This is a genomic window from Cyanobium usitatum str. Tous, assembly GCF_003011885.1.
Taxonomy (GTDB): Bacteria; Cyanobacteriota; Cyanobacteriia; order PCC-6307; family Cyanobiaceae; genus Cyanobium_A; species Cyanobium_A usitatum.
The window spans coordinates 1-56695 of sequence record NZ_PXXO01000013.1 but is presented as its reverse complement, the minus strand read 5'-3'; the positions used below and the strand labels follow the sequence as shown (position 1 = coordinate 56695).

The 56695-nt window shown below is 64.6% G+C and carries 54 protein-coding genes and 1 pseudogene (1 of these 55 cut by a window edge); 31 read left to right on the top strand and 24 right to left on the bottom strand.

From position 1 onward, the window contains the following. The 6 genes from C7K55_RS11005 to C7K55_RS10980 all read left to right on the top strand — a co-directional run. Positions 1-1935, top strand: the 3' portion of a protein-coding gene (locus C7K55_RS11005; RefSeq protein WP_106632773.1) for an exodeoxyribonuclease V subunit gamma. Its footprint begins 1323 nt before the window's first position; the window shows 1935 of its 3258 coding nt (coding positions 1324-3258); its start codon lies beyond the left edge, outside the window; it ends in the stop codon at positions 1933-1935. Beyond that, positions 1932-5714 (top strand): UvrD-helicase domain-containing protein, encoded by a 3783-nt coding sequence (locus tag C7K55_RS11000; protein WP_106632772.1) that lies wholly within the window; start codon positions 1932-1934, stop codon positions 5712-5714. The genes C7K55_RS11005 and C7K55_RS11000 overlap by 4 nt, the downstream gene beginning before the upstream one ends. Continuing rightward, positions 5711-7288, top strand: coding sequence for an ATP-dependent DNA helicase (locus C7K55_RS10995; protein ID WP_106632771.1), 1578 nt, complete (start codon positions 5711-5713; stop codon positions 7286-7288). The genes C7K55_RS11000 and C7K55_RS10995 overlap by 4 nt, the downstream gene beginning before the upstream one ends. Beyond that, the gene (locus C7K55_RS10990; RefSeq protein WP_193486299.1) at positions 7285-7650 is read left to right on the top strand and encodes a phosphomannose isomerase type II C-terminal cupin domain; all 366 of its coding nucleotides are present in this window, start codon (positions 7285-7287) and stop codon (positions 7648-7650) included. Before C7K55_RS10995 ends, C7K55_RS10990 begins: the two co-directional genes overlap by 4 nt. Positions 7651-7869: 219 nt before the next feature. Beyond that, positions 7870-9765, top strand: a complete 1896-nt coding sequence (locus tag C7K55_RS10985; RefSeq protein WP_106632770.1) for a DEAD/DEAH box helicase — start codon at positions 7870-7872, stop codon at positions 9763-9765. A gap of 28 nt (positions 9766-9793) precedes the next feature. Next, positions 9794-10084 carry a hypothetical protein gene (locus tag C7K55_RS10980; protein ID WP_106632769.1) on the top strand — a complete coding sequence of 97 codons (291 nt, stop codon included), beginning with the start codon at positions 9794-9796 and terminating at the stop codon, positions 10082-10084. Between the two features lie 32 nt (positions 10085-10116). Here C7K55_RS10980 and C7K55_RS10975 read toward each other — a convergent pair whose 3' ends face one another. Then, positions 10117-10320, bottom strand: coding sequence for a hypothetical protein (locus tag C7K55_RS10975; RefSeq protein WP_106632795.1), 204 nt, complete (start codon positions 10318-10320; stop codon positions 10117-10119). A 249-nt stretch (positions 10321-10569) separates the two neighbouring features. Between C7K55_RS10975 and C7K55_RS14070 the strand changes: the two are divergent. From C7K55_RS14070 to C7K55_RS10965, 3 genes and pseudogenes are all read left to right on the top strand, one after another. Beyond that, positions 10570-10773: pseudogene (locus C7K55_RS14070) on the top strand (RNA recognition motif domain-containing protein); the annotation flags it as partial. A 13-nt stretch (positions 10774-10786) separates the two neighbouring features. Further along, complete coding sequence (locus tag C7K55_RS14065; protein WP_241518335.1) at positions 10787-11098, top strand: hypothetical protein; 312 nt, start codon at positions 10787-10789, stop codon at positions 11096-11098. A 109-nt stretch (positions 11099-11207) separates the two neighbouring features. Further along, positions 11208-12131: an LCP family protein gene (locus C7K55_RS10965; RefSeq protein WP_106632767.1), complete on the top strand. Its 924-nt coding sequence runs from the start codon at positions 11208-11210 to the stop codon at positions 12129-12131. Here C7K55_RS10965 and C7K55_RS10960 read toward each other — a convergent pair. Then, complete coding sequence (locus tag C7K55_RS10960) at positions 12113-12595, bottom strand: MgtC/SapB family protein (protein WP_106632794.1); 483 nt, start codon at positions 12593-12595, stop codon at positions 12113-12115. The genes C7K55_RS10965 and C7K55_RS10960 overlap by 19 nt on opposite strands. A gap of 59 nt (positions 12596-12654) precedes the next feature. Next, positions 12655-12810, bottom strand: a complete 156-nt coding sequence (locus tag C7K55_RS13900) for a hypothetical protein (protein WP_206603506.1) — start codon at positions 12808-12810, stop codon at positions 12655-12657. Positions 12811-12986: 176 nt separating this feature from the next. Between C7K55_RS13900 and C7K55_RS10955 the strand changes: the two genes are divergently transcribed. Further along, entirely contained in the window at positions 12987-14603 is a 1617-nt protein-coding gene (locus C7K55_RS10955) for a gamma-glutamyltransferase family protein (RefSeq protein ID WP_106632766.1), read from the top strand. On the opposite strand, the gene C7K55_RS10950 is transcribed toward C7K55_RS10955, so the two are convergent. The 4 genes from C7K55_RS10950 to C7K55_RS10935 form a co-directional block, all read right to left on the bottom strand. Continuing rightward, positions 14570-15916 carry a chloride channel protein gene (locus C7K55_RS10950; protein WP_241518328.1) on the bottom strand — a complete coding sequence of 449 codons (1347 nt, stop codon included), beginning with the start codon at positions 15914-15916 and terminating at the stop codon, positions 14570-14572. The two genes, C7K55_RS10955 and C7K55_RS10950, sit on opposite strands and share 34 nt — an antisense overlap. Further along, positions 15913-17811 (bottom strand): nitrilase-related carbon-nitrogen hydrolase, encoded by a 1899-nt coding sequence (locus C7K55_RS10945; RefSeq protein ID WP_106632765.1) that lies wholly within the window; start codon positions 17809-17811, stop codon positions 15913-15915. The genes C7K55_RS10950 and C7K55_RS10945 overlap by 4 nt, the downstream gene beginning before the upstream one ends. 323 nt (positions 17812-18134) lie before the next feature. After that, positions 18135-18845 carry a hypothetical protein gene (locus tag C7K55_RS13305; protein WP_127432019.1) on the bottom strand — a complete coding sequence of 237 codons (711 nt, stop codon included), beginning with the start codon at positions 18843-18845 and terminating at the stop codon, positions 18135-18137. Then, positions 18842-19093, bottom strand: coding sequence for a hypothetical protein (locus C7K55_RS10935; RefSeq protein WP_106632763.1), 252 nt, complete (start codon positions 19091-19093; stop codon positions 18842-18844). The genes C7K55_RS13305 and C7K55_RS10935 overlap by 4 nt, the downstream gene beginning before the upstream one ends. A gap of 1154 nt (positions 19094-20247) precedes the next feature. Here C7K55_RS10935 and C7K55_RS10930 point away from each other — a divergent pair. Genes C7K55_RS10930 through C7K55_RS10905 form a run of 6 tightly spaced genes read left to right on the top strand, consistent with a single transcriptional unit; the run spans position 20248 to position 27090 of the window. Then, positions 20248-21204: an FUSC family protein gene (locus tag C7K55_RS10930; protein WP_193486290.1), complete on the top strand. Its 957-nt coding sequence runs from the start codon at positions 20248-20250 to the stop codon at positions 21202-21204. Further along, a complete protein-coding gene (locus C7K55_RS10925) occupies positions 21201-22259 on the top strand; it encodes an FUSC family protein (RefSeq protein WP_106632761.1) in 1059 nt (352 codons plus the stop codon). Before C7K55_RS10930 ends, C7K55_RS10925 begins: the two co-directional genes overlap by 4 nt. Before the next feature lie 43 nt (positions 22260-22302). Next, complete coding sequence (locus tag C7K55_RS10920) at positions 22303-23175, top strand: hypothetical protein (protein WP_127432018.1); 873 nt, start codon at positions 22303-22305, stop codon at positions 23173-23175. Positions 23176-23192: 17 nt separating this feature from the next. After that, positions 23193-24995 (top strand): TolC family protein, encoded by a 1803-nt coding sequence (locus tag C7K55_RS10915; RefSeq protein ID WP_106632759.1) that lies wholly within the window; start codon positions 23193-23195, stop codon positions 24993-24995. A gap of 14 nt (positions 24996-25009) precedes the next feature. Further along, on the top strand, positions 25010-26035 hold the full coding sequence (locus C7K55_RS10910) for an aromatic acid exporter family protein (RefSeq protein WP_106632758.1): 1026 nt from the start codon (positions 25010-25012) through the stop codon (positions 26033-26035). Then, entirely contained in the window at positions 26032-27090 is a 1059-nt protein-coding gene (locus tag C7K55_RS10905; RefSeq protein WP_106632757.1) for an FUSC family protein, read from the top strand. Before C7K55_RS10910 ends, C7K55_RS10905 begins: the two co-directional genes overlap by 4 nt. Before the next feature lie 4 nt (positions 27091-27094). On the opposite strand, the gene C7K55_RS10900 is transcribed toward C7K55_RS10905, so the two are convergent. From C7K55_RS10900 to psbP, 4 genes are read right to left on the bottom strand one after another with little or no spacing between them, the layout of a single operon-like run. Next, positions 27095-27301: a hypothetical protein gene (locus tag C7K55_RS10900; protein WP_106632756.1), complete on the bottom strand. Its 207-nt coding sequence runs from the start codon at positions 27299-27301 to the stop codon at positions 27095-27097. After that, the gene (locus tag C7K55_RS10895) at positions 27298-28638 is read right to left on the bottom strand and encodes an NHLP bacteriocin system secretion protein (RefSeq protein ID WP_106632755.1); all 1341 of its coding nucleotides are present in this window, start codon (positions 28636-28638) and stop codon (positions 27298-27300) included. The genes C7K55_RS10900 and C7K55_RS10895 overlap by 4 nt, the downstream gene beginning before the upstream one ends. Before the next feature lie 18 nt (positions 28639-28656). Beyond that, entirely contained in the window at positions 28657-29742 is a 1086-nt protein-coding gene (locus C7K55_RS10890; protein WP_106632754.1) for an FAD-dependent oxidoreductase, read from the bottom strand. Next, positions 29739-30269 carry a photosystem II reaction center PsbP gene (gene psbP, locus C7K55_RS10885; protein WP_106632792.1) on the bottom strand — a complete coding sequence of 177 codons (531 nt, stop codon included), beginning with the start codon at positions 30267-30269 and terminating at the stop codon, positions 29739-29741. Before psbP ends, C7K55_RS10890 begins: the two co-directional genes overlap by 4 nt. Before the next feature lie 142 nt (positions 30270-30411). On the opposite strand from psbP, the gene C7K55_RS14060 reads away from it, so the two are divergent. The 3 genes from C7K55_RS14060 to lipA all read left to right on the top strand — a co-directional run bounded on the left by C7K55_RS14060 (position 30412) and on the right by lipA (position 32671). Next, the gene (locus C7K55_RS14060) at positions 30412-31107 is read left to right on the top strand and encodes a pentapeptide repeat-containing protein (RefSeq protein WP_241518327.1); all 696 of its coding nucleotides are present in this window, start codon (positions 30412-30414) and stop codon (positions 31105-31107) included. A gap of 62 nt (positions 31108-31169) precedes the next feature. After that, positions 31170-31748, top strand: coding sequence for a recombination mediator RecR (recR, locus tag C7K55_RS10875; RefSeq protein WP_106632752.1), 579 nt, complete (start codon positions 31170-31172; stop codon positions 31746-31748). Positions 31749-31753: 5 nt separating this feature from the next. Next, on the top strand, positions 31754-32671 hold the full coding sequence (lipA, locus tag C7K55_RS10870) for a lipoyl synthase (protein WP_106632751.1): 918 nt from the start codon (positions 31754-31756) through the stop codon (positions 32669-32671). On the opposite strand, the gene C7K55_RS10865 is transcribed toward lipA, so the two are convergent. Then, a complete protein-coding gene (locus tag C7K55_RS10865; protein WP_161956162.1) occupies positions 32650-33381 on the bottom strand; it encodes a J domain-containing protein in 732 nt (243 codons plus the stop codon). The two genes, lipA and C7K55_RS10865, sit on opposite strands and share 22 nt — an antisense overlap. A gap of 120 nt (positions 33382-33501) precedes the next feature. On the opposite strand from C7K55_RS10865, the gene C7K55_RS10860 reads away from it, so the two are divergent. Next, complete coding sequence (locus C7K55_RS10860; RefSeq protein ID WP_106632749.1) at positions 33502-34731, top strand: carbohydrate porin; 1230 nt, start codon at positions 33502-33504, stop codon at positions 34729-34731. Positions 34732-34765: 34 nt separating this feature from the next. On the opposite strand, the gene C7K55_RS10855 is transcribed toward C7K55_RS10860, so the two are convergent. After that, positions 34766-35317 (bottom strand): hypothetical protein, encoded by a 552-nt coding sequence (locus C7K55_RS10855; protein ID WP_241518326.1) that lies wholly within the window; start codon positions 35315-35317, stop codon positions 34766-34768. Positions 35318-35411: 94 nt separating this feature from the next. Between C7K55_RS10855 and C7K55_RS10850 the strand changes: the two genes are divergently transcribed. Together C7K55_RS10850 and C7K55_RS10845 are read left to right on the top strand one after the other, a co-directional pair. Beyond that, positions 35412-35705, top strand: a complete 294-nt coding sequence (locus C7K55_RS10850) for a type II toxin-antitoxin system Phd/YefM family antitoxin (RefSeq protein WP_241518325.1) — start codon at positions 35412-35414, stop codon at positions 35703-35705. Positions 35706-35710: 5 nt separating this feature from the next. Continuing rightward, positions 35711-36136, top strand: coding sequence for a type II toxin-antitoxin system VapC family toxin (locus C7K55_RS10845; protein ID WP_106632747.1), 426 nt, complete (start codon positions 35711-35713; stop codon positions 36134-36136). Positions 36137-36151: 15 nt separating this feature from the next. Here the strand turns inward: C7K55_RS10845 and C7K55_RS10840 are convergent, their stop codons facing one another. From C7K55_RS10840 to lysA, 6 genes are all read right to left on the bottom strand, one after another. Beyond that, positions 36152-37159: a DUF952 domain-containing protein gene (locus C7K55_RS10840; protein WP_241518323.1), complete on the bottom strand. Its 1008-nt coding sequence runs from the start codon at positions 37157-37159 to the stop codon at positions 36152-36154. Further along, positions 37125-38060 (bottom strand): oxygen-dependent tRNA uridine(34) hydroxylase TrhO, encoded by a 936-nt coding sequence (gene trhO, locus C7K55_RS10835; RefSeq protein WP_106632746.1) that lies wholly within the window; start codon positions 38058-38060, stop codon positions 37125-37127. The genes C7K55_RS10840 and trhO overlap by 35 nt, the downstream gene beginning before the upstream one ends. Beyond that, entirely contained in the window at positions 38057-38944 is an 888-nt protein-coding gene (gene bioB, locus C7K55_RS10830; RefSeq protein ID WP_241518332.1) for a biotin synthase BioB, read from the bottom strand. The genes trhO and bioB overlap by 4 nt, the downstream gene beginning before the upstream one ends. Before the next feature lie 67 nt (positions 38945-39011). Further along, entirely contained in the window at positions 39012-39785 is a 774-nt protein-coding gene (locus C7K55_RS10825) for an isoprenyl transferase (RefSeq protein WP_106632744.1), read from the bottom strand. Beyond that, on the bottom strand, positions 39782-40612 hold the full coding sequence (cdaA, locus tag C7K55_RS10820; RefSeq protein WP_106632743.1) for a diadenylate cyclase CdaA: 831 nt from the start codon (positions 40610-40612) through the stop codon (positions 39782-39784). The genes C7K55_RS10825 and cdaA overlap by 4 nt, the downstream gene beginning before the upstream one ends. A 20-nt stretch (positions 40613-40632) precedes the next feature. After that, a complete protein-coding gene (lysA, locus tag C7K55_RS10815) occupies positions 40633-42021 on the bottom strand; it encodes a diaminopimelate decarboxylase (protein WP_106632742.1) in 1389 nt (462 codons plus the stop codon). A gap of 27 nt (positions 42022-42048) precedes the next feature. Between lysA and rimI the strand changes: the two genes are divergently transcribed. The 5 genes from rimI (at position 42049) to C7K55_RS10790 (ending at position 47941) form a co-directional block, all read left to right on the top strand. Then, the gene (gene rimI, locus C7K55_RS10810; RefSeq protein WP_106632741.1) at positions 42049-42525 is read left to right on the top strand and encodes a ribosomal protein S18-alanine N-acetyltransferase; all 477 of its coding nucleotides are present in this window, start codon (positions 42049-42051) and stop codon (positions 42523-42525) included. A gap of 179 nt (positions 42526-42704) precedes the next feature. Next, on the top strand, positions 42705-45257 hold the full coding sequence (locus C7K55_RS10805; RefSeq protein ID WP_106632740.1) for an ATP-dependent Clp protease ATP-binding subunit: 2553 nt from the start codon (positions 42705-42707) through the stop codon (positions 45255-45257). Positions 45258-45309: 52 nt separating this feature from the next. Then, positions 45310-46416: an iron-containing alcohol dehydrogenase family protein gene (locus C7K55_RS10800; RefSeq protein ID WP_106632739.1), complete on the top strand. Its 1107-nt coding sequence runs from the start codon at positions 45310-45312 to the stop codon at positions 46414-46416. Next, positions 46413-47306 (top strand): alpha/beta fold hydrolase, encoded by an 894-nt coding sequence (locus tag C7K55_RS10795; RefSeq protein WP_106632738.1) that lies wholly within the window; start codon positions 46413-46415, stop codon positions 47304-47306. Before C7K55_RS10800 ends, C7K55_RS10795 begins: the two co-directional genes overlap by 4 nt. Continuing rightward, on the top strand, positions 47303-47941 hold the full coding sequence (locus tag C7K55_RS10790; protein ID WP_241518322.1) for an LmeA family phospholipid-binding protein: 639 nt from the start codon (positions 47303-47305) through the stop codon (positions 47939-47941). Before C7K55_RS10795 ends, C7K55_RS10790 begins: the two co-directional genes overlap by 4 nt. Before the next feature lie 7 nt (positions 47942-47948). Here C7K55_RS10790 and C7K55_RS10785 read toward each other — a convergent pair whose 3' ends face one another. Genes C7K55_RS10785 through C7K55_RS10775 form a run of 3 tightly spaced genes read right to left on the bottom strand, consistent with a single transcriptional unit; the run spans position 47949 to position 50878 of the window. After that, positions 47949-48869, bottom strand: a complete 921-nt coding sequence (locus C7K55_RS10785; protein WP_261351341.1) for a phosphatidate cytidylyltransferase — start codon at positions 48867-48869, stop codon at positions 47949-47951. A 10-nt stretch (positions 48870-48879) separates the two neighbouring features. Beyond that, positions 48880-49539, bottom strand: coding sequence for a precorrin-6Y C5,15-methyltransferase subunit CbiT (gene cbiT, locus C7K55_RS10780; RefSeq protein ID WP_106632737.1), 660 nt, complete (start codon positions 49537-49539; stop codon positions 48880-48882). A gap of 7 nt (positions 49540-49546) precedes the next feature. After that, on the bottom strand, positions 49547-50878 hold the full coding sequence (locus C7K55_RS10775) for an Orn/Lys/Arg family decarboxylase (protein WP_106632736.1): 1332 nt from the start codon (positions 50876-50878) through the stop codon (positions 49547-49549). A 78-nt stretch (positions 50879-50956) separates the two neighbouring features. Here C7K55_RS10775 and C7K55_RS10770 point away from each other — a divergent pair, with 78 nt between their 5' ends. Then, a complete protein-coding gene (locus C7K55_RS10770) occupies positions 50957-52597 on the top strand; it encodes an ABC1 kinase family protein (protein WP_106632787.1) in 1641 nt (546 codons plus the stop codon). A 55-nt stretch (positions 52598-52652) separates the two neighbouring features. Here the strand turns inward: C7K55_RS10770 and C7K55_RS10765 are convergent, their stop codons facing one another. Then, entirely contained in the window at positions 52653-53948 is a 1296-nt protein-coding gene (locus tag C7K55_RS10765) for a ligand-gated ion channel (protein ID WP_241518321.1), read from the bottom strand. A 16-nt stretch (positions 53949-53964) separates the two neighbouring features. Here C7K55_RS10765 and C7K55_RS10760 point away from each other — a divergent pair, with 16 nt between their 5' ends. From C7K55_RS10760 to C7K55_RS10750, 3 genes are all read left to right on the top strand, one after another. After that, positions 53965-55047: an ABC transporter substrate-binding protein gene (locus C7K55_RS10760; protein ID WP_161956161.1), complete on the top strand. Its 1083-nt coding sequence runs from the start codon at positions 53965-53967 to the stop codon at positions 55045-55047. Positions 55048-55085: 38 nt separating this feature from the next. Beyond that, on the top strand, positions 55086-55553 hold the full coding sequence (locus C7K55_RS10755) for a hypothetical protein (RefSeq protein WP_106632733.1): 468 nt from the start codon (positions 55086-55088) through the stop codon (positions 55551-55553). Positions 55554-55834: 281 nt separating this feature from the next. Next, positions 55835-56401, top strand: a complete 567-nt coding sequence (locus C7K55_RS10750; RefSeq protein ID WP_106632732.1) for a hypothetical protein — start codon at positions 55835-55837, stop codon at positions 56399-56401. A 6-nt stretch (positions 56402-56407) separates the two neighbouring features. Here the strand turns inward: C7K55_RS10750 and C7K55_RS10745 are convergent. Continuing rightward, positions 56408-56695: sigma factor-like helix-turn-helix DNA-binding protein (locus C7K55_RS10745; RefSeq protein WP_277621542.1), on the bottom strand; the 288-nt coding region annotated here is incomplete at its 5' end.

Genomic DNA, 56695 nt, shown 5'->3' with positions numbered 1-56695 from the left:
GGGGAACGGCTCACCGCCTCCGCCCTGGAAACCCTGCTGGAGAGTCCGGCGCTGCAGGGGCATTTCCAGCTCAGTGGTGTCGAGATGGCGGCCCTGCATCCCCTGCTGCAGCAGGGGGGCTTCCACTGGGGCCTCGACGGGGAGGAACGCGGCGGCCTGGGCAGCGGCAGCCTCAGCTGGGTGATCGATCGGCTGCTACTAGGCCTGGTGCTGCCCTGCGACCCCGGCCTGGCCCCGGCCGCCACCGCCCCCCTGGCCAGTGGCGAGAGCATCGAGCTGTTGGGCCGCTGGCTGCACCTGCTCACCCGGCTGCGCCACTGGCTGGTGGAGCTGCGGCGACCCCGCTCTTGCCTGGCCTGGAACACCTGCCTGCGGGCCCTGCTGAGCGACCTCTTCGGCGACGGCGACCAGGCAGGCGGCAGTGGCCAGGACTGGGAACTACCCCTGGTGCTAGCCGCCATTGACGACTGGCAGCAGGCCGCCGCCGGCTGCAACCTGGAGCTGGCCGCACCCGTGGTGGCTGCCGTGCTCGATGAGCGCCTGGCTGCGGATTCGGGCCGGTTTGGCCACCGCAGCGGCGCCCTCACCATCAGCGCCCTCGAGCCGATGCGGGCGATTCCCCATCGGGTGATCGTGCTGATGGGCCTGGATGCGAACGCCTATCCCCGTCAGAGCAAGCGGCCCGGCTTCCACCTGCTGGAACAGCAGCGCCACCTCGGCGATCCCAACCCGGCCGACCAGGACCGCTACGTGCTGCTGGAGGCCCTGCTCTCAGCCCGCGACCATCTGCTGGTGACCTGGAGCAGCCGCGACCCCCGCAGCGGCGAAGAGCTGCCACCGGCCACACCGGTACGCCAGTGGCTCGAGTGGCTGCAGGGGCAGCTGCCTTGTGGAGGTAGCGAACTGGTGATTAGTCACCCCGCCAACCCCCTCGACCGGGCCAATTTCCAAACCAGCGGCGAGCGGCCGCCCGGCAGCTGCGACGAGCGTCTGCTGAAGGCCCGCCTGCTGCTCGATCAACCACGCCAGCAGAGCGGAGCACCGCAACCGCCCCGGTCCCTGGCGGCCAGCGAACCCCCTAGCGCGCCCCCGGCCCAACCCAGCGATGCCTACGGGGATCTGCGCGACTGGCTGCTTGCCCCCCAGGCCAGCTGGCTGGCTGAATTGGGGCTAAGGCCGCGGGAATGGGCCGACAGCCTCGACGACCTCGAGCCCCTCAGCCTCGATGAGCGCGGGCGGGCGCTGCTGCTGCGCCAGGCCCTCGAAAGCACCAGAGACGCAGGCCTCGATGAGCCCGCCGGCTGGCTGGCTCGCCATCGCGGCCAAGGCTTGCTGCCTCCCCAGGCGGCAGGTGAACTGGAGGCCAGCGGGCTCAGTCAGCGCTGGCGCAGCCTGCACGCCAGCCTCGAGGCCCTGGGCCCCGAGCGCCGCCAGCTGGCCCTCTGGCAAAACTGCCAGCAGGAGTTGCAGTGGCGGGGGAGTTCGGTGCTGGTGCTGCACACCGCCCGGCCACGCAATCGCCACCGGCTAGAGCTGTGGCTGGCGCTGCTGTTGGCCGCCGCCGCCGACCAAGGGCCGCTGGATGGGGTGCTTGTGGCCCGGGGTGCCAAGGACTTCGGCGTGCAGTTGCGGCTGCAGGCGCCCCAGGTATATAGCGCCCGGGCCGAACTAATGCGGCTGCTGGAGTTGCGCCAGCAATGGCGCCAGAGCTGCTGGCCGGTGCCACCGGAAACCGGCTGGGCCTTGCTCGATAAGGGTGAAGCCCGGGCGATCGAAACCTGGGAAGGCGGTTTTCAGCGGCGCGGCGAGCGGCTTGATCCGGAGCAGGCCCTCTGTTTCGGATCTGAACTCAGCGGCGCCGCCCTGTTGGCCAGCGGTGAGCTAGCCGCCCGGGCTGAGGAGCTGCTTGGTCCCCTGCGGGAGCGGTTGATATGAACCTGTCTGCCGGCAGCGATCAGGCTTTGGCATCTGAACAAGCCCTGCCACTCCCACTGCCACAACCATTTGAGGCCAATGCCTTTCCCCTGGATCCCGGGCTGCGGCTGCTGGAGGCCAGCGCCGGCACCGGCAAAACCTTCGCCCTGGCCCAGTTGGTGCTGCGCTACGTGGCCGAGGCCGAACTGGGGCTGCGCCAGCTGCTGGTGGTGACTTTCACCGAGGCCGCCGCCGCCGAACTGCGCGATCGCATCGGCCAGCGCCTGCAGCGGGCCCTGGCAGGCCTGGAAAATCCAGATCTGGAGCCGCCCGATCCCACCCTGGCCGCCTGGCTGGAGCAGCAACGACCGCGGGCCGAAAAGTTGCGGGCCCGGTTGCTGCTGGCCCTAGAGGAACTAGACGCCGCTGACATCACCACCATCCACAGTTTCTGCCGCCGCACCCTGCAGCGCCACGCCCTGGAAGCGGGCCTGCCACCGGAGCTGCAGCTCGAAACCGACAAGGGCACCCTGGTGCGCCAGGTGGCCCACGACTACTGGCAACAGCAGGTGCTGCCCCTGCCAAGCCACCTGCTGGCCGGGCTGCAGCAACAGGTTGGCGGCCCCGAAACCCTCGAGGGCCTGTTGCGCCAGCTAGATGGCGATCCAGCCCTAGGCCTGGATTACCTGCCGGCAACCCTGCGGACCGACGCCCCCTTGGCGCCCCAGCTCGAGGCCCTATGGAACGAGGCGTGGCACAACTTCCAGCAGCTCTGGGCCAGCCACGGCCAAGCCCTGGAAGCCGGCTTTTGTGCCGCCGCCAGCCAGTGGCGCGGCCAGGGCTTCAAAACCACCAGCCCCTACGTTCCCAAACCCACCAAGGACCGCTGCGCTCTAGTGCGGGGCTGGATCGCTGCCCAGCCCATCGGCGGCGACTACGGCGCCACGGCGGGCAGCCAGGGCGGAGGTCAGGGCCTGCTGCGCGATTACTTCCACCCCGGCGCCTTTCTCAAAGTTGCCCGCAGCCTCGAACCTGGCGATGGGAAAGGCCCCGGCCCCTCCCTGCCCGAACGCCCCTTGCAGGAGGCGATCGCCCAGGTTTTGGATGGGCCGGCCGAAGCCCTTGTACTGCACGCCTGCCACTGGGGCCGGGCCGAACTGGGCCGGCGGCGGCGCCAGAGCGGAAGGCTGGGTTTCGCCCAACTGCTGGAGGGTCTTGATCCAGGCGAGCAGGCCAGTACCCCCCTGCTAGAGGCGGTGGGAGCTCGCTATGCCGTTGCCCTAATTGATGAATTCCAGGACACCGATCCGATCCAGTGGCGCATCCTGTCGCGGGCCTTCCAGCCTGAGCGGCACCGACTGGTGATGGTGGGTGATCCCAAGCAGGCGATCTATCGCTTCCGCGGCGGCGACCTGCGCACTTATCTGCTGGCCCGTCAGGCCGCCGCCAGCTTCGGCGGCATCAGCAGCCTCCGCGACAACTACCGCTCCAGCGAGGCCCTGGTCGCCGGCCTCAACGGCCTGATGGGGCCGGGGCTGCGCCGCAGCGACCTGGCCGTACCAGCGGTGCGGCCCCAGGCGACCGACACCAAACTGCTCCTACCCGCCGGCCAGCACCCCCTGCAGCTGCTCTGGCTCGGCGGCAGCCGCCTGGCTGGTGAGAAACCACCCAGCCGCAGCGCCCTGGAGCGGCAACTTCCCGACCAGATCGCCTGCTTCAGCGCCGAATTGCTCAACCAGGGGCTGATGCAACAGCGGGGCGAGCAGCGCCAACCCCTGGGCCCCAACGACCTATGCGTGCTGGTGGGCACCCACCGTCAGGCTGAAGCGCAGCGCGCCGCCCTAGATCGCTGCGGCATAGCCAGCAAGCTGGTGAGCCAGGGGGATGTGTTTGAAAGCGCCGGCGCCTCGGCACTGCAACGGCTACTCGATGCCCTGGCCGAACCCGGCCGGACCCAGCGCCTGCGGCTGCTGGCCGCCTCTCCACTGCTGGGCTGGAGCGCGGAGCAAATCGCCTCCGCCAGCCCCGAAGCCTGGAGCAACCTGGCTGCGCGCCTAGCCCAGCTGGCCGTTGAACTACCCCGCCGGGGCCTGCTTGGGGTGCTGGCGAGCCTGCTGGAGCAAAAGGGGCTGGCCCAGCTATCCCTCGGCGGCCGGCTGCTGGCGGATTTGCAGCAGTGCGGTGAATTGGTGGCCGTGCGGCTCCATGCCGACCAACTGGGTCCCGCAGCGGCAGCCGACTGGCTGCGGCGCCTGCGACTCGATCCCGACCGGGACATCCCCGACGCCCACCAGCCCCACAGCGACGTGGTGGATGAGGCCGTATCGGTGCTGACGGTGCACCGCAGCAAGGGCCTGGAATATCCAGTGGTGATCTGTCCCTACCTGTGGCAGGCCGGCGCTGAGAGCCGCAGCGGCCAGTCCATCGGCGTGCGCTGGCACCCGGGCGGCCCTGGAGGCGGGCAGCCTGAAGCCGTGCTCGACCTGCACCTGAACAACAACTGGGGCCCGGGCCAGGGCGCCAGCCAGCAGCAGCTTGGGGCCGAGCTGCAGGAGCGGGAGCGACTTGCCTATGTCGCTGCCACCCGGGCCAAGCTGCTGCTGGTGCTGGCCTGGGGCCCGGCCTTGGGCCAGCAGGGCAATCCGCTGCACCCCTGGCTGTTCGACCAGGAGCAGCCCCCCGCAAGCGACCACGACCCCTACATCGGCCGCAGTGATGCGGAGTGGCGCGAGCGGCTGGAGCAGGCAATCGCCCGCCGCCAGCTGCCCCTCACCCTGGTGCAGCCCCCCGCCAGCGGCCAGCACAGCCAGCTGAAACCAGGCCCGGCAGCTGCTGGCCTATCCCTGCAGCGAGGCCCCGTACCCAGCCATGGCTTCGACAGCAGCTGGGGCCGCAGCAGCTACACCAGCTGGACCCAGGGCAGCCACAGCGCCGCCCCCGCAGCCGTGGAGGAGGGCCGCGAAACCGATGCCCTAGTGACCGAACTCGAGGCATTGGCATCACCCGGCGCCGATTCCCAGGACAGCCCTCTGGCCCCCTTCCCCCGGGGCGCCCAGGCCGGCGACTGCCTGCACCGCATCCTTGAGCAGCTCGACTACTGCCAACCATTGGCAGTCCAAGCCGAGCTGGTGGAACGCGAGCTGCAGCGGGCCGGTATCGCTGCGCAGCACGGCGAAGCGGTGCTAGTTGGGCTGGAGCAGCTGCGGCACACGCCCCTGGGCGGCCCCTGCAACGACTTCAGCTTGGCCCAGCTTGAGCCCGGTGCCCGCCTCAATGAGATGAACTTCGATCTGCCCCTGGGCCTGGTGCGCACCCCAGACCTGGCACGCCCCTTTGCCGACCATCCCGAAGGCTGGTTTGGCAGCGCCTACGCCGAGCAGCTTGCCCAGCTGAAAGTGGAAAGCCGGGGCTTTCTCACCGGCTCGATCGACCTGGTATTTCGACAGGGCGAGCGCTGGTGGGTGGCCGACTGGAAGAGCAACTGGCTGGGCCAGCGCGACGACCAGGGGCAGCCGCTGCACTGCGGTCCACGCCACTACGGAGCAGCAGCCATGGCAGAGCTGATGGCCGCCAACCACTACCCCCTACAGGCCCACCTGTACCTGGTAGCCCTGCACCGCTACCTGCGCTGGCGCCTGCCCGGCTACCGACCCGAGCAGCACCTGGGCGGCTACGTCTACGTGTTCCTACGCGGGGTGCCCGGACCCACCACGGCCAGCGCGGTGCCCGGCATGTTTGTGGAGCAGCCGCCCTTGGCTCGCCTGCTCCAACTGGACCAGGCCCTGGGGGGCACACCATGAGCAGCCCCACGCCCCTGGAGCAACCTCGCTGGCTCCAGACCCTGGCAGCGGCCCTGGCTGAAGCCCTGCCGCGGCTGCATGGCAGCAGCCCCGATCCATTGCTGGCGGAACTGATCACCAACCTGGCTGCCGCCCTGGCGGAGGGTCGCCTGGAAATCAGCCTGCCCAGCGCCGAACATCGCCGCGCCCTGGAGGCTTCACCCCTGGGCGCCGAGCCGGATGGGCCCCTGGTGCTGGAGGGCGACCGGCTGATGTGGCGCCGCTGGCAGCGCCAGCGCCAGCAGGTGCTGCAGGCACTGATCGAGCGGGCCCAGTTTCAGCTCCCCGATGCGAGTCCCGATGCAAGCTGCAGCGAAGGGCTGGATCCGGACCAGCAGCGGGCCGTCACGGCGGTGCTGCAATACGGCCTGGTGCTGCTTGAGGGCGGTCCGGGCACCGGCAAAACCAGCACCGTGGCTCGCATGTTGGCTGCGGTGTTAGCCCAGCAACCAGGCAGCCGCATTCAGCTAGCAGCCCCCACGGGCAAAGCGGCGAGTCGGCTGCGGGCAGCCCTAGCCAGCAGCAGCCTGCAACTTCCTTGCAGCACCCTGCACCGGCTGCTGGAGAGCCGCGGCGAGCGCTTCGGCCGCAACCGCCAGCACCCCCTTGCCCTCGATCTACTGGTGGTGGATGAGGTGTCGATGGTGGATCTCCCCCTGATGCAGGCCCTGCTGGAGGCCCTGCCCCCCAGCTGCCGGCTGGTGCTGGTGGGGGACGCGGCCCAGCTGCCACCGGTAGGCCCCGGGCCAGTGCTGCTGGAGCTGCAGGCACCCGAACGCCGCCAGGCCCTGGGCGGAGCCGCCATCGAGCTGCGCACCACCTACCGCAACAACGGGGCCATCGCTGCGGTAGCAGCGGCCCTACGGGAGGCTGAGCAGCCCCTCGAGGCCCTGCTCACACCGCTGAACTCTGACGACAATCTGCGCTGGCTGCCGGCCAACCCACGCCAGCTGCCAGCAGAGCTGCTGCAGCGACTGCGGCAGCACCAGCACCAGCTGCAGGAGAGCTGCCTGGCAGGCGATCTGGACGATCCCGCCGTCACCGCCAGCCTGCTGGCGGGCCTGGATAACTATCTCGTGCTGACACCGCTGCGCCGGGGCCGCTGGGGGGTGGAAGCTATCCACCAGGCCCTGCTGGGGGAGGCGGCCGCCCGCTCGCCCCAGTTTTGGCCAGTGGGCACGCCCGTGCTGTGCCGCCACAACCTCAGCGAACTGGGGCTCGCCAATGGCGACGTGGGGCTGGTGGTGGAAAGGGAAACCAAGCGGGGGCGGGAACGCCGCCTGCTGTTTGCAAACCAGGGCGGTAGCGAGCCGCTCTGGATTCACCCGGCCCAGCTACCCGAGGCCGAGCCAGCCTTGGCCCTCACGGTGCACAAGGCCCAGGGCAGTGAGGCCCAAGAGGTATGGGTGCTGATGCCCGACACCGGCAGACCCCAACATCGCCTGCTCTACACAGCCCTGACCAGGGCCAGAGGACGGGCCTGCCTGATCACCCCGTTGCGCGGCGCGGCGGCGGCTGTCAGCCTGAAATCGTGAACATCCCTGAGCCCCTAAGTCCCACCAGCCGGGTGCAACGCCCCTGGGGCTGGTTTGAACAGCTGGCCAGCGGAGATCAATACCTGGTCAAACGCCTACTGATCCGCCGCGGCCAACGGCTGAGCCTGCAGCGCCACCAACACCGCTGTGAGCACTGGGTGGTGGTGGCCGGCGACGGTGAACTGCAAGTGGGGGAGGAGGCCGTCACCGCAACGGCAGGGACCAGCGTCTTCATCCCCCAAGGGGCAATTCACCGGGCCCAAGGAGGTCTGGCGGATCTGGAGATCGTGGAGGTGCAGCGTGGTGACTGGTTGAGCGAAGCCGACATCGAGCGACTTTCCGATGACTTCGGCCGGAAGTGAAGCGGAGCAGGAGGTGATAATATTTGTCCTCAGCCTTTTTCAAGGGCAGGGCAGTTTTGTTAATTGCGGGTCTGAACAACTGAACTTCGGGTAAAGCAGTGCAGCTTCAGTTGCCCCGCAACGGCCCATCCGTTCAGTATTTCTAGGCTCAATTGGGTTTCTGCCGGCCTGCGTTCAAGGACTTCACCAAGCCCTGATTAACCAGGCCATTTGCATCCCGTGACCGAACACGCCAACGGCGGCAGCTTTGCTTGCTCCGTCGACATTGACGCGACCGCCAAAACAACTGAAATCAACACACCCGAAAACAACACAGCTGAAGTCAACTCGGCTCAGATCAACTCAGCTGAAGTCAAGACAGAAGCAACCACTGCCTCGGGCTTTGCCCGCTTCGGCTTTGCCCCAGAACTGCTGAAGGCCCTTGAAGCCATAGGCTATCTGGAGCCCTCACCAATTCAGAAGGCCGCCATACCCGAGCTGATGCTCGGCCGCGACCTGGTGGGACAGGCCCAGACAGGCACCGGCAAAACCGCTGCCTTCGCCCTGCCCATGCTGGCGGCCCTCGATCCCGAGCAGCGCAAGCCCCAGGTGCTGGTGCTCGCCCCTACCCGGGAATTAGCGCTGCAGGTAGCCGAGGCCTTCAACAGCTATGCCAGCCACCTACCCGGTGTGCGCACCCTGGCGATCTACGGCGGCGCTGATTTCCGGGACCAGATCCATCAGCTCAAACGCGGCGTTCAAATCGTGGTGGGCACCCCCGGCCGGGTGATGGACCACATGCGTCAAGGCACCCTCGATCTCTCCAGTCTTCGCGCCCTGGTGCTGGACGAAGCCGATGAAATGCTGCGCATGGGCTTCATCGATGATGTCGAATGGGTGCTCGAACAACTACCTGAGCAGCGTCAGGTAGTGCTGTTCTCTGCCACCATGCCGCCCGAAATCCGGCGCATATCGCAGAAATATCTCAACGCGCCCGCTGAAATCACGATCAAGCAAAAGGCCGCCGATGCCAGCCGCATTCGTCAGCGTTTCTTGATGGTGCATGCGCCCCACAAGCAAGCAGCCCTGGAGCGGGTACTGGAGGCAGAGACCAGTGAGGGTGTGATCATTTTTGCCCGTACCAAGGCGATCACGCTCACCGTGGCCGAATCGCTTGAACAGCACGGTTATGACGTTGCCGTGCTCAACGGCGACGTGCCCCAAGCCCAGCGAGAGCGCACCATCGAGCGGCTTAAGAGCGGCCAGGTGGACGTACTGGTAGCAACCGATGTGGCTGCCCGCGGGCTCGATGTAGAGCGGATCAGCCTGGTGATCAACTACGACATCCCCTTCGATTCGGAGGCCTATGTCCACCGCATTGGCCGGACCGGTCGAGCTGGCCGCAGCGGCGACGCCATCCTGTTCCTGACCCCGAGGGAGCGCCGTTTCCTGGGCGGCATGGAGCGGGCCGTGGGCAAGCCGATCGAAGAGATGGAGGTGCCAAGCAACGCCACCATCAATCAAAACCGGCTCGACCGGATGCGCACCAAGCTCACCAACTGCTTGCAAACCCCAGCCAGCAGCGAGCAGGAACGGGCCTTACTCAGTGAAATCCTGCAACGGGTTGCTCAGGAGCAGGGCTCCAGTCCTGAGCAGCTAGCCCTGGCGGCCCTAGAGCTGAGCCTGGTGGGCAAACCCCTGCTTTTGCAGGGCGAAGAGAACTTCCAACAAGTGCGTCAGAACGGTCCTGGCCGCGATGGAGGGCGCGATGGAGGTAGGGATGGCGGTCGCGACTTCGGCCGGGACCGGGGAAGGGGCCGGGAAATGGGTCGGGAGGTTGGCCGTGATGTAGGCAGGGGAGCTCCCAGGGGCGAACGCCCCGTGGGTCCGCCAGAGGACAACATGGAGCGCTTCCGGGTGGAACTGGGCTGGCGCGACCGCATCAAGCCCGGCAACATCGTGGGAGCCATTGCCAATGAGGCCGGTCTGAACGGGCGATCCATCGGCCGTATCCAGATTTTCGACACCCACAGCACCGTGGACCTACCCAAGGGCATGCCCGAGGATGTTTTCCAGGGTCTGCGCCAACTTCGGGTGATGAACAAACCCCTGCAGCTTTCCAGGTTCCAGGGGTGAACTCCTCGGGCTTCAGCCCTTTTGCTCCATGAACCCCAGCCCCCCGCGCCCGGTCCTAATCGGACTGCTTTGCCTGGGGCTGGTGTCCCTGGTTCCCGCCAGCCGCTCTATCAGCGTTGCCGAGGTAGTGAAAGCCTTCTGCCTGTCGGCTTACCAGGCGGACCTGCAAAGGGAGGGCAAAGTTGCACCCGCTGCCCAACTCGACCGCACCTGCGCCTGCGTTGGTGAGCGAGTTGCAAAGGGCAGCGACGTGGAGGAAGCCCATGAAGCCTGCGGGCGGACCCTGGACCAGCGCTCCGTGAGCAAGCCCAGCACCTAGCTCCGGGCGATGATCCGCCAGGCCAAAGCCCTTCAGGCGCAAAGACTGGTCACGCCTCCCACACTCAGGCTGGTCAAATCAGCAATCGACAACCGCTCCACGGCGGCGATCAACGTCGATTGAACCTCTGCACTTTCGCAAGCAACCAGGCTCTGCAGCAGGTCAAAACGATCCTGGGTGGCAAGTTCGCCATCCTCACGCCAGGCGAGGCTCCAAGGCACAGGTGCTGTGATCATGGGTTTGCGTTGATCAGAGTTTGCTGACATTGGGACGGCATCCGGGATCACCGGTTGAACCTCAGAGTCTCTTCAGAACCGCTTTACGGTTCTCCATGAAGCCCAGCGAGTGCTAGCTGGGGGCCAGGCCACCCGGTATCATTTGCCGTGATTCAAAGGGTACGGCCTCTCTTTTGGCACACCTAGTTCCCACTAGGACCACTAAGAACCGCAGCTTCGACCGAATCAGTTCCAGGATTTGCTCCATTAATGACTATCTACGTTGGCAATCTTTCGTTCCAAGCTGAACGCGAGGACTTGCTTGATCTCTTCGGCCAATACGGAGAGGTGCGCCAGTGCAGCCTGCCCCTCGACCGAGAAACCGGTCGCAAGCGCGGTTTCGCTTTTGTCGAATTAGCCGACGATGCGGCCGAACAAAAGGCCATTGACGACCTTCAGGACGTCGAATGGATGGGGCGCATGATCCGTGTCAACAAAGCCACTCCCCGAGAAGGTGGTGGCGGTGGTGGTGGTGGCGGCCGTGGGGGCTACGGCGGTGGCGGTGGCAATCGTGGTGGCGGCAATCGTGGTGGTGGTGGATATGGCGGTGGCAGTGGTGATGGCGGTTATGGCGGTGGTGGCGGTGGATATGGCGGCGATGGCGGTGGTGGCGGCAACCGCTGGTAAAGCCAGCCCCATCAGCACGTACTGCAAGCTCTCTAGCTCCGCACTGAGCGACACCAACCCTGCCGTGGAAGCTCCACTGCAGGGTTATTTTGTGCAGAGCGTCCAGCGGTGAAAGCCAGGCCTGCGTCAACAGCTTCATCAACTCGTTCGAGCCTGGCCACTATGGGCAGCGGCAAGCCCCCATTTGTTAAAGGTTCGCTTGGTGCAATAGCTTTGAGGGGATGAGAACACCTGCGGCCAAGCGGCCCCGCAAGCGGAGCAAACGCGGTGCCGTGCTCCTCGCGATCGGGGTCGGCCTTGGCGGAGGCCTGTTGCTGGCGGGGCCCCTCTCCGAACTGCTCAGCGACACCGCCTCAGGAGCAAATAACGCCATCACCAATCCGTTCGCGGCCTGGAGCGGCATCACCAACCAAGACATCCTGCTGCTCGGCACCGATGTGGGTGGTGGCAACACCGATGTGATCGCCAGCCTGCGCGTGGATGGGGGCATCACCCGGATCACCCAGGTACCTCGTGACACCTACATCGAGGCAGAGGGCTACGGTCCCCACAAAATCAACTCCCTCTACAGCCTCGGGGGCACCGATCTGCTCAAACGGGAATTGGCCCGCAAGTTGGGTCGACCGATCACCCACCACCTAGTGGTGAACTTGTCTGCGATCCGGCGCATGGCCGACGCCCTCGGCGGCATCGAGGTGGACGTGCCGAAACGCATGGCCTACACCGACAACAGTCAGGGCCTGTACATCGACTTGCAACCCGGCCTGCAAAATCTCAAAGGCCAAGACCTAGAAGGCTTTCTGCGCTTTCGCCACGATGAGATGGGCGACATCGGCCGACTGGAGCGCCAGCAGACAGCACTACAGGCCCTCTTTCGCAAGCTCACCAGGCCAGAGCATCTGGTGCGCCTGCCGATCCTGCTTGCTGCAGCAGGTAAGGATCTGAAAACCGATCTGGGCCCCATGGAGCTGGGCGGCCTTATCACCGCCATGGGCACGACCCAGCTTGAAACCAAGCGACTGGGCGGACGGCCCTTCTATCGCGATGACATCAGCTATTGGGAAGCGGAGTGGCCCCAGCCGGTGCTGGATGGCTCCAAGGAAGCTGAAAGCAGCGGCGATGGCCGCTATCGCTTCCTCTTCTGATCTGCTGCAGGGTCAATGTCTGGCCGCGACTCGCCGTTGCTCCGCTGAGACAGGGTGATCAGGGCCAGAACCAGGGCCACCCCTGCAAGCAAGGGGGTGGAGGCGGCCACGGTCACCCCGAGGGCAGCCGTAAACCAGATCGAAGCCGCACTGGTGAGTCCGCGCACCTCGGGCAGGCCCCTCTTATCAGCAGCAGGGGGCACCAGGATCTCGCCCGCCCCCAGGAAGCCAATTCCGGTGGCTACCCCCTGAATCACCCGGCTGCGGGCCTGGGGGTCGTCACCTGCCGCCAGGACCATCAGGCAGGCACTGAGACCCACCAACACATGCACCCGCAGGCGGTTGGGATGGCTGGTATTGCCGTGGTGGGCGCGGTTGATGCCCACTGCCAGGCCGCAAAGCACCGCCAGACCCAGACGCAGCAGGACCTCCAGATCGGGAGTGAGCGCAGGCAGCCAGCTCATGACAGCCCCCTCATGACAGACCAGCCCAAGGTGGCTGATCCCCATAAGCTCTAGCCAGCTCAGCGTTGCCGCAGACAGTGCAGAACCAGCTGCTGCGCAACAGCCTGAAATTCGTATTCATCACCGCGGCGATCGCCTCCTAGACCGAGCGCATTCAGTTTCTCTGGTATCCGCTGATGGCGGTAGTGATAGTTGTGGATAACAAAGATGATCACACCCCACCGACCGCATCACCGGCACGTTGCTGGGAGGCCTGATCAGCTTCCTGGTGCACACAATCCGCTGATAACGATGAGCTAGGCGCATTAAAAGAACAGATCATGCCTCCCGCTCGATCAACAGGAAGGAAGGGCCTTGATGCAGTCATGCTTGCGCCATCAACTGCACAACCATGACAAGCCCTGCCTTTCTGCATCGCCGCTCGCCCGTGTTTGCCGGGCGCGCCATGGCCAGCTCCAGCTCGCCGCTGGTGACCCGGGTGGGCTTGCGAGTGCTGGAGCAGGGCGGCAACGCCGTTGATGCCGCCGTGGCCATGGCCGGCATGCTGGCGCTGGCCGAGCCGATGATGAGTGGGCTGGGTGGCGACACCATGGTGCTGGTGTGGTCGGCCAAGGAGCAGAAGGTCTTTGGGCTGAATGGCAGCGGTCGGGCCCCGAGCGGCGCCAGCCTCGATCGCATTGGCTCCATGCCGGTGATGCCGGAACACGGCGCCGCCACCGTCACGATCCCCGGCGCTGTGGATGGCTGGTGCGCGCTGCTGGAGCGCTTTGGCACGCAGTCGCTGCAGCAGCGGTGGGAGCCGGTGATCGCCTACGCCCGCGAGGGCTATCCGGTGGGTGAATCGATCGCCGGCTTCTGGGAGCTTGGCGCCGCATTGCTGGGGCCCAGCGGACCCATCCAGCTGGGGGAACTGATGCTGCCTGAGGGCAGCGCCCCGCAGCCTGGCCAGCTGATGCGGCTGCCGCAACTGGCGGCCACGCTTGAGCGAGTGGCCCGGGAGGGTCGCCAAGGCTTCTATGAAGGCTCCGTAGCGGAGGCGATCGCCACCACAATCAGCGCAGGCGGCGTGCCCACCACCCTTGCCGATCTGGCCGCCGAGCAGCATCGCGCCGAATGGGTGGAGCCCCTCAGCGTGGGCTACCGCGGCCGAGAGGTTTTGGGGATGCCGCCCAATTGCCAGGGAATCGTCGCTCTCCATGCTCTCGGCATCCTCGACGGCCTGCCGCTCGCCTCGATGGATGAGGCGGAGCGATTGCACCACCAGATTGAGGCGATCCGCCTGGGCTTCGAGCTGGCGATCGACCTGGTGGGTGAGCCCACCCCCGAGATGCGGGAGCAGGTGCGGCAAGCCCTCAGCTCAGCCGGTCTGGCTGCCGCCCGCAGCCGCATCACCAACCGAGCCCGACTCGCCACCCGGCCCCAGGGCGCCAATGCTGGCGACACCAGCTATGTGTGCGCCGTTGATCCAGAGGGCAACGCCGTGTCGTTGATGACCAGCATCTGCGGTCCGTTCGGTTCGGGGCTGGTGGCAGGCGACACAGGGGTGGTGCTCAACAATCGAGCCGCCCAATTCTCCAGCCAGCCTGGCCATCCCAATGCCCTGACCGCCGGCTATCGGCCGCGCCACTCGATTCTGCCGGCGATGGTGCTGCGCGATGGGCTGCCGGAATTTTTGATGGGCGTGATCGGCGGCAATGCCCACCCCCAGGGGCTCACCCAGATCCTGGTGAACGCCCTCGATCGGGGCATGAATCCCCAGCAGGCCGTGGACGCGCCGCGCTTCAAGCTGATCATGCAGAGCGGGGCGGTGCACATCGATCCGCAGTTCAGCCTCGAGGTGGGCAACGAACTGGTGACCCGCGGCCATCAACTCGGAGACTCCTACGGCTTTGCGAGCTTCAAGGGGGCGGCCCAGATGCTGCGCATCCATCGCGATGCCAGTGGCCAATGCACCAGCCTGGAGGCCGGCGTGGATCACCGGCTCGATGGGGTGGCGCTCGGGTTCTGAGGAGCGCTGGCCTTGGCAGCCAGCAGGGCTTTCGCCTGGTGCTCATTCCAGTCCTCGCCGCGCCAGCGCTCGCCCAGAGCCGCCGCAATCGCGGCCACCAACAGCAGCAGCGGCAACAGGGCCGGATCCCCCTGAAGCGTGAACACAAAGGCGGCGCAAAACAACGGCGCGCCATGGGCGGCGGCGAACAGGGCCGTGGCCGCCACCGCCGCCAGCTGGGCCAGGTCGTTGCTGGTGAGCCCTGGCAGGCCCTGCAGCGGACTAATCAGCAGGGCACCCAGGCTCATGCTGTCGTGCATCAGGCCACCGGGGGCCCCCAGGGCGATGCTGAGCACGCTGGCCAGCAGGCGCCAGAGCCAGAGCAGCGGCGAGCCCACGGACTCACCGCTCAGGGCCGCCGCCAGGGACAGGGAGCCGTCGTTGAGGCTGAGGCCGCCACTCACGAACGCCAGCAGCGTGAGGCTGGCGGCCAGCAGCAGAGCTCCCACCAGCAGCCGCTTAGCCAGCAGGCGTTTTACCCAGGTCGCCGCCGGCAGCAGCAGGCGCACAAACAGGCTTCCGCCAGCAGCCCCCGCCAGGGTGAGAAGCACCACCCAGCCCCACAGCTCCGGTGCCAGTGCTCCGAGTTCAAGGCCCGGCAGACGGGCAGGCTGGCCCATGGTGGTGGCCACCAGCGTGCCAGTGCCCGCCAGCAGCAGGGCCGGCAGCACCAGCGGCAGGCCGCTGCGCTGCCCCAGCTCTTCAAGTCCGTAGGCCACCGCCAGCAGGGGCGAGCGAAAGGCCGCCCCCAGCCCGGCCGCGCCGCCGATAACGGCCACCAGTTGGGGGGAGAGGGCCGCCAGCAGCTGAAAACCGGGCCAGCGCCGGCGGATGGCCAGCAGCACGCTCGCTCCCAGCGCCACCGAGGGCGACTCCACCCCCACCGCCAGGCCACCCAGGTGGGTGAGCAGCATCAGGGGCAGCCGCCGCAGCTGGGTGGCGAGGCTGAGCTGCTGCAGCCAGAGCGCCTCCCGGGCGCTGCGCACAGCCTGGGGTGCGCGATCGAGGGCCAGCAGGGCCGTCGTGCCGCCACCACGGCCCGTGGCCAGAGGACCCCAGGCCAGCAGCACCAGCAGGCTCGTGGCCGCAAACACCACCACGCAACCGAGCACGGGCTGGGGCTGAGCCGCCAGCCAGAGCTCCCGCTGCAAGCGGAAGCCGAGTTCGGAGATGGCCTGATAAGGCCCCATCAGCAGCCCAAACAGCAGCCCCAGCAGCAACCAGCCAGCCAGGGACGCCAGGGCACCCGCTGCCGGAGCACGAACAGAGGTCACGGGCAGCCCACCGGGCCATGGCCCGCTCGCTTCCAGCGCTGGAAGCAGACGTTGCCTGGATCGAGCACCAGGGGTTTGAACAGGTCGTTGCGCTGGCCATCAATCAGCTGCTGCTGGTTGATCCAGGTGCCTGGCGCCGGCACCACCGTGCGGTGGCGCACCGCATCCGCACCAGGGGCGGCGGTGAGCGTGGGGTTTTGCACCACGGGTTCCGGGCCATAAATTCCTGCGGCCGTAGATGTTCCAACCCGCCGGCCACCACTCACCAGCCAAAACTGACCGAGCTTGGCGGCCAGGTAGGGATGGAGATCGGCGCGGCCGGTGGGGGGATCGCTCACCGCATAGAGCCTGGGATCGATCTCTACCTTCAACGCCGCAGGATCCCCGGAAGGCACCGCCAGCACATCGGTACGCAGGCTCTGGTAGAGCCCCGTGACCTCGGTTACGGCGAGGTCGGCGGCTGTGGCCAGGCCGATGCGCCCCAGCGGCGTGGCCACCACCAGTGGCGCATCGCCAGGGATCGCCCAGGTCTGCTCAGCGGCGCTGAGGTGGGTGGCGCGGTAGCGGCCGAGCACGGTGCCGGCCGGGCCGGCCAAGGCCACGGTGTGAAACACCTGGGAGCCATCGCGCTCGGGATAACTCCCCACCAGGTAGCCGCCACCGGCCTGGGCGCGCCGGGCCAACAGCTGCTCAAAGGCGCCGCCGCGCCGCTCCGCTCGGCGGCTGATATCAGCAGCATTTAGGCCGCTGGGCAAACCGGATAGTTCGGGGAGCACCAGCAGCTCCTGGGGCTGGGGTTGGCTGCTGCTGAGGCGCGAGGCGTCACCCGTCCACTGGGCGGCGGCCAACTGCACCTGTCTCGGTGTCGCGGTGGCGGTGGTGTCGACCGGGGCCCGACGCAGGGCCAACAGCGGGTTGTAGAGCGAAGGCCGGCGGGCCGCCAAGCGTTGCTCGCGCACCGCATCGGCTTCCGCCGGAATGATCGTGGTGGCGAAGATGCCGTTCAATCCCGGCGGCAGCACCTCGGGTGGCACCACCGGCGCCTGCACCAGCTTGCGGCCCTGGGGCGACCAGATGCTGGAGCCGCCGTTGTAATAGAGCTTGCTGCCGTTGATCGGATTGCGCTCTATGCCGCTGCGGGTGGCGCCGATCACCCACAAACCGTTGAGGGCGCTGATGTGCTGCACGCTGGCCACGGTGGAGTGATTGCCCTTCGCCTGAGCCGCTGGCGTGCCGGGCATCACCCGATCCGACACCGAATGCCAGCCGATGATCTGGGCACCGCGCAGGGCGGCCAACCGGTCGTACTGCCAGTAGGTGTCGTCGTAACAAATGATCAGGGCAATGCGGCCGATCGGGGTGTCAAACACACCGACATCGGTGTCGCCCGGGCCGAACAGTTGCACATCCTGGCCATTGAGGCCGTTTTTGCGATATTTGCCGATGATCCCTTCAGGCCCCAGCAACACCGCTGTGTTGTAAAAGATCCCCGTGTTGGCATCTTTCTCAGCAATGCCGACGCTCATGTGCATACCGGTGCGTTTGAGCACAGGCAGCAGGGCATCGGTGGCCCGACCCGGAATGGTGTCCACGAAGGGAGCCAACTGGGCGGGACCTGTGAAGTCGTAGCCGCTGATCGCCGTTTCCGGAAACACGGCGTATTGAACCCCCTCGGCCGCAACTCGTTCGGCCGCCTGCACGAGGCGGCGAATGTTGCCGTCAAGGTCGCCCCAGGCGGGGATGAAATCCACGGCTGCCACCTTCACCGGCCGGCCGCCCAGTTGGGCTCTGTCCACCTGGGCCGATGCCGGCAGTATCACCCCACTGCTCAGCAGGCCGGATAGCGCCAGGCCGAGGGAACTGGCAGCAAGGCGCTGGTGAGATCGGGTCGACATTCAGTAAGAGGCGCTTTACCCACCTAAGGATGCAATCACCTGGGGCCAGTCGAGGGGGGAGGGGAGATCAAGCGTTTCTTCGCAATTAGCAAGATCGAACGCTATGGCGAGGATCTATTGGCACAACCACCCACAGGTCCCGACCGACATGAACGTCGACAGCGTCCTCCGGCTGGGTGCAGCAGGGGGGTCAGCCACCGGCTCTTCTGTGGCAGAACAAGGCGCTACTGGAACTCGGAGTGCGCCTGATGAATCTGGCTCTGGCGATAGACACCGGACGCGTCAGTCTTCTGGCTGGCTGGTGCTGGCGGCAATTAGAGAGATTAGGGGCGACTCTGAACAAGTGCCAGCGCCCTAGAAAGAGTTAGAACCATCACATCGTATATCACGATTCCGTGAATAATTATCAGCATTCTTGCCCGCGCTGAATTTCCCTTGATTGCGCTTATTGAAGCAGAAAAGACAGACGAAAATGAAGCGCCAAAATAATCCACCGGCCTTGGGATTTCCCTGTCGCAATCAAGGCGGAACTGCGGGCGCCCTCTCAATCTTGCAAAAGAATCCAATCGCCAATAAATCCACCCCCACAGGAGAAGAGTATAGGGAAGAAAAAATATCAGTTGCGTTATCAGAAGGAACCGAGAAGTCGTGAAGTCAAAAAGCAGTATATTCAGGCCGATTAACTGTGTAATCATCCTGAAGATTATATAACCACCGACAATATCTAAATACAGGCGCATCCATGCTGGGGGACGAGCACAGAAGAGAAGGCAGAAGAGCGGGATATATATGGCGGGCATGGTTAGGTAGGCTAGGCGCCTAACAACAAACGACTCAACGGCAGCATAAACAGCAACCGCGACCCTTCCATTTGCTAGCGAATTTATATCATGATAGAAGAGAAGCACCTGTATCACCAGCAGCGTAGAGGCGCATAGGAAAAATCCAATTTCCCATCTATATGCCGAAGTGGAGCGGTCAATGGAATGGGAATTAGTAGCGTTCCGGTGGTGTGGTTCTTGGGAAGTTGTCATCCCTCAACAACCTCCAACAGATCCTCAATCCCACTTTCCAGCACTGTCACGATCATCCCAACTAGGTCAAGGAACGGTGCTGACGCCGCATTGCAGTCATTCCTCGCAAGACGGGTGATGGCGCTTACCGCCAGACCCGCTTGATCCGCCAGCGAGTTAATCGTGATCGGTTTCTCCCCAGCCTCCGCACACCTCAGATTTGACTTGACGATTGCCTTGGCGAAGGGCAGGCGGACTTGTTTTGCCATAAAAGCAAGATACCTCAGGCGTCAATCGCACGTCCCCTAGTACCAGGCACCCCAAATACTGCTCATGCAAGCACTGCTCATGCAAGAACTCCGATCAAGACCCGCACGAACAGAAGAGCAGCAAGACAACAGCAAGCAATGAGGGCAGAACGGCGACACCCATTTCTCCCGCCTAAACCATCGCCCACCCCTAAAGGGAGAGCAAAGGACGATCCGCAATCACAGACACAGCAAAAGCGAACGGTACATTTCTAAATAGCTTGAAGCACCAGGCACTTGCTCACTAATTTTAATACTATGCCTAATACACTAAGCGCAAAATAATAAAAATCAACCATCTCAAGCGCTCTTCGTAAACCCATAGAGGTTCAGGCCAATGCCCTGAGCTCAATGACTGGGCAGCCACGGCGAGATAGCAATGCAAAGACCCTTCAGCAGGAGACCGCAGGATGTGCTGATCTCCGCCCTTGCCATAGCCGCTTAATCCAGCACTACTCCGAGTGGATCACCCCCCAGCTCCCTGACTGGCCAAGTTGGCAATCAAATGGCACTTGATCAACAGAGGAAAGTTGCCTTGTATCCCTTTGTAGAAAAAGGTGAGAGCCAAATCCTAGCTACACAGCGATAAGCGCAAGGCAGCGGATTGGGAAGATGAGCTTCAGCAGTCTGCCGTGGCCTACCCCAAAGAAGGCCAGCGTCGTTCTCGCCGACAGCGCTTGGCGGAATGGCAGTTCTCATCGCAACTACCGCAGGAGCAGCACGCCAACGATTACATCCGCAATTATGGACATTTCTAACGGTGCATGGCGCTAAGAACCAACTTGAAACTAGCGACGGATACCGATAACTGCCAAGGCCGATAAATGCCAAGAAAGTGGTTGTTTGACGTTACTTATTGTTTTGTGTGCAGAAGCCAGCTCTAGGTCGGGGCATTCAAGGCAGATCGCCCTGAGAGAGGATCTGGAAAGCTCAGCAAAATCCTGATAGCTGGTGCTGAGACTCCTGTCCCCACCATGAAGGGGTTTAGCGGCATGCAGTTATCGAGACCATCTACGGGTCGTTGATCAAGGTGTCGTTGGCCGGCCTCTCAAGCCAGCCAAGCGCAAGGGGGCTGGTGCCCATAAGCTCTACGCAGCTCAGCGTTGCCGCAGACAGTGCAAAACCAGCTGCTGCGCAACAGCCTGAAGCTCTTTGCAGCTGTGCTCATTACAGCCGCCATTGCTGTCTGGACCGAACGAATCCAATTTGCCTGGTACCCACTGTTAGCAGTGGTGATGGTTGTCGACGATAACGACGACCACACGCTGCAGGCCGCCAGCGGCCGCATCCTGGGCACCGTGGCGGGGGGCTTGATCACCTTCTTGGTGCACACAATCCTTGGCGGTTGGATCGGCGTCCTGGTGTCGATGCTGGTGATGATTCCTGTATTACAGCTGTTGGGCTGGCAGAGCGCCCTCAACACGGCCTCACTGGTCGCTGTGATGTTTCTGATGCTTCCCGGCCATACGGCGCTGGGCTGGGACTACGTGTTCAACCGCGCCCTCGACACGGTGGTGGGTTGCATCGTGGCGATCCTGGTGGGCCTGCTGTTCTGGCCCCAAAACAGCACCAGCGAACTCAATGCCGCCGATGGCCGCCTGCGTCGCTCTCTGCAAAATCAGCTGCAGTCCTACAGCGACTGGCTGGCCCAACAGCGATCCAAGCCCAATCCACTGAATACCGCCCCGCTCACCAACGACCTGCAACGGATCGAACAACTGGTAGCTCAGGAACGCAAAGGCCCTCGCCATCAGGCCCTGAAGCGCAGCGGCTGGGAGCAGCGGCTGAGGCTGTGGCAGCTCGCCCACTTTCACTGGATCGCCTGGGAGAGGCTGATGGCAGGCCTGCCCGAGAAGCAGACCCTGCAGGCCGATCTGCTGCGGCAAGCGGTGGAGGAGCTGCAACGGCAGCTCAGCGGAGAGCCCGGGCCGACCCCAGGGCGTGAGCCCCAGCGTTGGCAGCAGCTGGCCCAGCAGCACCAGCTCCCACTGCTGCCGCTGCTGGCCCTCGCGGAGGAGGGGCGCCCGCTGCATGCCTGCCTGGGCGGGCTGAACCGGATGGCTCCGCTGTGATCAACCGCAACGGCCTGCGCACCGCCTTCACCGCAGGGCTCGGCAACGCTTTCGCCAGCTTGTCGGGGGTGGGGGACAGCCAATACGTGTCCCTGGCGGTGTTGGCGGTGTCCACCGGCACCTACGGCGGCGCGCTGGCCCTGGGCAGCCAGCGCCTGCTGGGCACCGCCCTCGGGTCGGTGCTGTTGCTGATCGGCTACGAGGGGTTGCGGGGTCTGCCGATGCCGCTGGCGCTCGCGCTCACCCTCGGCGCCCTGCGCCTGCTGGGCGGCCTGCTGAAGCTGCAGGTGGGTTACAAGGTGGGCGGCATCGTCATCGTGATGGGCTGGCTAGTGCACGAGGGCGGCCTGGCCGCCTGGATTCCGCTTCGCTTTTTCTGGACCTGTTTCGGCGTGCTGATCACGCTGCTGGCCCTGCGGCTGTTCTGGCCCGCCCGCGGACTCGACAGCAGCCTGGGCCAGGTCGCCACGCTGCTTGTTCAGTTGCAGTCCTGCTTCCGCGACCTAGCGGCGCGGGTGGATCCCACCAGGTCGGGCCCGGTAGCGGCCGATCCCCACCGGATCGGCCGCTACCGGGCCCTGCGCAACCAGCTCGTTGCCATTCGGCGGCAACGGCCAGCACTGCTGCAGGAGCTGGGTTCGCTGCCCGAGCGCCATCCGGCGACGCTGCTGATGGCCAACTTCGAGGCCACCGCCTCACGCCTGATCACCCTGGTGGGGGGCCTGGTGCGCGAGCCGCCCTCCCTACAAGATCCCCAGCTGGTGGTGCAGTTGCACCGGGCCGAAGCGGAGTTGCTACAGGCCATGGCTGGCCAACTGGGCCAATGGGAACGGCAGATCCGTGGGCGCCATGGGTTGCCAAAACCACCCGACACCGGGCTGCAGCTGCCGCGCAGCTGGCAGCAGTTGGGCCAGGAGCTCAACGATCCCACCGCCAACTCGGCTTCCCTGGAGCGGCTCGAGCGGATCGCCAGCCGGCTGATGCTCTGCCGCCAGGCCGAGCAGGCCATCAGCGATGGCGAAGCAAACTGGGCGGTAATCCTGGGCAGGGCCTGAATCACGCCAATCACCGCATCACCCAGATGGCCGCATCACGCACATGACGATGGACCTTGTTAGCCGCCTGCTGCAACAGCGGCATGCCCTCTACCGCGGGCTGCTGGCGGTGGAGGTGTTGGCCCTGGTGGGCCTGCGCGGTCTCCAGCAGGCACCACGGCTGGTGAGCGTGGTGTACCTGGTGATCTCCGCTGTGGCCGTGCTGACGGACTCTCCGCTGCTTCGCAAGAACCGCCTGGATCCCTCGGCCACGCAGGCGATGCCCAGCGCCCTCGGACGCCGGGTGCAGCTGGTGCTGCTGCGCCGGCAGCGCCTGGTGAGCTTCTGGATCGTGGCACTGGCTGTAGAACTGCTCTGGCAAGCCGCACTGGAGTTCAACACCAGGCTGGCCCTGCAGTTAAGCGTGCTCCACCTAGTGGTTTGGCTCAGCTTGATGCTGGTGGTTCTCTGGAGCCTGGTGAAGGCCCTGGCCGAAGAACCGGTTTTCAACGGCGACCTGCTGATGGGAGCCGCGGCCGGGTATCTACTGGTGGGCTTCACCGGCGGCATCGTGCTCAATTCGCTGCTGGTGCTCGACCCAGCAGCTTTCAACCTGCCGGCCCATGGGCATGCCTTACCAGATGGCATCGGCCACGCACCCGCCATGCTGGGTGCCGCCTTCGCCAGCCTCACCACCATCGACAGCCCGGTGCTGAAAAGCGGCAGTCTCACCAGCCTTACCGCCAGCGTGTGGATCACGATCGTGGGCCAGCTCTATGTGGCCATCCTGATTGCCGGGGTGCTTGGAAAACCCAGGGTGCTGGGCAATCCGAAGGCGGTGGACACGCCGAGTAAACCCGCTGCCGCCCCTGAAGCCGAACATCCCCAGGTCAGCAGAGCCGCTGGACAAATCAGAATGCGGCGATCAAGGCGCTGATCTACATCACCGTGGCAATGCGCAAACGCGTTCTGGCACTGTTGTGGCTGGGGCTGATCCCGGCCCAGCTCGCCCCGGCTGCGCTGTCCGCCCCACGGCCTGCATCACTTCCAGGCCAGCCGCGGCAAGCCCAAAGCACCGAGCTGATCGAGCGCAGCTGGCAGCGGCTGGATTCGGAGCTGCGGGCCCTGGATCAGCTGCTGCCCGGCGAACCCGAGCCCCCGGTAGGCGACGTGCTCAGCACACCGGAGCTGCCCGCCAACCTGATCCGGGCCAACCAACCCGCCACCGGCCCGATCCAACCCGCCGACACGGTGGCCGGTCCGCCCCTGGATCTGCCCACCCCCCAGCAGCTTCAGGCCAGCGGCGTCGCCAGCCTCAGCCTGGAGCAGGCTCTGGCGATCGCCTTCGCCAACAGCGCCACCCTGCAGGCCCAGCGCGAGCAGGTGGCCGCCGCCCTGGCCAGCCTCCAGGCCGCCATGGGCAGCTACTGGCCCACCATCAGCGCCTTTGCCAACGGCGGCTACGAGGGCGCTCGCAGCACCACCACCTCCAACAAGCCGAACGACAACCTGGGCTTTGGCCCGTTGTTTGACCCTGCAGGGCTGCTCGACTCCGCCGGAAAACCCACCGCCGGCCCCTTCTACGTGCCCAACGGCGGATCCGCGGCGGACACCTCCGGGGAATGGGGCGTTGAGGCGGGGCTGCAACTCAACTACGCCCTGCTCGACTTCGCCCGCACGCCCACGGTGAAAGCGGCCCGCGCCAGTCTGGAGCAGCAGCGCAACACCTATGCCAACCAGCTGCGCTCCCTGCAGCTGCAGGTGAGTGAGGCTTACTACAAGCTCCAGCAGGACGAGCAACTGGTGCGCGTCTACGACGCCAACCTGCGCAACGATCTGGTGATCCTGCAGGACACCCTCGAACTCAAGCAGGCGGGCCTGGTGCCCAGGCTCGATGTGCTGCGGCGCCGGGCCATCCAGGCCTCCGATGAAGAAACCCTGATCCAGGCCCTGGCGGATCGGGCGGTGGCGCGCCGGCAACTGGCGGTGCTGCTCAACCTGCCGGCCGGCGTGACCCCCAGCCCCAGCGACCCGATCGTGGTGCAACCCCGCTGGCCGCTCGATCTGGAAGCCAGCCTGCTAGCGGCCTACCGGGGCAATCCCGAACTGGAAGCGATCCTGGCCACCCGCACGGCCCTGGCTCAGCAGAGCCAGGCCACAGCCGCCGGACTGCTGCCGAAACTCTCCCTCTTTGCCAGCGGCGGCGGCAGCAGCTCTCAAACCAGCCTGGGCAACTTCGAGTTTGGCGGAGGGGGCTGCTGCGGCTCCACCGCCCTGCCCCTGAGCACCACCAACGGCTGGGACTGGTCGGCGGGACTCACCCTCACCTGGCTGCTGTTTGATGCCGGCACCACCGCAGGGCAGGCGCGGGCCCTGGCCAAACGGGAGGCTGCCACCGCCCAGCAGTACGCCGCCACGCGCAACGACATCCGCCTGCGGATCGAGCAGGCCTTCTTCAACCACGAGGCCAGCCTCGCCAAGCTCAGTTCAGCCCGCCGCGGCGTATCCGCGGCCCTCGAAGCCTTCCGCGACGTACGCCTGCGCTTTCTCACAGGCCTCGACAGTGAGCTCAATCTCTCCAACACCCAGGACCGCCTGATCAACAGCCAGGTGCAGCGGCTCAACGCCACGGTGAACGTGAACATCACCTACGCGAAGTTGCTGAAGGAGCTGCTGCCGATGCCCCGGGATCCCAATCTGCCGATCCAGCCCCAGCTGCAGCTGCAACTCAGTAGCAGCCCCGCCACCCAACCTTGAACGGGCGACACCCCATGGCTGCCGCCCTGCCCTCCCTGAGCCCTATTTGGCGCAACAGTCTGCGGATCTGGCTGGCCAGCACCCTGACGATCGGGATCCTGTTTTGGTCTGGGCGCAACCACCTGCTGGGGCTGGCTCTTGTGATGGCTGTGTTGTTCGTGAATGAGAACGACCTCACCCCCGCCCGCAGCATTGGCCAGCTGGTGGCCGGCGCCTTGATCGGCATCCTCACAGCCATCGTGCTGCACGAGATATCCACCAGCTGGGTGGTGCTGGGCCTGGCAATCCTGATTACCGGTGTGCTGGTGCGCAGCCTGGGGCTGCTCAAAGGCCTGAGTACGGGGTATTTGAGCTGCTGGGCCGTGGAACTGATGCACCGCGGCAACCAGTTCAACTGGGCGACGATTTTTGACCTGGCCTTCGCGGCGGTGGTGGGCATCTTGATGGCGCAGATCGCCACCTGGGCCCTCTGGCCGCGCCGCCCCCTGCAACAGCTCCCTGCCCTGGAAGCCCGGATCGCCAGCCAGCTCGAGGCCCAAATCCTGGCAATGCAGCAGTGGCTGGATAGGGGCGGTGAGCCCCCAGCTGCGCTGCGCTCCCAGGATCTGCTGCCCAGCATTCAGCTGTTGCAACAGCTCCGCGACCAAAACCAGGGCCTTCCCATGCCCGCCCACACCCAACACCAGCTGTCGCGCTGGGCCCAGGCCGGCAGCATCTGGCGACAGGTGTTAAGCCAGTGGCTGCTGCTGGAGCCCCTGCTACGGCAGCTGGACACCCCCCTGCCGGCAAGCAGCTCCAAGCCCCTGCTCCGCAGCGCGCTCGCCAGCCTCGCCCGGACCTTGCAAACCCAGCCCACCGCCGCTCCAGCGCCAATCCTCTCAAGCCCAGCTCAAGATTGGCTGGAAGAAGCCGGGCGTCTGGGCGCCCCCCAGCCCCTGCTGCTGGCCATCGGCCAGCAGTCCCATGTGTTGGAACAACTGCTCCATAGCCGGGCACTGCTCAGCGCGGGCCTGGCCCAGCTCTCGGCCTCGCAGGGATGACCAGCCCAGCCCTGCGGGACACCCTGCGCCTCGCTGCCACTGTGACGGTGGTGAACGGCTTCGCCAATCTCACTGGCCTGCCCTTTGCGCTTTACGCCTCCCTAGCGGTGCTGAGCGTCACCGTGGGCAACTACGGCAACACCCTCGAACTCGGCCGTCAGCGCTTGGTTGGCACCGCCATTGGCGGCATCGTGGTGTTCTTCGGCTACCGGGCCTGGGGGCAGCTGCCGCTGGTGGTGGCGCTGCCGCTGGCCTTGCTGCTGGCCCGGCTGATCGCCGGCTCGTTGCGGCTAACCGTGGGCTATGGGGTCTGCTGCTTTGTGGTGGTGATGGGCTGGCTCACCCATGAGCAGCAGCTCGACAGCTGGATCCCACTGCGCTTGCTCTGGACCGCCTTCGGCATCTTGATGGCCCTGCTGAGCCTGCGCCTTTTCTGGCCCTCTCGGGCCCGGATCCAGCAGCGGGAGGGACTGCTGCAGCTGCTGGTGGATCTGGGACACACCCTGCTGCAGGTGGTGCAGCACCCGCCCGAAGCGATCCAATCCCAGGCGCAACGGCGCCGCCAGCTAGGGCAGCAGATCCGTAGCCTGCGCACCAGCCTGCAGGGCCTGCGCGACCAACGCCAGGGCGCCCTGCTGGAACTGGGAACACTGGCGAGCGAGCATCCTGTGGCACGGATGTGGGCACTGCTGGACCAGGCCAGCGAGGCCCTGATCCTGGATCTTGACGAGCTGCGGCGCCTACCGAATGCCGATTGGCTGGGCTGGGGTCTTCAGGTCGACTACGACGCAGGCCTGGCTTTTGTGCAGGGGGTTGTGGAGCGGTTGCTCAGCTGGCAACAGCAACTGAGCGATTCAACCCAACTACAGCCACCGCCAAGCCAACCGCGTTCGACGCTGTCCTTGGAGGCCCTGCAGTCGCCCGAATCCAAGGCTGCATACAGGCGGCTAAGCCCCGAGCAACTGCAAAGGGTGGCCGCTCAGTTAATGGTGCTCAACCGCATGGATCACACCATGGAGAGCACCGAACGCCAATGGCGAGAGCTTGTGAGCTGAGCACTCAGGCGTTTGGCCGCGACGACCACCAGCGCTCGACGCGATAGAGCAGCACCACAAGCAGCACCACCAGCCAGAACCACAGCTCCGGCGGGTTGGCGTTGAACAGGATCAACAGCAGCACCACCTCGCTCACCAGCCAGGGGAACTCCTGGCGCAGCAGGGGATTGCGGATCCGGGGGAGGGACGGCGACTTCACAGGGGAGCTCATGGAACGGTGTTGGGCTGGCGCAGGGAGGGCTGGTTCCAGCGCAGATCGATCCAAGGGGTGCGGAAGCCGCCGGTGAGGGAGCGGAGGCCCGGAATCACATAGCTGATCGGCGAGCGCCACTCCACGTAGGCATGGGTCGACACCGTGAGTCCGTCGCGGATCGGGAACACGCCACTCCCCCCCGAGAGGGTCCAGCGGTAGCCGTCCACGCTGGAGGTATCCCGCTCCAGCTCGATTTCACTGCGCATCACCGGACCGTTCTTCGTGAGCGCCTGGGCCAGCTGCGCGTTGCCGGTGGTGGTGGAGATGTCGTCTTCGGTGGCGGGCAGGGTGAGCACCTGCGTCACCTTGCCCACGATGCCGCCGAAGCGGCCGCGCTGGTTCCACTGCGGCACCACCTCCACGGGCAGCCCCAGCGGCAGGCGGCGGGCATCGGCGGGCGCAAAGTAGGACACCACCCGCAGCGGGCGGTCTTTAGCGCTGGGTTGTTCAGGCCGGCCGATCGTGCCCAGCCGCTGGCCGGTGCCCACGGTCTGGCCGGCGATCACCTGCAGATCGAGCACCGTGCCGTTCCGGTCGGCATGCACCTTGCCGTCGTAGGCGATCTTGGCTTCGGTGACCTGGATCTGACGCTTGAGATTGTCGATCTGATAGCGGCGCTGCAGGGCCTGGGTTTCGATCGTGAGCTTCACCTGCTGGTAGTTGGTCACCACGTTCTTCTCGTTGATCTTCACGTCATCGAGATTCACGCTGGTGCTGGTGAGCCCCTGCTCCGCCGACACCACCTCAGAAGACAGCGGCGCCACCACCTCGCGCTGGGCCAGGAAGTCGAGATTGCGCAGTTTGCTGGCGTAGGTCGACTGCAGTTCGCCGTAGCGACGGCGATCGTCGGAAAACTTGGCCAGAGACGTATCCAGGGCCCGCTTCTCGGTGAGCAGACGCAAGGCATCGCGCTCATCGAGCTGGGCGTTGTGCCGCTCCAACTGACGCAGGTTGCCGCGCTGCTGGTCGAGCTGGCGCTCCAGCACCGGCAGATACAGCTGCATAAGCACCTGGCCGCTCGCCACCGGCTGCCCCTCCTTGACGAACACCTCCCGCACCTGGCCGCCGGCCCGGGCGTTGAGGATGCCGGCGTTGTCGGGGTAGATCAACACGCCCATACCTTCCACCTCGGTGGGCACTGGCCAGAACAGGGCCCAGAGCACCAACACACCGCCAACCCCAGCCAGGCTCACGCCCACCTGGTTGTGATCGCTCAGCCCCTGCCAGCGGGACTGCAAGCGCTGAAATGGGCCGCGATGGCTGGGCTCCGCGGCGGTAGGGGTGGCCTGAGTCATGGCACCCAGTTTGCAGGATTAAAAGGCACTTGTCAGGCCCAGCTGCTGCAGACGCCGCATCGCCGCTTCCGATCGAGCTCCCCCCGACACCAAAACCTGGGCCAGCAGGGGTGCCAACACCGGCACCTGGCTGAACCCCGCACTGAAGCCGGTGAACATCCACAAATCCGGCGCATCTGCCAGCGGACCCACCAGGGGCAAGCCCTCAGTGCAGAAGGCCACGGCCGCTTGGCGCAAATAACCAGGCAACGCCGCTAGCGGCGCCCCCCAGGCTTGCGCCGCTAGTTCTTGGCGCAGTTGCCTTTCCACCTCCAAAGGCGTCGGCGCTGGGCCGAGCTCCAGGCCCGGTCGCACCAGGGTGTGCTGGCCTAGCAAGGCCCCTTCTGCCCGGGGCACCAAACCGCCATCCACCAGCCACTCCGGCTGGCTCAGGCCAGCGGCGCGCCGCTCCAGAGCGACCCGCCCAAAGCTGAGCGGCAGCCAGGCAGCCGCTCGGCCCAGTGGCGCCGGGAAGGAGGCCAGCTGCAGCGCCGCCGCCCAGCTGCTGCGCAAGCGCTGGGGCAGGGCCGGCCAGAGCTGGCGGCAGTGAGCACCTGCCGCCAGCACCAGCTGGGCAGCCGGCAGGCTGGAGCCGTCACTGAGGGTCAATTCCCAGCCTGCCCCAGCCTGCGGCTCCAAGCGCTCCACCCGGCCCGTTTTGCACCTCACTCCAGCCGCCGCCAGCGCTAGCGGCAAGCGCGCCGTCAGCACGGCGGAATCCACCTGGGCGAAGGGCAGCGGCCACCAGGCACTAAGGGGGCGCCAACCGGCGGCAGCCCCGTGCAAACGCAAGCGGCAGGGCCGCCAGCCCAGGTCACCATGGCGTTCTTGCAGGAGCCGCCAGCGCTTTGAGGCTCCTGCCGCCAAACGAGCTAAGGGGGTTGGAGCCAGGGGCCATCCCGGCAGAGCGCCATAACTGAGCTCTGAAGCGGAGCAAAGCCCATTGCTGGCGGGGGCATCGACGACCGTCACCGACGCCCCCAGCTCCCGCAACGCCAAGGCCAAAAGACCACCAGCCAACCCAGCGCCAACGATCACCACATCGGCGGGAGCCGAAACCGTCACACCAGCAGGGTGAAGGAGGTGACTACCTCATGGAACATGTCCTTCACCTTGGCCCAACGAATCTCGTTGGTGCTGGCCGCAAACGTGTACAGCCGGCCGCGATCAAGCACCACGGTGGCCAACTCGTGGCGGTCGCGGTCTTCGAGGTGCACGGCATATTCAAGGTCGTAGAAGGTGCGGGGACCTTCCTGACGCTCCGACGCCTCCACCAGCTCAGCCTGGCGGCCACTGCCCTCAGGGGCAATCACCGTGCGGCGCAGCTGCTCGCCGACCGCCACGGCGCTGCCCAGCTTTTCCAAGTCATTGGTGGGATTCACCTCCGAGATCACCAGGCTGAGGGTTTCATCGCTGTTGATCAGGTCGTGGAACACCACCTGGGGGCCGCCACTCACCTGCACCCGCGTCCAACCGGTGGGATAGAGGAATGCATAGCGGCCATCGGGGCTCTGGAAACCATTGAGCCCGGCTGCCGCAGCACTGCAAGCAACCAGCAGCCCCGCCAGCACCAAGGCAACCAGACGCGGCATAAAGGCGCGTAGGCGAGCCCGGTTGCAAAAAACAGCCTGATTGCAAAAAACAGCCATGGCTCAAGGCGCGTTGCGTGGCGCCATTCTGCTGGGCAGCCGAGCCCCCAGGGGTCAGCATGGGCTCCTTATCTCCACTCTCCCCATGCCACGCCAATCCACCTGGGTGGACCGGCAGCAGCGTCGTCACGACTCCCGCTTCTTCCGCCTGCTGGACGGCTCCTTTCTGTTCCGCCTGGCCCTATCGGGTGCAGCAGCAATGGCGCTGCTGCTGCTGGTGAACAGCTACGCCACCTGCCGCAACAACCGCTGGTCACCGGGGTGCCTTTGGCGGGATGCGGAGGCCCTGATCAGCGTCGGCAATGTGGAATCGCTGAGCATCGTGACGGCCGCCTTCCTCTACGTACTGGAGGCTCAAAAACGGCGCCAACGCGACAACATCGAGGCCTACGAGCTGCTGATGAACTGCAATGCCTCCGGCGTCAAATGGCTGGTGGGGCGTATTTCTGCTCTGGAAATCCTTAACAGCGCCGGGCTCCCAATCGACGGCCAGCAGCTAGCGGGCTTTGACCTACGCAATCTGCAGGCTGCCAACGGCCACTGGCACAACGTCAACCTGGAAGGGAGCGTGCTGCGCCGAGCCAACCTGGCCGGCACCGATCTGAGCGGATCCAACCTGCGCGGTGCTGATCTGCGCGATGCCGACCTGCGCGGCTCGATCCTGGTTGGCGCAGATCTTGAGGGTGCCCTGCTGGAGGGGGCCCAACTTGATGGGGCAGAACTTGATGGAGCACAACTTGATAGGGCCAGCCTCGATAGCGGTGCCCCCAATCCCAGCTGATCGAGCTGGCTGCCTAAGTTCTGAGCAATTGCGGCGGACTGCTGAGCGGCTTTACCCGCCCCCTGGCCAGGCTGATCGACCAGTTCGAGCGCTTACCTGGCATTGGCCCCCGCACGGCCCAGCGGCTTGCTCTGCACCTTTTGCGCCAGCCTGAGGAGCAGGTTCGCAACTTCGCCGACGCCCTGCTGGCGGCCCGCAGCCAGGTGGGCCAGTGCAAGTGCTGCTTCCACCTCTCGGCCGAGCCGATCTGTGAGATCTGCCGCAACGAAGAGCGCGGCAACGGCCAGCTTTGTGTTGTGGCCGATTCCCGCGACCTGCTGGCGATGGAGCGCACCCGGGAGTTCAAGGGGCACTACCACGTGCTCTGCGGCTTGATCTCACCAATGGATGGCATCGGCCCCGAGCTGCTGCAGATCCAGCCCCTAGTGAACCGGGTCGACAAGGAGTCCATCACTGAGGTGATCCTGGCCCTGACACCAAGCGTCGAAGGGGATACCACCAGCCTTTATTTAGCCCGGCTGCTCAAACCATTCACCACCGTGAGCCGCATTGCCTACGGCTTACCCGTCGGCAGCGAGCTGGAATACGCCGACGAAGTCACCCTGGCCCGGGCCTTTGAAGGTCGCCGCCAGGTGGAGTAGCGCCCATGACGCGCTACAGCGCCATCCACCCATCGGAACGGCTACCTGAGTGGCTGCGACGTCCGGTGGGCAATGCTTCAGCCCTGGAAAACGTGCAGGGATTGGTGAAGCAGCAACGGCTTCACACCATCTGCGAGGAGGGCCGCTGTCCCAACCGAGCCGAGTGCTATGCCGCTGGCACCGCCACCTTTTTGCTGGGAGGCCCGATCTGCACCCGCAGCTGCGCCTTCTGCCAGGTGGAGAAGGGCCAGGCACCCCAGCCCCTAGACGCAGGCGAGGCCGAGCGGGTGGCCGAGGCAGTTGCCGCGCTCCATCTCTCCTATGTGGTGCTCACGGCCGTGGCCCGCGACGACCTGGCCGACCACGGCGCCCACCTATTCACCACCGCCATGGCTGCGATCCGCCAGCGGACACCCGGAGTGGGCATTGAAGTGCTCACCCCCGACTTCTGGGGCGGCCATCGCGACGAACAGGAGGGGTTGGCGGCCCAACGCCAACGGCTGGCCGCAGTGCTGGCGGCGCAACCCGCCTGCTTCAACCACAACCTCGAAACCGTGGAGCGCCTTCAGGGGGAGGTACGACGGGGCGCCACCTACCGCCGCTCCCTGGCCTTGTTGGCCGCTGCCCGCGAACTGGCGCCCGCCATCCCCACCAAGAGTGGGCTGATGCTGGGGCTGGGCGAAACCGAAGCCGAGGTGCTGCAGACGATGGGCGACCTGCGATCAGTCGATTGCCAGCGCCTAACCCTGGGCCAATACCTGCGCCCATCCCTTGCCCACATTCCGGTGGCTCGCTACTGGACTCCAGAAGAATTTGATCAGCTGGGAGCCAGGGCCAGGGAGCTGGGGTTTGAGCAGGTGCGCAGCGGCCCGCTGGTGCGTAGCAGCTATCACGCAGCCCCTCAACCGACCAGCAATCGATAGGCGGCATCAAGGCGATGGAAGGCCGTCACCTCTCCCCCTAGATCGGGGTGGTGATTTTTAGCCAGTCGCCGGTAAGCCCGCCGGATCTCGGCAGGGCTGGCACCGGGCGCCAAGCCCAGTAGTGCTAGGGCTTGCTGGCGAGGATCAGCTGCGCTGGCGGTTGTGCCAGAGCTGTCTGGGCTGCGTCGCAGCAACTCCTCCACCACCCGCATTGGGGCCTCCTCCAGCCACTCCGGAGCGCGCGGACCATAGAGCGCAAAGGCCGCCCGCACAGCCCAACGCCAGCGGCAGTGAGGTCCCCGCAAGGCCTCAACCAGCTCAGAGCCCAGGCCGGGGCAGCGGCGGTTTAGCTCCTGTTCCAGCTCGAGTCGCGGATCCCACCACTGGCTGCGCAACTCCTCCACCAAACCCCGCAAACCAGCGGGCGGCCCCAGGCGCAGCTCCTGCCAGCGGGGATGGGATGCCATGGCGGCTCCCCAGCGCTCCAGCCGCGCCGCGGTGATCCCGTGGGAAGCAGCGGAGGTGACGCGGCTGCGGACCCGATTGGGTGACCAGGCTTGCTGCTGCGACCAAGCGTGCTGGTCCAACTGCTGCCTCAGAGCCCGCACCTCCCGGCGCAGGCTCTCGTTTTCGGCCAGTAGCTCCTCCAGATTGGCCGTAACCGGAGGTGAGGTGGCAGAGGGGCGCCAGTGGCGGGGATCAAAACCCATCCAACCGCCTACCTCAACCCAGGCCGCCATTCTTGCGGAGCACGGAGATGCCAGCAGCGGCATACTTGCCCCGATGCCGCTCCAAGCCAGTTGCAAGCCCCATCTGGAGCCTGTAAGGGTTTGCGCGGCGCGGCACGATTCCCCAAGCGCCTGCTGGCACCCCTACTGCTGCTGGCAAGCCATGGGCTGCTGCCGTATTCAGTTTTGGCCGAGCCAGCGCCAACAGCCAGCTGGCTCGACCTCGACTTCAACCTGCAGGCCCAGCCCCTGGCCAACCCCAGCGGTGGCGACCGTCAAGGCGCCAGCTGGATGCAGCAACTCACCTTGGGGGCAACACTCGGCAGCGGGCTGGCCAAGGAGCCGCAGCAGTGGCAAGAGGCCGACCACTGGCGCACCAACCTGCAGCTGATGCTGTTCAGCGGTGATGCCAACTACGCAGAGAGCCTCGGCGCCGCCTTCCCCTTGCAGAGCACGGCCCACCCCACCGGCCTCTGGCTCACCGAAGCCAGCGTGGAGCGCCAGCCAGGCCAGGGCGGTATCGGCGTCAAGGCCGGGGTGTTCTCGCTCAATCCCGGTTTCGTCAGTGCACCGGTGCTTGATGCCTACGTGCACTCAGCCCTCAACGACACCCTCAACCTCAGTGTTGATGGGCTGCCAATCAACCCCTACACCGCCCCTGGCCTACAGCTGAGTTGGCGACCGGAGCCTGCCGGCCGCTGGGGCGAATGGCACTACGGCGCCTTTCTGCTGGATCCCGAATACAGCCTGGCCTCCCTATTCGGCGTCAACCCCGACCAGCAGCGCCTAAACGGCCACCTCCAGATTGTGCAGTGGAGCTATGAACGCTTACCGGGAGCGGCGGCGATGCAAAAGCCAATCCGCGCCGGCGACAAGCAAATCACCCGCCAGCTGCCGCCGCCCCTACTACAAATCGCCAGCGGCTACGTCGACAACCGCAGCACTGGCAACCTGGATGGCGCCGCCATGGCCACCCTCACCATGGCGGCGCAGCTGCCACTGGGGCTCGACAACCGCTTCTGGCTGGGCGTAAACGCCGGCTTCGAGTGGGAAACCAATCGAGTACCCCTGTTTCTCGGTGGGGGCTGGCTTAGCCAGGGGCTAGTGCCAGGCCGCCCCCTCGATGTACTGGCCCTAGGGATCGGCAGCAGCCGCTTCAGCCCCACCCTCTCGCCTGGCCAAAGCAGTGAAACCGTGCTCGAGCTCAACTACAGCTGGCTGGTGAACGCCAACCTCAGCCTTCAGCCTGTGCTGCAGCTGATCCTCAACCCCGATGGCAGCAACGCCGAGCCGATCCTGGCGGCCGGCATCGGCTTGCAGCTGCAGTTTTGAAGCAGCTGCAAGCCGATGCCGGCTTGGAAGTTGATCAGCCCAAGCCCAGCCGCCGTCCACTGCGGCGCAGACCGTCGACGCAGTCCGCGCGCATGAGCAGACCCGCGCCACCCCAGATCAGCCGGGGGGCCAGATCGGCAACACCGGCATCGAGCTCCCGCAGGGGGCTGAAGCCGAGCTGGCGGAAGTAGCGCACCAGGCGGCGGTGCTGAGCCTCGCTGTCGCGGATGGCCAGGATCGTGGCCTGGCGGCAGGGGGTTGCCTCCAGGGCCCAGGCAAAGGTGGCCGCCCAGATCAGGGGGCCTACGGCGGCCGTGTTCTCCCCCTGCACCCGCATGGTGTCGAGGCGCAGGCCTGCGGGGCGTGGCAGGGCCCAGCCTTTGATCTCACCCAGCAGCACCAACCTCTCCCCATCCCTGCGCGCCACCCCCAGCCGCAGGCTCCAGGCCAACCCAGCTGGCCGGCCCACCTGCAGGCGCAGCAACAGACCGCGCCTCCGGGCCTCCTGCTCCAGCTGCTCCAGACTCGGTGCTGGCAGAGGGCTGGGGTTGGGGCAGGTAAGTACCCCGGGGGAAGAGCTGGACATCCACAACCGCCACGGCCTGGGCCAGTCTCAACCGTTGCCCAACGGCCCTCCGTAGCGGGAGGCGGCTAATGTAGTCGCATATACAGTGCTAAGCGTGTCAGAAGTAGTCGCAAGCCGGGTTTCGGTGCGGGATCTCAAGACCCATCTCTCCGAATGGCTGGCCCGCGCTCAATCTGGCGAGGTGGTGGAAGTCACCTCCCATCGCAAGCCCATCGCTCGCATCACGGCTCTGGACATAGCGGCTTCAGCCTCAACCAATCCGCTGCAGAAGGCGATTGATGCCGGCGTGATCAGCTGGAATGGCAAGAATCCTGTGATTCCTCCACCCGTAAAGCTGAATGATGGCGGGCCACTGATGAGTGACATCGTGATCGAAGATCGCAGTTAGACACCGTGATCCTTTTTTGTGATACATCTGCCCTTCTCAAGCTGTTCATCGACGAGCAGGGCAGCGACAGCATGATCGAGGCAAGCTCTTCATCAGAAGGAATCGCGGTCTGCAGAATCACCTGGGCTGAGTCGATGGCTGCCTTTGCTCGGCGCACTCGCTTCAAGGGTGCTAGCGAGTCTGGATTAGACCAGGCTCGATCCATGTTTGAGAAGGCTTGGCCTGACTTTGTGATCGCTGATGTCACCCAGCCGCTGGTTGAAAAAGCCGGAATGTACGCAGAAGCGTTCGCCCTGCGCGGCTACGACAGCGTGCAACTGGCTGCAGCCCATCAGCTGCATGTGCATTTTGCCCTTCCGCTGACCTTCGCCTGTTTCGACCGACGCCTCAACCAGGCCGCCAAACTCCTGCAGCTAGGGGTGATCCAGTGACGCAGGCGCCCAAAGTCACCGCAGCCAGGGCTCGGCTCGCAGCACGGCCCCCAGGGGCAAGGGCCCATACAGGTGGGGAAAGGACTCCCCGCCGCCGGCCTGTTCAAAACGCACCTCCAGAGCGGCGGCGGCCAGGCGCTGGGGATCAATCGTCAGGAGCAGCAACGCCCCGGCAGGCAGGTCGCCATAAAAGTGGGCCGCGGTGGCCTCCACTTGGTGGGCGTTGCTCAGGTGGATGAAGCCCACCTCCTCCAGGGAGCGCCCCCGGGTGGAGCGGCAATAGGCGCCAACCGCCCGGGCCTCCTGCCACTCCTGCCGCAGCGCCAGGTGATACAGCAAGCCAGGTGAGCGCCAAGGGGTCCGCGCCGCCCAGGGAAACGCCTGCACGGCCGCCAGCTCCGTAGAAGCCAAAAACCGACCCAGCCAGGCCTGGAGCGCCGCCAACTGCGGCTCGGCGTCAAAGCCCGCCGGATCCACCAGGCGGAACTGGCGCACGAAGGGCAGCAGGGCCCAATCGGCCAGGCAAGGGCGATCGCCGAGCAGCCAGCCTCCTGCCCCAAGTTGCTCGTTCCAGCGGCGCAGGATCGTGAGGCCAGCAAGCCGGTTGGTGCTGGCTGGCTCCCCTGGATAGCGATCTGGGTATTTGAAGCGATCGAGATACTGCTTGAAGGGGCCGTCGTTGGCGGCGAGCAGTGAATCCATATCGGCCAGCTGGGCAGGGCTCCAGCCCGCCAACCAGCCGAGGGGGTCGCGGCGCTCCAGGGCCCAGCGCATGATTGCCAGGCTTTCATCCAGCACCTGAGCCCCCTGCACCAGCACTGGCACCGTGCCCTTGGCGGAGGCCTCCAGCAGCTCTGGGGGCTTGGCCTTGAGGCTCACCTCGCGCAGCTCCAAGTCCTGGCCAGGCTGCAGGCCCGCGGCAGCTAAAGCCAGCCGCGCCCGGATCGCGTAGGGACAGCGGCGAAAGCTGAACAAAATTGGCTGGTAGTCAGCCAACGGGGCGCCCACCAAGGTGGTACTCACCCCGCTGGCGGGCCCGCTCCATCTGGCGCTGACGCTCGGCGAAACGCTGCCGATCAGCGTCGCTGAAGCGCTCGATGCAGTGGCGGCAGCTCACCCCGGCCACGTAGCTGGCCAGCGCACGATCGGCAGGTGAAAGCGGCAGGCCGCAGGCATGGCAAACGCTGTGCTCACCGGGCTCGAGCTGGTGGTTGACGGCTACTCGCTTATCAAACACAAAGCACTCGCCGCGCCAGCTACTTAGCGGCTCGGGGATCTCCTCGAGGTAGCGCAGGATGCCCCCCTCAAGGTGGTGCACCCCGGCAAAACCCTGCTGCTGCAGGTAGGCCGTGGCCTTCTCACAGCGGATGCCACCAGTGCAGAACATCGCAATCGCCCGGGGCTGGCGCTGCTCAACCAGCGGCCTGAGCTCCCGCTCCACCCACTGGGGAAAATCGCGAAAAGTTGCGGTGCCTGGATCAATCGCACCCTCAAAGCTGCCGATCGCCACCTCGTAGGAGTTGCGGGTATCGATCACCAGGGTGTCGGGGTCGGCTATCAAGGCATCCCACTGCCCTGGGGGCACGTGGGTGCCTACCTCCGAGGCCAGATAGGGACTCACCTGGGGCTCACCCATGGTCACGATCTCGCGCTTGAGCCGCACTTTGAGCCGGTGGAAAGCCTGAATTTCCGAGCGGCTGAACTTGGCTTCCAACCGCTCCAGGCCTGCCACCTGCCGCAGCCGAGCCAGCAGCGCCTGCACGCCAGCATCTGCTCCGGCAATCGTGCCGTTTACCCCCTCAGCCGCCAGCAGGATCGTGCCGCTTACCCCCTCGGCTGCCGCCAGGTCGCCCAGCTCACGCTGCAGGTCTGGCAGGCCCTCAAGGGCGGCGAAGCGATAAAACGCCGCCACCAGCACACTCATCCGCCCACCTGCACGCCGGCGGCGGCCAGGAGCTCCCGGTCGGCATCGACGGCTGGATTGGAGGTGGTGAGCAGGGTGTCGCCATAAAAAATTGAATCAGCACCAGCGAGCAGGCAAAGAATCTGGGACTCCCGACCCAGCTGCTCGCGGCCTGCACTGAGCCTCACGCGCGCCTGGGGCATCAGGATCCGGGCCGTGGCCACCATCCGCACCAGCTCTAGGGGGTCGACCGGCGGCAGGTCTTCTAAGGGGGTGCCCTCCACCGCCACCAGGGCATTGATCGGCACGCTCTCCGGGTGGGGATCCAGGTTGGCCAGCACCTGCAGCAGCCCGGCCCGGTCGGCGTCGGTTTCGCCCATGCCGATGATGCCGCCACAACAGAGGGTGATGCCGGAGCGCCGCACCCGGGCCAGGGTCTCCAGCCGCTCCTGGTAAGTGCGGGTGGTGATGATCCGGTCGTAGTGCTCGGGGCTGGTATCGAGGTTGTGGTTGTAGGCGGTGAGGCCGGCTTCAGCTAGGCGCTCGGCCTGGGAATCGCTCAGCATGCCGGCGGTCACACAGGCCTCCAGGCCCAGCTCACGCACGCCGCGAACCATCTGCAGCATTGCCTCAAAGGGAGCGCCGTCGCGGATTTCACGCCAGGCCCAGCCCATGCAGAAGCGATGGGCCCCGGCTTGCTTGGCGGCCCGGGCCCGCTCCAGCACCGGCTCCACCTCCAGCTCGGGCCGGCCCGCCACATCGCTGCTGTTGTGCAGCGACTGGGGGCAGTAGGCGCAGTCCTCTTCGCAGCCGCCGGTCTTGACGCTGAGTAGGGATGCCAGCTGCACGTGGTAGCCGGGGTTGGCGGCGCGGTGCACCTGCTGGGCCTGCCAAAGCAACTCCATCAGCGGCTGCTCCAGCAGCGCCTGGATTTCAGAACGGGACCAGTCGTGACGCGTGATCAAGGCGAGTTCAGCAGGGTTCGACACCACCAAAGCGGCGCTGGCGGCCCTGGTAGTCGAGCAGGGCATCCAGCAGGGCCGCCTGATTGAAATCGGGCCAGAGCACATCGGTGATGTGGATTTCGGCGTAGGCGAGCTGCCAAAGCAGGAAATTGCTGATGCGCCTCTCGCCACTGGTGCGGATCAACAGATCCGGATCGCACTCTCCAGCGGTGTGCAGCTCGGCGGCGAGCTGCTGCTCATCGATTGCGGCAGGATCTAGTTCCCCAACCACGCAGCGCCGCGCCAGCCGCTGGGCAGCCCGCACCAACTCGGCTCGGCCGCCGTAGTTGGTGCAAACGTTGAAGTGAATGCCCGTATTAACTGCCGTGCGCTCGGTGGCATCGGCAATCAGGCGCCGCAGACCCTCCGGCAGGGGCTCAAGATCGCCAAGAAAGCGAATCCGCACCTGCTCCTGCTCCAGGGATTGAAGCTCGCGGGCCAGCACCCGCTCAAACAGGGCCATCAGAAAGCTCACCTCCTCGCCAGGTCGGCTCCAGTTTTCGGTGGAAAAGGCGTAGGCGGTGAGGGCGCCGATGCCCCAGTCGCTGCAGAGCCGCAAGGTGCGCTTAAGGGCCTCAACCCCCTCCCGGTGGCCCATCACCCGGGGCAGGTTGCGCTGCTTTGCCCAGCGGCCATTGCCGTCCATGATCACGGCCACATGGACCGGCAGGCGCGCGGGATCTAGGCCAACCGGAACGGGCTGGGAGGCTTTCGCAGTAGTGGTCGCCAGGGCGCGACTCATCCGCGTGATTCCGGCGTGTCCTTTGCCACGCTACGCCCAACAGGCAAGGCCAGGGCCTGGCTTAGCAGGTCGTGCAGACGGCTACTGGTAATTGGCCGCTCCAGGCGGCCCTGACTCGCCAGCGACAGGGTGCCGGTTTCCTCCGACACAACGATCGCCAGGCACTGATCGAAGCGCTCGGTCAGCCCTAGAGCCGCCAGATGGCGGGTGCCATAGCGGTTTATGCCCTGACGGGATAAGGGCAGGATCACACCTGCAGCGACGATGCGGTTGGCCTTCACCAGCACGGCACCGTCGTGTAGTGGCGTGTCAGCGGCGAAAAGGTTGAGCAGCAAATCCACCGACAGCTTGGCGTCGAGGCCAATGCCGGGATTCAAGAAGTCTTCGGGGCGCAGGTCGCTGCCCAGATCCACCACGATCAAGCCGCCGCGGCGGGCCTGGGAAAGACGGCCGGCAGCCTCACTCAGAACCGCCACCGATCCCGATCCCAGTTGATCTTGGCTGCGGCTGCCAAACAAAACTCCGATGCGGCCGGTGCCAAGCAGCTCCATCAGCCTGCGCAGCTCCCCCTGCCAGAGAATCGCCAGGGCGAGGCTGCAGGCCAGCACCAGGGCATCAACAAGCTTGCTGGTGAGCGGCAGGTTGGCGTAGCGCTGCACCACCCAGGCCAGGGCCACCAGCAACAAGTAACCCCGTAGCAGCCAGAGGGTGCGGGCTTCGGTGACCCGGCCGAGCACAAGCACGCCCAGGCCGAAGGCAAACAGCAGATCAAGGAGCAAGCGCAAATCGATCAGCCGTAGCAACTCACCCAGTTGCGGCCCGATCACGCGTACTCCAGTTGGTTAACTCACTTTACCGATCTCAACCGAGTTGGCAAAACGTCGTAGCGCAGTAGGTCTTCCGGCTGCTCGCGGCGCTGCACCAAATCAGCGACTCCGTCGTGGACCAGCACCGCCGCTGGCCGTGGGATGCGGTTGTAGTTTGAGCTCATCGAGGCGTTGTATGCGCCGGTGGCAAACACCGCCAACACATCGCCACTGCCAGCTGGCGGCAGGGCCAGATCCTTGAGCAGCACGTCGCCAGATTCGCAGTGCTTACCAGCAACGGTGACGGTTTCGGTGGCCTCGGCCGTGGGGCGATCGGCCAACACCGCCGTGTATTGAGACTGGTAGGTGATCGGCCGGGGGTTGTCGCTCATGCCGCCGTCCACCGAGAGGTAGGTGCGGATGCCGGGGATGTCCTTGCGGCTGCCCACCTCGTAGAGGGTGACCCCGCCGCTGGCCACCAGGGAACGCCCCGGTTCACAAAGCAGACGGGGCAGCTCCAGCCCCCGCTCCTGACAGGCCGCCGCCACCGCCTCGGCCACGGTGCGCACCCACTCACTGATGCTCGGCGGATCGTCGCTGGTGGTGTAGCGAATACCCAGGCCACCGCCCACGTTGAGATCAACCACCGGGTGACCCAGGGAGCGGGCCAAGGCCAGGGCATCGGCCATCACGCCAGCTAGGTCGCGATGGGGCTGGAGCTCGAAAATCTGGGAGCCAATATGGGCGTGCAGTCCGGTGAGCTGGGCCCAGGAACAGGTCGCCAGGTGCTTCAGCACCGCTGCTAGCTGGTCGGGATCGAAACCAAACTTGCTGTCGAGGTGGCCGGTGCGGATGTACTCATGGGTGTGGCACTCAATACCCGGCGTAAACCGCAGCATCAGCTGCACCGGTCGCTGCAAGTCAGGGGCCAGGGCAGCCAGCAGCTCAAGATCGCGCCAGTTGTCAGCCACCACCGTGACGCCCTGCTCAGCTGCGAGGGCCAGCTCTTCGCGGCTCTTGTTGTTGCCGTGCAGCACGATGCGTTCCGCCGGCATGCCCCCCTGCAGGGCGGTGAGCAACTCGCCAGCAGAAACCGCATCAAGCCCCAGGCCTTCGGATGCCACCAGGGCAGTTATGGCCAAGGAGCTATTCGCCTTGGAGGCGTAGATGGCTAGGGCATGCCCTGGGTAGTGCTCGGCGAGGGCTTCCCGGTAGGCCCGGCAGGTGCCCCGCAGGGTGGCTTCATCGAGCACATATAAAGGTGTGCCGTAATCGCGGGCCAGGTCGCTCAGCAGGCAGCCACCAACCACCAGGCGCCCCTCACTGTCGAGGGCAGTGGTGAGGGGGGTGAGATTGCGATTAGGACTATGGGGATCCCTATCGCGTTCAAAGGGATTCAGCAGCGCAACGGGCTCATGGGAGGTCAGCATGACTGTGGCCGCGCGGGTCAAGTGAGCATGAATGTAAGGAACTACTTGGCGGCGCTGCACCTGACAGCCCTGGCTCCTGAGCACCTGGAGGCCTGCTTAAACCTCGACCAGGCCAGCCTCGGCGGCCTGTGGAACCGCGCCCAGTGGCAGAGCGAGCTGGCGGAGCAGCGGCGCCCCGGGGTGGGTCTTTGGCAAGGGCAGCAGCTACTGGCCTTGGCTAGCGGTTGGCTGGTGGTAGATGAACTGCACATCACCGTGGTGGCAGTGGATCCCGAGCAGCGGCGCCGGGGCTTAGGCCAGCAGGTGCTGAAGGCCCTGCTACTGGAGGCCGGGCAGCAGGGAGCCCTGCACGCCACCCTGGAAGTAAGCCCGGCAAACACTGCGGCAGTGGCCCTATACCGACGACTGGGCTTCCGTGATGCAGGAGTGCGTCGCGGTTACTACCGCAATGGCGAAGACGCCCTGATCCAATGGCTGCGGTTATCTGACATGAATGATGCGTAGCCATGGTGTGGATAACCGGCTTTTCTTATTGCTAATGACCGGCAATTCAGCAATTTGCATTGTTGCCTTCGAACGCCTTAGAGCCAGCCACCGCAGGGGATCTGCCTTTGATGCGGCGTAAACCACACCTCACCTGTTAACCCTGGTAGCTTGGAAGCACTTGCACCAGGCCTAGGCCCATGTTCGAGCGGTTTACCGAGAAAGCCATCAAGGTGATCATGCTGGCCCAAGAGGAGGCCCGCCGCCTTGGCCACAACTTTGTGGGCACCGAACAGATCTTGCTTGGCCTGATCGGTGAGGGCACTGGCGTTGCCGCCAAGGTGCTCAAGTCGATGGGGGTAAACCTCAAAGATGCCCGCGTTGAAGTTGAAAAAATCATCGGCAGAGGCTCCGGCTTCGTCGCCGTGGAGATCCCTTTCACTCCTCGCGCCAAGCGAGTGCTTGAACTCTCCCTAGAAGAAGCTCGCCAGCTTGGTCACAACTACATCGGCACCGAGCACCTGCTGCTTGGCTTGATCCGTGAGGGTGAGGGTGTAGCTGCTCGGGTCCTGGAAAACCTTGGCGTTGACCTAGCCAAGGTGCGCACCCAGGTGATCCGCATGCTGGGCGAAACAGCCGAAGTCGCCGCCGGTGGCGGCAGCGGCAAGGGCTCCACAAAAACACCAACTCTCGATGAGTTCGGCAGCAACCTCACCCAGCAGGCCGCCGATGGCAAGCTCGATCCGGTGGTGGGTCGTCAGAACGAAATTGAGCGGGTAATTCAAATACTTGGTCGTCGCACTAAGAATAATCCGGTCCTAATTGGCGAACCAGGCGTAGGAAAAACAGCCATCGCAGAGGGCTTGGCTCAGCGGATTAATTCTGGTGATATTCCAGACATCCTCGAAGACAAGCGAGTCCTCACCCTGGACATCGGTCTGCTGGTGGCAGGCACCAAATATCGGGGTGAATTTGAGGAACGCCTCAAAAAAATCATGGAGGAGATTCGCAGCGCCGGCAACGTGATCCTCGTGATCGATGAGGTTCATACCTTGATCGGCGCAGGTGCAGCAGAAGGTGCAATCGATGCCGCAAACATTCTCAAGCCTGCCCTCGCCCGGGGCGAACTTCAGTGCATCGGTGCCACTACCCTTGATGAGTACCGGAAACACATCGAGCGCGACGCGGCCTTGGAGCGTCGCTTCCAGCCGGTCATGGTGGGCGAGCCTTCCGTTATCGACACGATCGAAATTCTGCGCGGTCTCAAGGATCGCTACGAAGCTCACCATCGCCTCAAGATCGCCGATGAGGCCCTGATTGCGGCAGCCACCCTGGGCGACCGCTACATCTCTGATCGCTTCCTTCCAGACAAGGCAATCGACCTGGTTGATGAGGCCGGCAGCCGAGTGCGGCTGATGAATTCCAAGTTGCCGCCGGCGGCCAAGGAAGTCGATAAGCAGCTGCGCGCTGTCCAGAAAGACAAGGAACAGGCCGTGCGCGAGCAAGACTTCACCAAGGCTGGTGAGTTGCGCGATAAGGAAGTAGAGCTGCGCGAGCAGATTCGCTCGATCCTGCAGACCCGCAAAGATGAAGAGCCAGCATCCGAGGCCGTGGCCGCTAAGGCCGGTAGTAGTGCACCCGTAGCGGTTTTTGAAGGCGCCGCCGAAGGCGATCGCACGCCCATGGTTACGGAGGAGGACATCGCCCACATCGTTGCCTCCTGGACTGGTGTGCCTGTTCAAAAGCTCACTGAAAGCGAGACAGCCAAGCTGCTGAACATGGAGGAGACCCTCCACCAGCGTTTGATTGGCCAAGACGAAGCCGTTAAGGCCGTGTCCCGTGCCATCCGCCGGGCCCGAGTGGGGCTGAAAAATCCCAACCGCCCGATTGCCAGCTTCATCTTCTCCGGCCCCACCGGTGTTGGTAAGACCGAGCTCACCAAGTCGTTGGCGGCTTACTTCTTCGGCAGCGAAGAAGCCATGATCCGGCTTGACATGTCCGAATTCATGGAGCGCCACACGGTCAGCAAGCTGATCGGCTCCCCTCCCGGCTACGTGGGCTTCAATGAAGGTGGCCAGCTCACCGAGGCTGTGCGCCGTCGTCCCTACACCGTGGTGCTATTCGACGAGATCGAAAAAGCTCACCCTGATGTGTTCAACCTGCTGCTGCAGTTGCTCGAAGACGGTCGCCTGACCGATTCCAAGGGCCGCACGGTGGACTTTAAGAACACCCTCATAATCATGACCTCGAACATTGGTTCGAAGGTGATTGAAAAGGGCGGCGGCGGCCTTGGCTTTGAGTTCGGCGGTGGTGACGCGGATGAAACCAACTACAACCGCATTCGCTCGCTAGTCAATGAGGAGCTGAAGCAATACTTCCGCCCCGAATTCCTCAACCGCCTCGACGAAATCATTGTCTTCCGTCAGCTCAACCGCGAGGAAGTCAAAGACATTGCCGAGATCATGCTCAAAGAAGTGTTCGGCAGGATGTTGGAGAAGGGTATTTCCCTATCCGTTACTGAAGCCTTTAAGGAACGGCTGGTCGAGGAGGGCTACAACCCCTCCTACGGCGCCCGTCCCCTACGCCGAGCAGTGATGCGGCTGCTCGAAGATTCGCTGGCTGAGGAATTCCTCACCGGACGGATTGGCGATGGCGACTCCGCCCTGGTGGATGTCAATGAGGACAAGCAGGTATTTATCCGCAAGCAGGCAGCCCTGCCGGCCGAGCCGGAATTGGCTGCGGCTGGAGTTTGAGGGGATTCGGGTCTACCCCGTACCATCACTTGGGGATGAAAGAAGCAGCGGGATGAGCAACTCCCTGAGCCAACACGCCATCGCACCTGCAGAGGTGTTGAGGGGCCCTGGAGCGTGGCTCCAGGGCATCCCGCGGCTAGCTGCCTTGGGCCAGCGCCCACTGGTGCTAGGTCGCAGCGCCGTAACAGCCCAGCTGAGGCAGCAACTGGTTGCCGACCTACACCAGGCTGGGCTCCAGCCCCACTGCGCCGAGTTGCAGTTCGACTGCTGCGAAGAAGACCTGAAAAAGGTCTCTGCCATTTGTCAAAACCAAGGCTGCGATGCAGTTGTGGCCATTGGTGGCGGCAAGGTGCTCGATGCCGGCAAGTTGCTGGCCCACCGGCTGAGTCTGGCCTGCATCACCGTGCCCACCAGTGCGGCCACCTGCGCGGGCTGGACTGCCCTGGCAAACATCTATTCAGTTGAAGGTGCCTTTCTGGGCGATGTGGCCCTGGCCCGCTGCCCAGATCTGTTGATCTTTGACCACGACCTAGTCCGCCAAGCCCCAGCCCGCACCTTGGCAAGCGGCATCGCCGACGCCATGGCCAAGTGGTACGAGTCGTCGGTGAGTAGTGGCGCCAGCGGCGATGGCCTGGTGCAGCAAGCGGTTCAGATGGCCCGGGTGCTGCGCGACCAACTCATGCTGGAAGCTGAATTTGCCCTCCAGGATCCCCACGGCGCCGCCTGGGAGCGGGTAGCTGAAGCCTGCGGGCTCAGCGCTGGCTTGATCGGCGGTATTGGGGGAGCCCGCTGCCGCACCGTGGCTGCCCATGCCGTTCACAACGGCCTCACCCAACTGGAGGCCAGCCATGGCCGCCTACATGGCGAGAAGGTGGGCTTCGGGATCCTGGTGCAGCTGCGGCTGGAGGAGGTGCTCGGCGGCAACCAGCTCGCCGGCCAATCCCGGCGCCAGCTGCTGCCCCTGTTCCGCAAGCTCGGCCTGCCGGTGAGCCTGGAGGAGCTTGGTCTGGCTGAGGCAGGCCTGCACCAGCTGCAGCAGGCCTGCGCCTTTGCCTGCAGCGATGATTCCGATCTGCACCACCTGCCCTTTGCCGTAGGGCCCAACGACCTACTGGCAGCCCTGGTGAGCACCTGCAGCAGCGAGCGCCAGCCCGCGTGAACAGCGAGCCCACAGCCCAGCAAGCCCTGGTGGCGGCAGCGGCCCGCAGCCTGCTGGATCCCCAGGGCAGGGCCTTGGCAGCGCAGGTGCAGTGGTGGCCCCTGCCTGAACTCGGCGAGGAGGGGCCCTGGCCTGTGGCCGTGCTGGGCGAAGGGCCACCGGTGTTGCTGCTGCATGGCTTTGATAGTTCCTTCCTGGAATTCCGGCGTCTGGCCCCCCTGCTGGCCAGCGGCGTGCAGCTATTCATTCCCGACCTTTACGGCTTTGGCTTCTGCCCAAGACCCACCGGCGGCGATTACAGCCCCAGTGGCGTGCTGCGCCACCTGGAGGTTTTGGCGCGGGAAATTAGCAACCGCAATCCCGCCCCCCTCGGCCTGATCGGCGCCTCGATGGGTGGCTCGGTGGCGGTGGAGCTGGCCCGACGCCTGCCCGAGCAGGTGAATCGCCTACTGCTGCTTGCTCCCGCCGGCCTAACTGGCCGTCCCATGCCCCTGCCGCCCCTGCTCGATGGCCTGGGCGTGCGCTTTCTGTCCCTGCCAGGGGTGCGCCGGGGCCTTTGCCGCACCGCCTTCTCCGATCCGGACGCCGCCGTGGGAGCTGCCGAACTGGAGATCGCCTCGCTGCACCTGCAAAGCCCTGGCTGGGCTGATGCCCTGCGGCGCTTTGCCCGCTCCGGTGGCTTCGCCGGCGTCGGCGCCCCCCTGCCCAACCAACCAATCACGGTGCTGTGGGGCGCCAATGACCGCATCCTGCGGGCACCCCAGAAGCGGGCGGCCCTGGCCCTGTTAGGAGAGCGGGTGCGTGAGCTGGATGCCTGCGGCCACTTACCGCACCTCGACCAGACCGCCACCGTCGCGGCCACCTGGCTCGGCGCCCCTTCCCAGCAATGAGCAGCAGCGACGACAAACCAGGCGGCCCGGTGATGCAGCTGCTGGCCAGCGGCCTGCAGCTCTGGGTGCGCCAACAGTCCCAGTCCATCGGCAGTCTCGATATCCAGCTGCAAGGCACTGGCCTGCAACTACTGCGCGGTCGCCTGGCCGGCGTGCAACTGCTGGCCCGCCGGGTGATTTACAAAGACCTCCACTTCGAGCTGGTGGAGCTAAGTAGTGGCCCCATCCAAGTGCACAGCGGCAACCTGCTCAAGGGCAAACCGCTGCAGCTGGAGCGGGCCTTCGAGATCCAGGGCCAGGTGAGCCTCACCGCCGACGGCCTCACCCGCTCCCTCAGCGCCCCCCAGTGGCGCGCCTTAGGCGATGGCCTAGGCGAAGCCCTACTTGGCATCGTGCCCCTGGTGGAACTGCGCATGTGCCGCGACAACCTGGTGTTTGCAGCCCGGGCCCTCGGCACTCCAGACCTGGTCGAGCTGGCCACCACCGTTGTGGCAGCCAGGGGCAGCATCGAAATCAGCTCCGTAGTCGGCAACGTCAGCAGCAGGCTGCCGATGGATCCCAGCATCCACATCAGTGATGCCCGCATAGAAGCAGGCATGGTGCAGCTAATTGGCACAGCCCAGGTGAGCCCTTAGCCCTGCACTAGCCCTGCAAAAGCGGCAACACCAGGGTTACCAGCGAGTAAACCACCGCCGGCACAAACAGATAGCTGTCTATTCGATCCAGGATCCCGCCATGGCCAGGGATGGCATCACCGGAATCCTTTAGGCCTGCATCGCGCTTCATCATCGATTCGGTGAGATCACCCACCAGGGCAAACAGGGCCACCACCGCCCCGAGCACCCCACCGATCAGCCAGCCCCAGCTCCAGCCGATCAAGGTGCCGCCGAAAGCACCCACCGCCACAGCACAGGCCACCCCGCCCAGGGCACCCTCCACCGTTTTGCCAGGGGAGATTGGCGAAAGCGGATGGCGCCCCAGCCGGCGGCCGATCACGTAGGAGCCGATGTCGGTGGCAACGATCAGGAAGCAGGCCAGCAGGGTGAGGGCGAGCCCGGCGCTGGCGGGCCAGGGCTGGCCCGCCAGGTTGGGCGCCAGAGCGTCGCCTGCCAGGTCGCGCAGACGTATCCAGTAGCTGGGCAGAAAACCCAGATAAAACAGCCCGAAAATTGAAGCGGCGATGTCTGCGATGGTGCCGGTGACCGGCTGCAACAGCAGCCAGCCGCAGATCACCGCCCCAGAGGCCGGCAGCACTGCTGCGGCCACATCGCCGGCAAACCAACCGCCACCCACTAAGCCACTGCCACTGGCCAGCTGGGTGGTGACCAGCAGCAGCTGCACCGCCACCAGGGTGGTTTTGGTGGCGGGCCGGATCCCCTTGAACTGGGCCATCCGGAAGAACTCCAGCAGCCCCAAGTGCACGATCACCCCTACGGCCACCGTGAACCACCAGCCGCCAAGCATCACCACCACGAAGCCAAAGCCCCCAGCCAGCCAGCCGCTAAGCAGCCGGGGCAGGGAGGTGGCGGTGCGGGGTTTAGCTGGCTGGGTAGGGGGTATCAACACGCGGCGATCAGGAGGGCTCAGAGCTAGCTGAGCGCTCGGCAGCAATCAAAAACAGTGGTTCAGCCGCAGCCAATTTGGCCTGGCTGCCGCGCCGTTGCATGCGGTGCACGGTGGCCTGCACCACCTGCACATCGCGGGCCTCCAGCTGGCCCAGGGTATCGGTGGCATCCACCAAGCCCTCCAGGCTGGCGGTGCTGATCACCAAGCGCCCGCGGGGCACCAGCGCTTCCCATACCGCCAGCAGCACATCACCCAAGGGCCGTCCCACCTCCAGCAGCACCCGATCTGGGTGGGCGGGCAGCTGGTCCAGATCATCGGGCGCAGCGCCAGCGTGAATGTGCAGGTTGGTGATGCCAAAGCGGTGTCGGTTTTGCTCCAACAACTCGATGGCATCGGGGTCGCGCTCGAGGGTATGCACCGCACCCCTGGGCATCAGCCGGGCGATTTCAAGGGCCAGGGCACCGGTGCCGCCGCCCACATCCCACACCAGGGAATCGGCTCGGGGGCGCAGATGGGCCAGCAGCATCACCCTCAGCTCCATGGGGGTGGGGCTGAAGCCCGGAGCGTCTTCAAAGGCACTATCCGGCAGCCCAGGGGTGACGAAATCCCACTGGTAGGTCGGCTGCTGGGAGGCTTGGCCTAGGTCGGCCGCGGCACTGGAATCCATCGGCCTCCTATCCGGCCACAACCTTCACCGTATCAGCGATCTGGCCTGGCCAAAGGTGCTGCTGCTGCCGCAGCCAGGTAGCCCTAGCCAGATCGATCCGCTCGCCGGGCACCAGCAGGGGAATACCGGGCGGATAGGGACACAGGGGTTCGGCGGCGATCCGTCCAGCTGCCGCCGCCAAAGCCACGACTTCGGCCGGAGCGCGCCAGGCCTCGGCCAGGGGCAGCTCCGGCTCCGCTACCAGCGGCAGCGGTGGCGCGCTGAAGGGTGGCAGGGGTGGTCCCCCCAGGGCACGCCGCAGGCGCAGCAGCTGGTGGGGCAGGCGCCAAAGCAGCCCAGGGGGCGGCGCCATACCCAAGCAAAAAGTGAGCGCCCCAGGTTCAGGCAACTCGGCGATCACACCCCGCTGCAGCAACCATTCATCGGCCTCCAGCCCATTGATTCCCATGGCAGCGGTGTGCAGCACCAACCGCAGCGGGTCGTCATTTGCAACCAGGGGCAAGCCCAGCGCACGGCAGCGGCGCTGCAGGCGCTCGCCGCAGCGCCATGCCGCTTGCCAGCGGCGCCGGCCCGCCGAGCTGGTGAGGTCATCGAGGGCAGCTGCTGCGGAGGCCAGCAGCAGGCCGCTGGGGCTGGAGGTCTGCAGCCACAGCAGGGCCCGGACCACGGCATCGCGATCAGCCCTGCCGCCCTGCAGCAGCAGGGCGGCGCTCTGTGCCAAACCGCCGCCAGCCTTCTGGCCCGAGAGCACCACCAGGTCGGCCCCGGCCGCCAAGGCCTCGCCGCGGCCGTGGGCTTGATCGACCAGCACGGGTAGCCCACGGCCGTGGGCCAATGCCACCAGGGCCGGCAGCTCGGCGCGCTGGCCCTGGTAGCTCGGCGACACCAGCACCAGGGCCGCCAGGGGACCGTCCTGCTCGGCTGCTGCAAGCACCACCTCGAGATGGGCTGGACCCGGTGGCAGCCACAGGCCGCTGGCCGGATCGAAGGGCAGGTCAAACAGCACGGGCCGCAGCTGGCCCAGCACGCAGCCGTGCAGCAGGGAGCGGTGCAGGTTGCGGGGCAGCAGCACCCGGCTGCCAGGGGGAGCGAGGGCTAGCAGGGCTGCCTGCAGCAGGCCACTGGCACCATTAACACCAAACCAGAGCGCCCCCGCTCCAAGCTGGGAGGCACAACGCCGCTGAGCATCAGCGACGGCGCCGGTATCGATCAGGGGACCACCCTGCTCCGGCAGCTCCGGCAGATCCCAGCTGCCCGGCCGCTGGCGCAGCAGGCGCCGCAGGGCAGGAGACAGACCCCGACCACGGCCGTGGGCCGGCAGATGCAGCGGCAGGCCCATGGAAAGAGGGATGGCGTTAATAGAGTCTGCTCAACTAGCCGCTGCCGTGACTTGACCAACGCCGAAGCTGCCAGCGAGCTGGGTTACGACCCAGGCAGAGACCTGCGCTGGTTGCTGTTGCGCCCCTGGGTGCTGATAGCCCGGCTGCTCGTGGTGATCTGGCAACTGTCCAGCCTGGCCCTGGTGTTGGTGGTGCAGGGGAACAGCAGCAATGCCCAGGTGCAGCAACGGCTGGGAAGGCGCATTCTCACCACGCTCACGGACCTGGGCCCCTGCTTCATCAAGGTGGGCCAAGCCCTTTCCACCCGGCCCGATCTGGTGCGGCGCGACTGGCTCGAACAGCTCACCCAGCTGCAGGACAACCTGCCCGCCTATCCCCATGGGATTGCGCTGGCAACCATTGAGCAGGAATTGGGCGCCCCGGCCGACCAGCTATTTGAAGTATTCCCCGACTACCCCGTAGCAGCAGCCAGCCTGGGCCAGGTCTACAAAGCGCAGCTCGCTGATGGCCACTGGGTGGCCGTCAAGGTGCAACGCCCCAATCTGCCCACCATTCTGCGGCGGGATCTAGTGATCATCCGCCTGTTGGCTGTGCTGAGTGCGCCGCTGCTGCCACTCAACCTGGGCTTTGGCCTCGGCGACATCATCGATGAATTCGGCTCAACTTTGTTTGAGGAGATTGATTACCGGCTCGAGGCCAATAACGCCGAACGATTTGCCGATCTGTTCGCCCGCCAACCAGAAGTGACCGTGCCGCGGGTGGAGCGACTGCTATCCAGCCAGCGGGTGCTCACCACCCAGTGGATCAATGGAACCAAGTTGCAGGAACGCCAGGCGCTGGAGGCTCGCAACCTGGACCCCTCGGCCCTGATCCGCACTGGCGTGATCGCCGGGCTGCAGCAACTGCTCGAATTTGGCTACTTCCACGCTGATCCCCACCCCGGAAACCTGTTTGCGCTCTCCGGCAAAACCGGCCCCCTGGGCCATGTGGCCTATGTGGATTTCGGCATGATGGATTCGATCAGCGACAGCGATCGCCTCACCCTCACAGGTGCCGTTGTTCACCTGATCAATAGGGATTTCACCGCCCTCGCGGCTGATTTCGTCAGCCTGGGTTTCCTCAATCCCCGGGCCGATCTCGAGCCAATCATTCCTGCCCTTGAGGAGGTGCTTGGTGGCGCCCTAGGCGACAACGTGGGCTCCTTCAACTTCAAAGCCATCACCGATCGTTTTTCGGAGCTGATGTATGCCTATCCCTTTCGTGTGCCGGCTCGCTTCGCCCTGATCATCAGGGCGGTGGTGAGCCAGGAGGGCCTGGCCCTGCGGCTTGATCCCAGCTTCAAGATCATCAGGGTTGCCTATCCATACGTAGCCCGCCGCCTGCTGGCAGGCGACACCAGTGAGATGCGCGAAAAACTACTTGAGGTGCTCTTTGATCGAGAAGGACGCCTGCAGCTTGAACGACTAGAAAATCTATTGGCGGTTGTGGAGAACGATTCCACTAGTCCCGACTTGCTTCCAGTTGCGGGGGCTGGCCTGAAGCTGCTTCTGGGTCCAGAGGGCAGCAGCCTGAGGCAACGGCTCCTACTTACTCTGGTTCAGGGCGATCGCCTGCACACAGACGATTTGCGAGCCCTGATGGGCCTGATGGGACGTACTTTTTCACCTCGCAAGTTGGTGAGTGGCATGCTGGCGAAACTCACACTGCAACCCGCTTAAACCATAGACATACTTAAACAATGTTCTTAAATATTAGGCTTAAACAATAGATATTTCAACCAACCTGAGGGATCGTCATCCAGCAGAAGGTAATTGCAGTACCACCCAACAGAACCACCACTAGGGGCCAGGTATCATCAAGGCGATTTAGATGCAGCAATAACGCTTGTTTCTCGGCGGGATCTTCAATCGATTCCATCACGGCATAGCGTCGTCCAATCCATAGAACCAACACAAATGCCGTCAGAGTAACTACGTAAGCAACGACGTACACTTGATCAAGGAAGGTAAGAAAGGGCAAATCAGGCAACTTGTCACGATAGGTTTGCTGTAGAAAAACCAGGGTAAGGAGCACAGTGACCGGGATACTGGCACGAGCATCCTGCTCATCAGGGCGCACCTTAAATACCAACAATACCATGGCCATCAACACGGAGAGGGGCAACAACAATCTCCAGAAAGACGACCACGAAGAGGTGCCATAGGAAATCTCAAAGAGGATTTGGCTGTAGTCGTTTTCTTCGCCACCAAGCCCAAAATTCGTAGCGTAGTGGTGCCTGTATTCCGCAATCGACCAGCCGGTATTTAGCCAGCCAATAATGCGTGCATAGAGACCCATGCCGCTGTTGCGTATCTCTGGAATTAAACGGAGATTTTGATAGCTAAGCTGGCCGTCTATATCGTTAGCCTCAATCACAAGTGGCAGACTTATGCTCATGAAAGGATAGTGCCGAAAACTAGCCTTGTCTACATAATAACGACCCACATAGGTAAACAATTGATAGTAACTACCATCTGCAAGCCGCGCGGGAACATTGCCCACCGGCCTAAGGCTTGAATCCTTGTCAGAAAGCAGGGTGTTAAGAACAATAAACATACTCGAAATATCTCCACCGCGAGCCTCCACATAGCGCTGCATAGGCTCCTCCCAGCGCAGCCAAACATAGCCATTACTCGAATAGGTTGGCACCGTTAGATCAAGCTCATAATTGCTAGTTGAATACACTCCTACTTCTACCTTGTATTGGGCTCTCTCAAACTCAGCCCGATCCACCCGTTCCTCCCCGGCGCTGAGCTGGTCTCCCCGCATGGCGCTCCACACACCAAGGGCAGGCTTTTCGCCGAAGGGCAAGGTGGTGAGAGCACGGGACGCGGAAGAGAGACGCAAAGAGTCGCGGCTTAGCACTGGGCTCACATCAATGCGCCCGATCCCCAAAATTGCCAGGATGGCCGCCAGAACAACGGCAACCATCGCCAGCACGTTCCAAGGCCTTTGCCTGCGCTTACCCATGCCCAACCGCTGCAGTTTGCTGAAGTTAAGTCCGAAAGCCGGTTGGGGGCGAGTGGGCACCGCAGCGGCTTTGGCCTTGACGCTGAGCCTGCCTGCCCTGGCATCAACAGAAATGGTGCTGGGGCAGTCGGCGGCCCTCAGCGGCCCCTCCGGCATGCTCGGCAGCGAATACCGGGAAGGGGCTCTGGCCTATTTCGCCGAAGTGAATCGCCAAGGTGGCGTCCATGGCAAGCGACTGAAGCTGCTGAGCCTCGACGACCGCTACGACCCACCTCTCACCCTGCGCAACACCAAGCAGCTGGTTGAACGCGACAAGGTGTTTGCTTTATTTGGTTACGTGGGCACCCCCACCGTCAAGGCGGTGTTGCCCTTGGTTGAGACACAGAAAATTCCACTAATAGCTCCACTCACCGGCGCCCAGCTGCTACGCCAGCCCCATCGCCCCATGGTGTTCAACCTACGTACCAGCTACCACATGGAAATTGACCGGATGGTCGACTACCTGGTGCGCAGCGGCCGCCATCGCGTTGCGGTTGTCTATCAAAACGATGCCTTTGGTAAAGACGGCCTCAAGGGATCTCTCAAGGCCTTGAGACGCCATGGCCTCAAGCCAGTGGCCACTGCCAGCGTTGAGCGCAACTCAAACCAAACCGGCGGGGCAGCCAGCATGGTGCAAAACGCCAATGCCAACGCGGTTTTGGTGATAGCGGCCTACCCGAGCTCGGCCTCCTTAAGCCGCGAGATGCGGCGGCGCGGCAGCACAGCCCAGCTGATGAACGTGTCGTTTGTAGGTACCAGCGCCCTGCGGGCCTCGCTGCAAAGCCATGAGGCCAGTGGCATTGGCGTGGCCCAGGTGGTGCCTTTCCCTTGGAACGAAAGGGTGCCAGTGGTGAAGGAATACCAGAAATTAATGCGCCGCCAGCAGGCCAAACCCCAATTCGGCTTCATCAGCCTCGAGGGCTTCCTTGCCGCCAAGATGACGGTGGAAGGCCTGCGTCGGGCCGGGCCGGCGCCAACCCGCCAACGCTTTGTGACCGCGCTTGAAACGATGCGCGATTTAGACCTTGGCGGCTACCGGGTGCAACTGGGTCCCCAGGACCACAACGGCAGCAGCTTCGTCGAACTCACCTTCCTGGGTTCCCAGCGCTGGGAACCGTGAGGGCCTAGGGTCTCGGCCACCCAGACCAGTCTCAGCAGATGGCCAGCCTGCCCCTCGACGCCATGGACAGCAGCGCCCTGCCGGACGGCTGGATGTATGCCGACCTCGATGCGAGTGACATCCTGCTGGAATATGCCCAGATCATCCAGCCCCCCTACCTAGTAGCTGGTGTGGGTCTGGCCATCGGCGTGCTCTGCGGGCTCACCTTCGCCAAATTGGTAGAAAACAAGCTGGAGGGCTGGAAACAGGATCGCCTGCCCCTGCTACCGCTTGGCAGTTTTGCGGTCACCCTGCCTTACTTCGGCGTGGTGATCGGCATCACCCTGTTTATTGGCGGCAGCCTGCAGGTATTCGGTTTCTCGGCGGGGGTTGCCCTGCTGGTTTCTTTTGTGTTGTCGATTGCCACAGCTGGCGCCCTGTGGGTGCAGCTGGAAAGGCTTATGGCTCAGGTAGAAGCAGGCACCTTCAGCGCAGTCGACTTCGACAACTTCGATCAGTTTTTCTAATTTTACTACTTAAAAAGACATCGGCTTGCCCCTGAAATAAGCGGCAAAATCAAGATAATCACCAAAAGAATATATACATAGCTGCCATATCATCGCTTGAATTGGTTCAAAAATTCCCCAATTAAACCTAAATATTTCATCCCACCATCAGCCGGAGCAAAATTATGGCAAGTGAGCCTTCAAACCAGACAAGCGCTGGACCCGCCGATATGCTGCGCGAGCGTCTAACTAGCGGCAGGGGGCGACTAGCGGTAATTGCTGCTACGACAGGCGTCTGGGGAATGGATCTTCTGCTGGTTAATCATCTGCGGCATCGCAGCTTGATTGCTCCAAATCTCAGCGATTTGGTACACCGCATCGACATCATTGCCACAATTGCCTTCATCGCCGTAACAATCGGGCTAACGGTCAGCCTATTTCGCGGCAAAAACCGCCATCTGTTCCGCTGGGCCCTGGCCTATCTGCTGTTTTCAATGCTTCAGGTGATAGCCAACGTGCTGTCCATGGTTGCAACTGCTGGCAGCCATCAAGGCGGTGGACTGGCAGGATTGTGGGATGTGGCAGCCGTCTATATGGAAAGCGTACTCGTATTTATGTTTGTCTATATCTTTCTTGATGTCAGCACTCCAGGCGGTGCATTTATTTGGCCCAGCCGACAGGGAGAAGAACCACCAGAACCCCACATCATCGACTACCTGTTTATCTCGATGAACGTCAATTCCACCTACGGACCCACATCTGAAGCCGTTATGTCACGGAGAGCCAAGCTCGTTATGGCTCTTCAGGTTCTTCTTGCCATCGTGATGTTGACAGTACTGATTGCTCGCAGCGTCAGCTCCACCGGCTGAGTCAGCTCAAGCCACCAGATAACCCTCAAGCATGCCTGACTGGGCCCGTACGCCTTCGAGGGCTTTGCGCTCCAGATTGCGAGTTTTGTCGCGGCTCATGCCCAATTGCTTAGCAATGGCACTGAGGCTCATCGGCTCCGAGCTCTCTTGCGGCTCCCCAGCCTCAATCCCGTAACGCATCTTCAGCACCCGCCCCTGCAGCTCCGGCAGTTGCTCAAGCAGCGCTCGCAGGTCGCCCTTTAGGCACTCTCCATCCACCCGCTCCTCCGGCAGCTCCGCATCTCCTGCCAGCAG

Coding starts and splice junctions, on each gene's coding strand:
- C7K55_RS10995 (WP_106632771.1), top strand. CDS start 5,711: ATGAGCAGCCCCACGCCCCTGGAGCAACCTCGCTGGCTCCAGACCCTG.
- C7K55_RS10900 (WP_106632756.1), bottom strand. CDS start 27,301: ATGAGCTCCCCTGTGAAGTCGCCGTCCCTCCCCCGGATCCGCAATCCC.
- bioB (WP_241518332.1), bottom strand. CDS start 38,944: ATGGAGTTGCTTTGGCAGGCCCAGCAGGTGCACCGCGCCGCCAACCCC.
- rimI (WP_106632741.1), top strand. CDS start 42,049: ATGAATGTAAGGAACTACTTGGCGGCGCTGCACCTGACAGCCCTGGCT.
- C7K55_RS10800 (WP_106632739.1), top strand. CDS start 45,310: ATGAGCAACTCCCTGAGCCAACACGCCATCGCACCTGCAGAGGTGTTG.
- C7K55_RS10905 (WP_106632757.1), top strand. CDS start 26,032: ATGACCAGCCCAGCCCTGCGGGACACCCTGCGCCTCGCTGCCACTGTG.
- C7K55_RS10790 (WP_241518322.1), top strand. CDS start 47,303: ATGAGCAGCAGCGACGACAAACCAGGCGGCCCGGTGATGCAGCTGCTG.
- C7K55_RS10920 (WP_127432018.1), top strand. CDS start 22,303: ATGACGATGGACCTTGTTAGCCGCCTGCTGCAACAGCGGCATGCCCTC.
- C7K55_RS10865 (WP_161956162.1), bottom strand. CDS start 33,381: ATGGGTTTTGATCCCCGCCACTGGCGCCCCTCTGCCACCTCACCTCCG.
- C7K55_RS10965 (WP_106632767.1), top strand. CDS start 11,208: ATGAGAACACCTGCGGCCAAGCGGCCCCGCAAGCGGAGCAAACGCGGT.
- C7K55_RS10895 (WP_106632755.1), bottom strand. CDS start 28,638: ATGACTCAGGCCACCCCTACCGCCGCGGAGCCCAGCCATCGCGGCCCA.
- C7K55_RS10955 (WP_106632766.1), top strand. CDS start 12,987: ATGACAAGCCCTGCCTTTCTGCATCGCCGCTCGCCCGTGTTTGCCGGG.
- cbiT (WP_106632737.1), bottom strand. CDS start 49,539: ATGGATTCCAGTGCCGCGGCCGACCTAGGCCAAGCCTCCCAGCAGCCG.
- C7K55_RS14060 (WP_241518327.1), top strand. CDS start 30,412: ATGCCACGCCAATCCACCTGGGTGGACCGGCAGCAGCGTCGTCACGAC.
- C7K55_RS10750 (WP_106632732.1), top strand. CDS start 55,835: ATGGATCTTCTGCTGGTTAATCATCTGCGGCATCGCAGCTTGATTGCT.
- C7K55_RS10825 (WP_106632744.1), bottom strand. CDS start 39,785: ATGAGTCGCGCCCTGGCGACCACTACTGCGAAAGCCTCCCAGCCCGTT.
- lipA (WP_106632751.1), top strand. CDS start 31,754: ATGACGCGCTACAGCGCCATCCACCCATCGGAACGGCTACCTGAGTGG.
- C7K55_RS10755 (WP_106632733.1), top strand. CDS start 55,086: ATGGCCAGCCTGCCCCTCGACGCCATGGACAGCAGCGCCCTGCCGGAC.
- C7K55_RS10775 (WP_106632736.1), bottom strand. CDS start 50,878: ATGGGCCTGCCGCTGCATCTGCCGGCCCACGGCCGTGGTCGGGGTCTG.
- C7K55_RS10960 (WP_106632794.1), bottom strand. CDS start 12,595: ATGAGCTGGCTGCCTGCGCTCACTCCCGATCTGGAGGTCCTGCTGCGT.
- C7K55_RS10975 (WP_106632795.1), bottom strand. CDS start 10,320: ATGATCACAGCACCTGTGCCTTGGAGCCTCGCCTGGCGTGAGGATGGC.
- C7K55_RS10805 (WP_106632740.1), top strand. CDS start 42,705: ATGTTCGAGCGGTTTACCGAGAAAGCCATCAAGGTGATCATGCTGGCC.
- C7K55_RS10945 (WP_106632765.1), bottom strand. CDS start 17,811: ATGTCGACCCGATCTCACCAGCGCCTTGCTGCCAGTTCCCTCGGCCTG.
- trhO (WP_106632746.1), bottom strand. CDS start 38,060: ATGAGTGTGCTGGTGGCGGCGTTTTATCGCTTCGCCGCCCTTGAGGGC.
- C7K55_RS10910 (WP_106632758.1), top strand. CDS start 25,010: ATGGCTGCCGCCCTGCCCTCCCTGAGCCCTATTTGGCGCAACAGTCTG.
- C7K55_RS13305 (WP_127432019.1), bottom strand. CDS start 18,845: ATGACAACTTCCCAAGAACCACACCACCGGAACGCTACTAATTCCCAT.
- C7K55_RS11000 (WP_106632772.1), top strand. CDS start 1,932: ATGAACCTGTCTGCCGGCAGCGATCAGGCTTTGGCATCTGAACAAGCC.
- lysA (WP_106632742.1), bottom strand. CDS start 42,021: ATGCTGACCTCCCATGAGCCCGTTGCGCTGCTGAATCCCTTTGAACGC.
- C7K55_RS10855 (WP_241518326.1), bottom strand. CDS start 35,317: ATGTCCAGCTCTTCCCCCGGGGTACTTACCTGCCCCAACCCCAGCCCT.
- C7K55_RS10915 (WP_106632759.1), top strand. CDS start 23,193: ATGCGCAAACGCGTTCTGGCACTGTTGTGGCTGGGGCTGATCCCGGCC.
- psbP (WP_106632792.1), bottom strand. CDS start 30,269: ATGCCGCGTCTGGTTGCCTTGGTGCTGGCGGGGCTGCTGGTTGCTTGC.
- C7K55_RS10980 (WP_106632769.1), top strand. CDS start 9,794: ATGAACCCCAGCCCCCCGCGCCCGGTCCTAATCGGACTGCTTTGCCTG.
- C7K55_RS10935 (WP_106632763.1), bottom strand. CDS start 19,093: ATGGCAAAACAAGTCCGCCTGCCCTTCGCCAAGGCAATCGTCAAGTCA.